The 55492-nt window shown below is 67.6% G+C and carries 60 protein-coding genes (1 of these 60 cut by a window edge); 44 read left to right on the top strand and 16 right to left on the bottom strand.

The window, feature by feature from the left end; translation table 11 throughout:
• A protein-coding gene (locus tag ACFWPK_RS00700; protein ID WP_378912409.1) for a LuxR C-terminal-related transcriptional regulator crosses the window boundary here: on the bottom strand, positions 1-299 show its 5' end (the start). It extends 547 nt beyond the left edge of the window; 299 of the gene's 846 nt are visible here — the first part of the coding sequence; the start codon lies at positions 297-299; its stop codon lies off the left edge, out of view.
• 97 nt (positions 300-396) lie between these two features.
• Here ACFWPK_RS00700 and ACFWPK_RS00695 point away from each other — a divergent pair, with 97 nt between their 5' ends.
• The 16 genes from ACFWPK_RS00695 to ACFWPK_RS00620 all read left to right on the top strand — a co-directional run bounded on the left by ACFWPK_RS00695 (position 397) and on the right by ACFWPK_RS00620 (position 16388).
• The gene (locus tag ACFWPK_RS00695) at positions 397-2010 is read left to right on the top strand and encodes an AMP-binding protein (protein ID WP_378912408.1); all 1614 of its coding nucleotides are present in this window, start codon (positions 397-399) and stop codon (positions 2008-2010) included.
• A complete protein-coding gene (locus ACFWPK_RS00690; protein WP_378912407.1) occupies positions 2010-3644 on the top strand; it encodes an AMP-binding protein in 1635 nt (544 codons plus the stop codon). Before ACFWPK_RS00695 ends, ACFWPK_RS00690 begins: the two co-directional genes overlap by 1 nt.
• A 99-nt stretch (positions 3645-3743) precedes the next feature.
• Positions 3744-4910, top strand: coding sequence for an alpha/beta hydrolase family protein (locus ACFWPK_RS00685; protein ID WP_378912406.1), 1167 nt, complete (start codon positions 3744-3746; stop codon positions 4908-4910).
• A gap of 47 nt (positions 4911-4957) precedes the next feature.
• Positions 4958-7360 (top strand): Tex family protein, encoded by a 2403-nt coding sequence (locus ACFWPK_RS00680; RefSeq protein WP_378912405.1) that lies wholly within the window; start codon positions 4958-4960, stop codon positions 7358-7360.
• A 24-nt stretch (positions 7361-7384) separates the two neighbouring features.
• The gene (locus ACFWPK_RS00675; RefSeq protein ID WP_378912404.1) at positions 7385-8275 is read left to right on the top strand and encodes a hypothetical protein; all 891 of its coding nucleotides are present in this window, start codon (positions 7385-7387) and stop codon (positions 8273-8275) included.
• A gap of 157 nt (positions 8276-8432) precedes the next feature.
• Complete coding sequence (gene rplS / locus ACFWPK_RS00670) at positions 8433-8774, top strand: 50S ribosomal protein L19 (RefSeq protein ID WP_056811812.1); 342 nt, start codon at positions 8433-8435, stop codon at positions 8772-8774.
• Positions 8775-8860: 86 nt separating this feature from the next.
• Positions 8861-9625 (top strand): signal peptidase I, encoded by a 765-nt coding sequence (gene lepB, locus ACFWPK_RS00665; protein ID WP_378912403.1) that lies wholly within the window; start codon positions 8861-8863, stop codon positions 9623-9625.
• Between the two features lie 76 nt (positions 9626-9701).
• Positions 9702-10406: a ribonuclease HII gene (locus ACFWPK_RS00660; protein ID WP_378912402.1), complete on the top strand. Its 705-nt coding sequence runs from the start codon at positions 9702-9704 to the stop codon at positions 10404-10406.
• Positions 10407-10452: 46 nt separating this feature from the next.
• Positions 10453-10758 carry a DUF2469 domain-containing protein gene (locus ACFWPK_RS00655; protein WP_011210678.1) on the top strand — a complete coding sequence of 102 codons (306 nt, stop codon included), beginning with the start codon at positions 10453-10455 and terminating at the stop codon, positions 10756-10758.
• Between the two features lie 91 nt (positions 10759-10849).
• A complete protein-coding gene (locus ACFWPK_RS00650; protein WP_378912401.1) occupies positions 10850-11206 on the top strand; it encodes a YraN family protein in 357 nt (118 codons plus the stop codon).
• Positions 11206-12714 (top strand): YifB family Mg chelatase-like AAA ATPase, encoded by a 1509-nt coding sequence (locus tag ACFWPK_RS00645; protein WP_378912400.1) that lies wholly within the window; start codon positions 11206-11208, stop codon positions 12712-12714. Before ACFWPK_RS00650 ends, ACFWPK_RS00645 begins: the two co-directional genes overlap by 1 nt.
• Before the next feature lie 5 nt (positions 12715-12719).
• Positions 12720-13892, top strand: coding sequence for a DNA-processing protein DprA (dprA, locus tag ACFWPK_RS00640; RefSeq protein ID WP_378912742.1), 1173 nt, complete (start codon positions 12720-12722; stop codon positions 13890-13892).
• 155 nt (positions 13893-14047) lie between these two features.
• Positions 14048-14971 carry a tyrosine recombinase XerC gene (locus ACFWPK_RS00635; protein WP_378912399.1) on the top strand — a complete coding sequence of 308 codons (924 nt, stop codon included), beginning with the start codon at positions 14048-14050 and terminating at the stop codon, positions 14969-14971.
• Between the two features lie 331 nt (positions 14972-15302).
• Positions 15303-15668 (top strand): YidH family protein, encoded by a 366-nt coding sequence (locus tag ACFWPK_RS00630; RefSeq protein ID WP_378912398.1) that lies wholly within the window; start codon positions 15303-15305, stop codon positions 15666-15668.
• Complete coding sequence (locus tag ACFWPK_RS00625; protein WP_378912397.1) at positions 15665-15964, top strand: DUF202 domain-containing protein; 300 nt, start codon at positions 15665-15667, stop codon at positions 15962-15964. Before ACFWPK_RS00630 ends, ACFWPK_RS00625 begins: the two co-directional genes overlap by 4 nt.
• An 82-nt stretch (positions 15965-16046) precedes the next feature.
• Positions 16047-16388 carry a hypothetical protein gene (locus ACFWPK_RS00620; RefSeq protein WP_378912396.1) on the top strand — a complete coding sequence of 114 codons (342 nt, stop codon included), beginning with the start codon at positions 16047-16049 and terminating at the stop codon, positions 16386-16388.
• Positions 16389-16547: 159 nt separating this feature from the next.
• Here ACFWPK_RS00620 and ACFWPK_RS00615 read toward each other — a convergent pair whose 3' ends face one another.
• Both ACFWPK_RS00615 and ACFWPK_RS00610 read right to left on the bottom strand, forming a co-directional pair.
• The gene (locus tag ACFWPK_RS00615) at positions 16548-17060 is read right to left on the bottom strand and encodes a DUF1990 family protein (protein WP_378912395.1); all 513 of its coding nucleotides are present in this window, start codon (positions 17058-17060) and stop codon (positions 16548-16550) included.
• Positions 17061-17121: 61 nt separating this feature from the next.
• Positions 17122-17718 carry a M23 family metallopeptidase gene (locus ACFWPK_RS00610; RefSeq protein WP_378912394.1) on the bottom strand — a complete coding sequence of 199 codons (597 nt, stop codon included), beginning with the start codon at positions 17716-17718 and terminating at the stop codon, positions 17122-17124.
• Positions 17719-18800: 1082 nt separating this feature from the next.
• On the opposite strand from ACFWPK_RS00610, the gene rpsB reads away from it, so the two are divergent.
• The 5 genes from rpsB to ACFWPK_RS00585 all read left to right on the top strand — a co-directional run bounded on the left by rpsB (position 18801) and on the right by ACFWPK_RS00585 (position 23115).
• Positions 18801-19682 (top strand): 30S ribosomal protein S2, encoded by an 882-nt coding sequence (rpsB, locus tag ACFWPK_RS00605; RefSeq protein WP_378912393.1) that lies wholly within the window; start codon positions 18801-18803, stop codon positions 19680-19682.
• Positions 19683-19790: 108 nt separating this feature from the next.
• Positions 19791-20615, top strand: coding sequence for a translation elongation factor Ts (gene tsf, locus ACFWPK_RS00600; protein ID WP_378912392.1), 825 nt, complete (start codon positions 19791-19793; stop codon positions 20613-20615).
• Between the two features lie 168 nt (positions 20616-20783).
• Positions 20784-21512, top strand: coding sequence for a UMP kinase (gene pyrH, locus ACFWPK_RS00595; protein ID WP_378912391.1), 729 nt, complete (start codon positions 20784-20786; stop codon positions 21510-21512).
• A 49-nt stretch (positions 21513-21561) separates the two neighbouring features.
• On the top strand, positions 21562-22119 hold the full coding sequence (gene frr / locus ACFWPK_RS00590; RefSeq protein WP_378912390.1) for a ribosome recycling factor: 558 nt from the start codon (positions 21562-21564) through the stop codon (positions 22117-22119).
• 111 nt (positions 22120-22230) lie between these two features.
• Entirely contained in the window at positions 22231-23115 is an 885-nt protein-coding gene (locus ACFWPK_RS00585) for a phosphatidate cytidylyltransferase (protein WP_378912741.1), read from the top strand.
• 3 nt (positions 23116-23118) lie between these two features.
• Here the strand turns inward: ACFWPK_RS00585 and ACFWPK_RS00580 are convergent, their stop codons facing one another.
• Positions 23119-23496, bottom strand: coding sequence for a lipopolysaccharide assembly LapA domain-containing protein (locus ACFWPK_RS00580; RefSeq protein WP_378912389.1), 378 nt, complete (start codon positions 23494-23496; stop codon positions 23119-23121).
• 101 nt (positions 23497-23597) lie between these two features.
• On the opposite strand from ACFWPK_RS00580, the gene rlmN reads away from it, so the two are divergent.
• The gene (gene rlmN, locus ACFWPK_RS00575) at positions 23598-24707 is read left to right on the top strand and encodes a 23S rRNA (adenine(2503)-C(2))-methyltransferase RlmN (protein ID WP_378912388.1); all 1110 of its coding nucleotides are present in this window, start codon (positions 23598-23600) and stop codon (positions 24705-24707) included.
• Between the two features lie 30 nt (positions 24708-24737).
• Here rlmN and ACFWPK_RS00570 read toward each other — a convergent pair whose 3' ends face one another.
• Positions 24738-25541: a transglutaminase family protein gene (locus tag ACFWPK_RS00570; RefSeq protein WP_378912387.1), complete on the bottom strand. Its 804-nt coding sequence runs from the start codon at positions 25539-25541 to the stop codon at positions 24738-24740.
• 115 nt (positions 25542-25656) lie between these two features.
• Here ACFWPK_RS00570 and ACFWPK_RS00565 point away from each other — a divergent pair, with 115 nt between their 5' ends.
• From ACFWPK_RS00565 to ACFWPK_RS00555, 3 genes are all read left to right on the top strand, one after another.
• Positions 25657-26079 (top strand): uL11 family ribosomal protein, encoded by a 423-nt coding sequence (locus tag ACFWPK_RS00565; RefSeq protein WP_378912386.1) that lies wholly within the window; start codon positions 25657-25659, stop codon positions 26077-26079.
• A 148-nt stretch (positions 26080-26227) separates the two neighbouring features.
• On the top strand, positions 26228-27385 hold the full coding sequence (locus ACFWPK_RS00560; RefSeq protein ID WP_378912385.1) for a protein kinase: 1158 nt from the start codon (positions 26228-26230) through the stop codon (positions 27383-27385).
• Between the two features lie 43 nt (positions 27386-27428).
• The gene (locus ACFWPK_RS00555; protein WP_378912384.1) at positions 27429-28391 is read left to right on the top strand and encodes a LysR family transcriptional regulator; all 963 of its coding nucleotides are present in this window, start codon (positions 27429-27431) and stop codon (positions 28389-28391) included.
• Between the two features lie 62 nt (positions 28392-28453).
• On the opposite strand, the gene ACFWPK_RS00550 is transcribed toward ACFWPK_RS00555, so the two are convergent.
• Complete coding sequence (locus ACFWPK_RS00550; RefSeq protein ID WP_378912383.1) at positions 28454-28723, bottom strand: DUF2631 domain-containing protein; 270 nt, start codon at positions 28721-28723, stop codon at positions 28454-28456.
• Between the two features lie 95 nt (positions 28724-28818).
• On the opposite strand from ACFWPK_RS00550, the gene dxr reads away from it, so the two are divergent.
• From dxr to ACFWPK_RS00525, 5 genes are all read left to right on the top strand, one after another.
• Positions 28819-30012, top strand: coding sequence for a 1-deoxy-D-xylulose-5-phosphate reductoisomerase (gene dxr / locus ACFWPK_RS00545; protein WP_378912382.1), 1194 nt, complete (start codon positions 28819-28821; stop codon positions 30010-30012).
• A 147-nt stretch (positions 30013-30159) separates the two neighbouring features.
• Positions 30160-31356 (top strand): M50 family metallopeptidase, encoded by a 1197-nt coding sequence (locus ACFWPK_RS00540; RefSeq protein WP_378912381.1) that lies wholly within the window; start codon positions 30160-30162, stop codon positions 31354-31356.
• A 115-nt stretch (positions 31357-31471) separates the two neighbouring features.
• On the top strand, positions 31472-32626 hold the full coding sequence (gene ispG / locus ACFWPK_RS00535; RefSeq protein ID WP_378912380.1) for a flavodoxin-dependent (E)-4-hydroxy-3-methylbut-2-enyl-diphosphate synthase: 1155 nt from the start codon (positions 31472-31474) through the stop codon (positions 32624-32626).
• Positions 32627-32713: 87 nt separating this feature from the next.
• Positions 32714-33568 carry a GNAT family N-acetyltransferase gene (locus tag ACFWPK_RS00530; protein ID WP_378912740.1) on the top strand — a complete coding sequence of 285 codons (855 nt, stop codon included), beginning with the start codon at positions 32714-32716 and terminating at the stop codon, positions 33566-33568.
• A 56-nt stretch (positions 33569-33624) separates the two neighbouring features.
• Entirely contained in the window at positions 33625-35415 is a 1791-nt protein-coding gene (locus ACFWPK_RS00525) for a penicillin-binding transpeptidase domain-containing protein (protein WP_378912379.1), read from the top strand.
• Here ACFWPK_RS00525 and ACFWPK_RS00520 read toward each other — a convergent pair.
• Both ACFWPK_RS00520 and ACFWPK_RS00515 read right to left on the bottom strand, forming a co-directional pair.
• Positions 35409-35612 carry a hypothetical protein gene (locus tag ACFWPK_RS00520; RefSeq protein WP_378912378.1) on the bottom strand — a complete coding sequence of 68 codons (204 nt, stop codon included), beginning with the start codon at positions 35610-35612 and terminating at the stop codon, positions 35409-35411. The two genes, ACFWPK_RS00525 and ACFWPK_RS00520, sit on opposite strands and share 7 nt — an antisense overlap.
• A gap of 264 nt (positions 35613-35876) precedes the next feature.
• Positions 35877-36374: a peroxynitrite isomerase gene (locus ACFWPK_RS00515; protein WP_378912377.1), complete on the bottom strand. Its 498-nt coding sequence runs from the start codon at positions 36372-36374 to the stop codon at positions 35877-35879.
• Between the two features lie 114 nt (positions 36375-36488).
• On the opposite strand from ACFWPK_RS00515, the gene ACFWPK_RS00510 reads away from it, so the two are divergent.
• The 3 genes from ACFWPK_RS00510 to ACFWPK_RS00500 all read left to right on the top strand — a co-directional run bounded on the left by ACFWPK_RS00510 (position 36489) and on the right by ACFWPK_RS00500 (position 39580).
• Positions 36489-37835 carry a TIGR03118 family protein gene (locus ACFWPK_RS00510; protein WP_378912376.1) on the top strand — a complete coding sequence of 449 codons (1347 nt, stop codon included), beginning with the start codon at positions 36489-36491 and terminating at the stop codon, positions 37833-37835.
• Positions 37836-38197: 362 nt separating this feature from the next.
• Positions 38198-38617 (top strand): hypothetical protein, encoded by a 420-nt coding sequence (locus tag ACFWPK_RS00505; protein ID WP_378912375.1) that lies wholly within the window; start codon positions 38198-38200, stop codon positions 38615-38617.
• 66 nt (positions 38618-38683) lie between these two features.
• Complete coding sequence (locus tag ACFWPK_RS00500; protein ID WP_378912374.1) at positions 38684-39580, top strand: thioesterase domain-containing protein; 897 nt, start codon at positions 38684-38686, stop codon at positions 39578-39580.
• Here ACFWPK_RS00500 and ACFWPK_RS00495 read toward each other — a convergent pair.
• On the bottom strand, positions 39574-40452 hold the full coding sequence (locus ACFWPK_RS00495) for a helix-turn-helix domain-containing protein (protein WP_378912373.1): 879 nt from the start codon (positions 40450-40452) through the stop codon (positions 39574-39576). The two genes, ACFWPK_RS00500 and ACFWPK_RS00495, sit on opposite strands and share 7 nt — an antisense overlap.
• A 398-nt stretch (positions 40453-40850) precedes the next feature.
• On the opposite strand from ACFWPK_RS00495, the gene ACFWPK_RS00490 reads away from it, so the two are divergent.
• Complete coding sequence (locus ACFWPK_RS00490) at positions 40851-41210, top strand: DUF4254 domain-containing protein (protein WP_101468584.1); 360 nt, start codon at positions 40851-40853, stop codon at positions 41208-41210.
• A 3-nt stretch (positions 41211-41213) separates the two neighbouring features.
• On the opposite strand, the gene ACFWPK_RS00485 is transcribed toward ACFWPK_RS00490, so the two are convergent.
• Positions 41214-41936, bottom strand: coding sequence for a GntR family transcriptional regulator (locus ACFWPK_RS00485; RefSeq protein WP_378912372.1), 723 nt, complete (start codon positions 41934-41936; stop codon positions 41214-41216).
• 97 nt (positions 41937-42033) lie between these two features.
• Here ACFWPK_RS00485 and ACFWPK_RS00480 point away from each other — a divergent pair, with 97 nt between their 5' ends.
• The 6 genes from ACFWPK_RS00480 to ACFWPK_RS00455 all read left to right on the top strand — a co-directional run bounded on the left by ACFWPK_RS00480 (position 42034) and on the right by ACFWPK_RS00455 (position 47883).
• Entirely contained in the window at positions 42034-43161 is a 1128-nt protein-coding gene (locus ACFWPK_RS00480) for a TIGR03364 family FAD-dependent oxidoreductase (RefSeq protein ID WP_378912371.1), read from the top strand.
• Between the two features lie 9 nt (positions 43162-43170).
• Positions 43171-43857, top strand: a complete 687-nt coding sequence (locus ACFWPK_RS00475; protein WP_378912370.1) for a phosphonatase-like hydrolase — start codon at positions 43171-43173, stop codon at positions 43855-43857.
• A 91-nt stretch (positions 43858-43948) separates the two neighbouring features.
• The gene (locus ACFWPK_RS00470) at positions 43949-44995 is read left to right on the top strand and encodes a 2-aminoethylphosphonate ABC transporter substrate-binding protein (protein ID WP_378912369.1); all 1047 of its coding nucleotides are present in this window, start codon (positions 43949-43951) and stop codon (positions 44993-44995) included.
• A 28-nt stretch (positions 44996-45023) separates the two neighbouring features.
• The gene (locus tag ACFWPK_RS00465) at positions 45024-46196 is read left to right on the top strand and encodes an ABC transporter ATP-binding protein (protein ID WP_378912368.1); all 1173 of its coding nucleotides are present in this window, start codon (positions 45024-45026) and stop codon (positions 46194-46196) included.
• Entirely contained in the window at positions 46193-47083 is an 891-nt protein-coding gene (locus tag ACFWPK_RS00460) for a 2-aminoethylphosphonate ABC transporter permease subunit (RefSeq protein WP_378912367.1), read from the top strand. Before ACFWPK_RS00465 ends, ACFWPK_RS00460 begins: the two co-directional genes overlap by 4 nt.
• A gap of 2 nt (positions 47084-47085) precedes the next feature.
• Positions 47086-47883: an ABC transporter permease gene (locus tag ACFWPK_RS00455; protein ID WP_378912739.1), complete on the top strand. Its 798-nt coding sequence runs from the start codon at positions 47086-47088 to the stop codon at positions 47881-47883.
• Between the two features lie 249 nt (positions 47884-48132).
• On the opposite strand, the gene ACFWPK_RS00450 is transcribed toward ACFWPK_RS00455, so the two are convergent.
• Complete coding sequence (locus tag ACFWPK_RS00450) at positions 48133-48834, bottom strand: TetR/AcrR family transcriptional regulator (RefSeq protein ID WP_378912366.1); 702 nt, start codon at positions 48832-48834, stop codon at positions 48133-48135.
• Between the two features lie 84 nt (positions 48835-48918).
• Between ACFWPK_RS00450 and ACFWPK_RS00445 the strand changes: the two genes are divergently transcribed.
• A complete protein-coding gene (locus ACFWPK_RS00445) occupies positions 48919-49380 on the top strand; it encodes a nitroreductase/quinone reductase family protein (RefSeq protein ID WP_378912365.1) in 462 nt (153 codons plus the stop codon).
• 71 nt (positions 49381-49451) lie between these two features.
• On the opposite strand, the gene ACFWPK_RS00440 is transcribed toward ACFWPK_RS00445, so the two are convergent.
• The 5 genes from ACFWPK_RS00440 to ACFWPK_RS00420 form a co-directional block, all read right to left on the bottom strand.
• On the bottom strand, positions 49452-49769 hold the full coding sequence (locus ACFWPK_RS00440) for a hypothetical protein (RefSeq protein ID WP_378912364.1): 318 nt from the start codon (positions 49767-49769) through the stop codon (positions 49452-49454).
• A gap of 128 nt (positions 49770-49897) precedes the next feature.
• Positions 49898-50095 carry a hypothetical protein gene (locus ACFWPK_RS00435; protein ID WP_378912363.1) on the bottom strand — a complete coding sequence of 66 codons (198 nt, stop codon included), beginning with the start codon at positions 50093-50095 and terminating at the stop codon, positions 49898-49900.
• 244 nt (positions 50096-50339) lie between these two features.
• Positions 50340-51521 carry a PucR family transcriptional regulator gene (locus ACFWPK_RS00430; RefSeq protein ID WP_378912362.1) on the bottom strand — a complete coding sequence of 394 codons (1182 nt, stop codon included), beginning with the start codon at positions 51519-51521 and terminating at the stop codon, positions 50340-50342.
• Between the two features lie 7 nt (positions 51522-51528).
• Complete coding sequence (locus ACFWPK_RS00425; protein WP_378912361.1) at positions 51529-52716, bottom strand: esterase/lipase family protein; 1188 nt, start codon at positions 52714-52716, stop codon at positions 51529-51531.
• 241 nt (positions 52717-52957) lie between these two features.
• A complete protein-coding gene (locus ACFWPK_RS00420; protein WP_378912360.1) occupies positions 52958-53350 on the bottom strand; it encodes a PPOX class F420-dependent oxidoreductase in 393 nt (130 codons plus the stop codon).
• A 79-nt stretch (positions 53351-53429) separates the two neighbouring features.
• Between ACFWPK_RS00420 and ACFWPK_RS00415 the strand changes: the two genes are divergently transcribed.
• The 3 genes from ACFWPK_RS00415 to ACFWPK_RS00405 all read left to right on the top strand — a co-directional run bounded on the left by ACFWPK_RS00415 (position 53430) and on the right by ACFWPK_RS00405 (position 55332).
• The gene (locus tag ACFWPK_RS00415) at positions 53430-53954 is read left to right on the top strand and encodes a hypothetical protein (protein WP_378912359.1); all 525 of its coding nucleotides are present in this window, start codon (positions 53430-53432) and stop codon (positions 53952-53954) included.
• A gap of 8 nt (positions 53955-53962) precedes the next feature.
• Complete coding sequence (locus ACFWPK_RS00410) at positions 53963-54514, top strand: TetR family transcriptional regulator (RefSeq protein ID WP_378912358.1); 552 nt, start codon at positions 53963-53965, stop codon at positions 54512-54514.
• Positions 54515-54969: 455 nt separating this feature from the next.
• Positions 54970-55332 (top strand): hypothetical protein, encoded by a 363-nt coding sequence (locus tag ACFWPK_RS00405; RefSeq protein WP_378912357.1) that lies wholly within the window; start codon positions 54970-54972, stop codon positions 55330-55332.
• Positions 55333-55492 lie beyond the last annotated feature (160 nt).

Raw genomic sequence — 55492 nt, 5'->3', positions numbered from 1 at the left:
GACCGCAGCCCTTCGCCGACCACCGCGGCGTCGTAGTGGTGGGTGATGGTGGACGCGCCCCGGTAGTCGGCCACCGACGCGGGCCTGCGGTACTCCATGGCCTGTCCGCCGAGCCCGGAGGTACGCAGCACCGACAGCCCGCGCAGTCCCGTGGTGACGGTGCCCGCGAACTCGGTGAGCAGCAGGGTGTCCTCGTCCACCGCGCCGCCGAAGACCACCGGGACGCCCGCCCGTCGCGCCACCCAGCGGATCTCGGCGCGCAGCGCGTCACCGTCGCGCGGGCGCAACAGGGAAGTCATAGGTCACCCCTTTTCGGGGGTAGTGGTGGACGTGAGCTATGCCACATTCTAAGGCAGACCCGGCGGCCGTTGCCCGGGGTGTTGAGGAGAAGCTGCGATGACTACCGACCTGGACGCGCGGGTGCGCGACCTGCTCGACGACTACGACGGACCCGAGGCCTGCGCGGCCGAACTGCTCTGCGATCGGCATCCGGCCGAGCGGATCGCGTTCACCGTGGTCGAAGCCGATCTGAGCGCGCACGAGCTGACCTACGGCGAGCTGCGGGAGCGCTCGGCCCGGTTCGCCGCGGCGCTGGCCGAACTCGGCGTCGAATCGGGCGACCGGGTGGCGACGCTGATGGGGAAGTCCGCCGAGCTCGTGGTGGCCCTGCTCGGCCTCTGGCGCCGTGGCGCGGTGCACGTCCCGTTGTTCACCGCGTTCGCCGCACCCGCCATCGAGTTCCGGCTGAGCGCGAGTCACGCGAAAGTCGTTGTCGCCGACGCCGACCAGGCGCCGAAACTCGCGGGGACCGACTGTCGGACGATCGTCGTCGGCGCGGCCGAGATCCCCGGCGCGCTGCGCTTCGACGATCTGCTCGCCCGGCACCGGTCCGACGATCCGCGCGCGCGGCCGGTGGCGGTCGGCGGCGTCGGTCTGCTGGTGCAGTTGTTCACCAGCGGCACCACCGGAACCCCCAAAGGGGTGCCGATCCCGGTCCGTGCGCTGGCGTCCTTCCACGCCTACCAGGAGTTCGCCCTCGACGTTCGCCCCGAGGACGTCTTCTGGAACGCGGCCGACCCGGGCTGGGCGTACGGCCTCTACTACGCGATCCTGGGTCCGCTGGCCACCGGCGTGCGCAGCCTGCTGCTGCACGCGGGTTTCTCGGCGCCACTCACCTGGGACGTGCTGCGGCGCTTCGGTGTCACCAACTTCGCCGCGGCGCCGACCGTCTACCGGGCGTTGCGCGCCGACAGCGGTCCGGTCCCGGACGGCTTCGCGCTGCGCAGGGCGTCGTCGGCGGGGGAGCCGTTGACCCCGGACGTGGTCGCGTGGTCGCAGCGGAACCTCGGGGTGGCGGTGCGTGATCACTACGGCCAGACCGAGCACGGCATGGTCATCTGCCACGCGTGGCACCCCGCCCTCGATGTCGCCGCCCCGCTCGGTTCCATGGGCAGACAGCTGCCCGGGTGGTCCTGTGCGGTCCTGGCCGAGGACGCCGACATCGAGGCAGCACCCGGCGAGATCGGCCGGGTCGCCATCGACACCGACCACAGCCCGCTGCTCTGGTTCCTCGGCTACCTCGACGATCCGGAACGCACCGCGAGCCGATTCACCGCCGACGGACGCTGGTATCTGACCGGTGACGTCGGCGCCCGCGACGCCGACGGCTGCTTCCGCTTCAGCGCCCGCGACGACGACGTGATCATCATGGCGGGCTACCGGATCGGCCCGTTCGAGGTCGAGAGCGTGCTTGTCCTGCACGATCAGGTCGCCGAGGCCGCCGTGGTCGGCATGCCCGACGAACTCCGCGGCGAGGTACTCGAGGCTTTCGTGGTGACCCGCGCCGGCACCGAGGGCACTGCTGAGCTGACCGCCGAACTGCAGCAACTCGTCAAGGACAAGTTCGCCGCCCACGCCTATCCGAGAAGGGTCCACTTCGTGGACAGTCTGCCCAAGACCCCGAGCGGCAAGGTGCAGCGATTCCTGCTGCGTGGCAAGGAGATCCGCTGATGTCCGAACTCAGCTACACCTGCGGTCCGGCCGGCACGCCACTGCTCGGCGACACCATCGGCGCGAACCTCGACCGCACCGTCGCCGCCCACCCGGCGCGCGATGCGCTCATCGACTGCCCGACGGGGCGCCGCTGGACCTACCGCGAGCTGGGCGCCGCTGTCGACGCCGTCGCGACCGGCCTCACCGCCCGCGGCATCGGCCCCGGTGACCGGGTCGGCATCTGGGCGCCCAATTGCGCGGAATGGCTTCTCGTGCAGTACGCCACCGCGAAGATCGGCGCGATCCTGGTCAATATCAATCCCGCCTACCGCACCAGCGAACTCGAATACGTTCTCGGCCAGGCCGGGGTGCGAATGCTGGTCGCCGCACCGGAGTTCAAGACCTCGGACTACGTCGCGATGATCGAGCAGGTCCGGCCGAACTGTCCGGCCCTGGAACAGGTGCTGATCCTGGGTACCGAGCAGTGGCAGCAGGTGGCCGAGACGGTGCCCGACGCCGCAGGGCTTGGCGCGATCGCCGAGACGCTGTCGGCCGACGATCCGATCAATATCCAATACACCTCGGGCACAACAGGTTTCCCGAAGGGCGCGACGCTGAGCCACCACAACATTCTCAACAACGGGTTCTTCGTGGGCGAGCTGTGCGGATACACCGAAGCCGACCGGGTCTGCATCCCGGTTCCCTACTACCACTGCTTCGGCATGGTGATGGGCAATCTCGCGGCCACCTCACACGGTGCGGCCGTGGTGATTCCGGCGCCGTCGTTCGATCCGGCCGCGACGCTGGCCGCCGTCGCCGCCGAACGCTGCACCTCGCTCTACGGGGTTCCGACGATGTTCATCGCGATGCTGGCCGAACTCGACAGCGGCGCCACACCGGAGCTGTCCAGCCTGCGCACCGGCATCATGGCGGGCTCGCCGTGCCCGGTGGAGGTGATGAAACGAGTGATCGACCGGCTCGGCATGGCCGAGGTCGCGATCTGCTACGGCATGACCGAGACCTCGCCGGTCTCCACCCAGACCCGTCGCGACGACAGCATCGACCGCCGCACCGCCACCGTCGGCCGGGTCGGCCCACACCTCGAGGTCAAGGTGGTCGACCCGGAGACCGGGCGCACCGTGCCACGCGGGGAACCGGGTGAACTGTGCACCCGCGGCTACTCGGTGATGCTCGGCTACTGGGAACAGCCCGACAAGACCGCCGAGGCGATCGACGCCGCCCGCTGGATGCACACCGGCGACATCGGCGTGATGGACGACGACGGCTACCTCTCGGTCACCGGCCGGATCAAGGACATGGTCATCCGCGGCGGCGAGAACATCTATCCCCGCGAGATCGAGGAGTTCCTCTACACGCACCCCGATATCGTCGACGCCCAGGTCATCGGCGTCCCCGACGCCAAATACGGCGAAGAGCTCATGGTCTGGCTGCGCTTGCGCGACGGCGCGGCCCTGCTCGATGCCGCCGCCATCCGCGCCTTCTGCGCAGGCCGCCTTGCCCACTACAAGATCCCGCGCTATGTGCACGTCGTCGACGAATTCCCGATGACGGTCACCGGCAAGGTCCGCAAAGCGGAGATGCGTGAGCTGGCCGAGCGCATCCTCGAAGGCTCCGACTCGGCGCAAATGTAGTGCAGCGCAACGTCACTCATCCGGTCGCGCCGCCCCGATCACGCCGGTAGCCTGGGCCAGGCGGTTCGTGCCGGGCCGCGAGATGATCTGGGGGATACGGTGATCCGTCGTCTGTCGATGATGGCCATGACGGTGTGCGCGTTGATCGCGGCGAGCGGGGGACCGGCCGGTGCCGGGCCGGGCGGTGCCGTGGTGCTGCCATCGCCGGTCGGCGCGCTGCCGGTCGGCACGACGACGCTGCATCTGGTCGATCCGGCACGGCCGGACCCGTTCGCGCCGGACCGGACCCGGGAGCTGATGGTGTCGGTGTTCTACCCGGCCACCGACGTCGAGCGGCATCCGCGCGCGCACTACGTCTCGACCGAGCTGATTCCCGGGTTGGAACAGTCGCTGGGTGTCGAATTGCCCGGCGCGCTGACCAACTCCCACCGCGACGCGCCCGCCCGTGCCGAGGCGGCCTATCCGGTCGTGCTCTACACACCGGGCGCCGGGGTGTCGCGACTGTTCGGCACCGGTCTGGCCGAGGACCTCGCCAGTCGTGGCTATGTCGTGGTGACCGTCGACCACACCTACGAGGCGCCCGTCGTGGAATTCCCCGGCGGTCGCCTCGTTCGGGCCGCGGCCGCCCCGAACGGGTTCGACACCGAGATCAGGGCGAAGTACGTCGCCACCCGGCTGCTCGACTTCCGCCTCGTGCTCGACTCACTGACCGGGCTGGCCGGTGGCACGAACCCCGACGCCGAACAGCGCGCGCTCCCCGCTGATCTCGGGCGGATCCTGAATCTGGACCGGATCGGCACGGTCGGCCACTCGTCGGGCGGCTACACCGCGGTGGAATCGATGCACGAGGACCGCCGGATCGACGCCGCCGTCGACCTCGACGGGCAGCTCGGGGTCGACGAGGCCTTCGGGCGCGCGGTGACCGAGGGCCTCGACCGGCCGACGCTCGTGCTCACCAGCGCCCAGATCGAGGAGGTCGGCGACGCGAACCCGTCGCTGAACGCGTTCTGGCGCACGGCGACCGGCTGGAAACGGCACCTGGCGATCCATGACACGGCCCACTACGACTTCACCGACATGCCGCTGCTCGTCCCCGCGCTCGCCCGGCCCGCCGCCTCGACCTACATCGGCGCGATGGCGCCGGACCGTTCGGCGGCGCTCGTGCACGGCTACGTCGCCGCGATGTTCGACCGGTTCCTGCGCGACCGCACCGACACCGTGCTGGATCGGCCGGTGACCGAACCCGAGGTGAGGACAATCCGCTGACCTGGGTGCCAGCGGGGTGTCGGTGCGGAGCTGTAGTCTCTGCGGCTGTGACGACAGCGCCCGAGATCGCCGACAGCACGACCACCATCGCCAGCGTAGGCAGGCGGATCGCCGATGAACTGGGGGTACGCGAGACCCAGGTCCGCGCCGCCGTCGAACTGCTCGACGGCGGTTCGACGGTTCCGTTCATCGCGCGGTACCGCAAGGAGGTCACCGACGGCCTCGACGATGCCCAGCTGCGTCAGCTCGAGGAACGGCTCGGCTATCTGCGTGAGCTCGACGAGCGCCGCGGCGCGATCATCGAATCCATCCGCGGCCAAGGCAAACTCGATCCCGCCCTGCACTCGCAGCTCATGCTCGCCGAGACCAAGGCGCGCCTGGAAGACATCTACCTGCCGTACAAACCCAAGCGCCGCACCAAGGCTCAGATCGCGCGCGAAGCCGGACACGAGCCGGTGGCCGACGCGCTGATCGGCGACCCGAACACCGATCCGGCCGGATACACCGCCGAACAGCTCGACGGTGCCCGCTCGATCCTCGTCGAACGCTTCGCCGAAGGCGCCGACCTGGTCGGTGAGCTGCGCGAGCTGATGTGGAATCGCGGTCGGGTCACCTCGACGGTGCGCGCGGGCAAAGAGGAGGCGGGGGCCAAGTTCTCCGACTACTTCGAGTTCAGCGAGCCGTTCCACAAACTGCCCTCGCACCGGATCCTGGCGCTGCTGCGCGGGGAGAAGGAAGAGATGCTCACGCTGCACCTCGAAGCCGACACCGAAGAGCCGGTACCCGGCGAGCGCACGATCTACGAGGGCCGCATCGCGGTCGCCTTCGGCATCGCCGACAAGGGCCGCCCGGCCGATTCCTGGCTGCTCGACACCGTCCGCTGGGCCTGGCGCACCAAACTGGCGGTGAGCCTGGGTATCGACACCAGGATGCGGTTGCGGCAGGCGGCGGAGAAGGACGCGGTCGACGTGTTCGCCGCGAATCTGCGCGACCTGCTGCTCGCCGCGCCCGCGGGTACCCGCACCACCATGGGCCTCGACCCGGGTTACCGCACCGGTGTGAAGGTCGCCGTCGTCGACGCCACCGGAAAGGCCGTGGCGACCGAGGTCATCTACCCGCACAAGCCGCAGGGTCAGACCGAGAAGTCCCTCGCCGTGCTGGCCGCGCTCGTCGCCCGCTTCAATGTGGAGCTCATCGCGATCGGCAACGGCACCGCCTCGCGCGAGACCGATGCCCTTGCGGTGGAACTGATCTCGCGGATCCCGGAGAACAAGCCGACCAAGATCGTGGTGTCGGAGGCGGGCGCTTCGGTGTACTCCGCCTCGGCCTACGCTTCGGCCGAACTGCCCGACATGGACGTATCGCTGCGCGGCGCGGTCTCCATCGCCCGGCGTCTGCAGGACCCGCTCGCCGAACTGGTGAAGATCGATCCCAAGTCGATCGGTGTCGGCCAGTACCAGCACGACGTATCCGAGACGCTGCTGGCGCGCTCGCTGGGCGCCGTCGTCGAAGACGCGGTGAACGCGGTCGGTGTCGACGTGAACACCGCCTCGGTGCCGCTGCTCTCGCGTGTGTCGGGTGTATCTGGCTCGGTGGCGGAAAGCATTGTGGCCCACCGTGATCAGAACGGGCCGTTCCGCAGCCGTACCGCCCTGCTCGAGGTACCGCGCCTCGGTCCCAAGGCCTTCGAGCAGTGCGCGGGCTTCCTTCGCATCCGCGGCGGCGTCGACCCGCTCGACACCTCCGCCGTGCACCCCGAGGCCTACCCGGTGGTGCGTCGCATTCTCGAGCACACCGGCCGGGAGATGGCCGAGGTCATCGGCAATACCAGCACCTTGCGTGCGCTGAAGCCCGGCGACTTCACCGACGAGAAGTTCGGTGTGCCCACCGTCAGCGACATCATCGCCGAGCTGGAGAAGCCGGGCCTTGACCCGCGTCCGGAGTTCAAGACCGCCGAATTCGCCGCGGGCATCGAGAAGGTCGCCGATCTGAAGCCGGGGATGGTGCTCGAAGGCGTCGTCACGAATGTGGCCGCGTTCGGCGCGTTCGTCGATGTCGGCGTGCACCAGGACGGTCTCGTGCACGTGTCGGCGCTGTCGCACAACTTCGTCAAGGACCCGCGCGAAGTGGTGAAGTCCGGTGACGTGGTGAAGGTGAAGGTCCTCGAGGTCGACGTCGCGCGTCAGCGGATCGGACTCACCCTGCGTCTGGACGACGAGCCGGGCAAGCCCGCGCAGGGGGACAATCGTGGTGGCGGTGCGCCGCGCGGTCAGGGTCGTGGCCAGGGCGGTCGCGGCCAGGCACCTGCTCGCAATCAAGGACAGGCTCGCAATCAGGGACAGGCTCGTCAGGGCAATGGGAACGGTGGTGGCAACCAGCGCAAACCGGCTGCCGCACCGACGGGATCGATGGCCGACGCGCTGCGCAAGGCCGGTTTCGGCAACAAGTAGGCACTCGACGACAGGGCAGGCGGCATGGGACGGTGGCTCGAACACGAGGTGATCGCGCACGGCCGCCTGCCCCTGCTCTGTTTCCTGCTGGGGTTCATCCTCGGCTTCGTGGTGATCCGGATCAGCGTGCGGATGATCCGGGCCAAGGTGCGCTGGTGGCCGGGCAATGTGAAGGCCGGCGACACCCACATCCATCACATGGTGTTCGGCGTGATCACGGTGCTGCTGTCGGGCATCGGGCTGATCGCCACCGCCGAGGACTCCACCCAGGTCACCTCGAGCGTGCTGGCGGCGCTGTTCGGGATCGGCGCCGCGCTGGTACTCGACGAGTTCGCGCTGATCTTCTATCTGCGTGACGTCTACTGGTCCGAACAGGGCCGCACCTCGGTGGACGCGGTGTTCGTCGCGCTCGCGGTGACCGGCTTGCTGCTGCTCGGCGTGCAGCCCGCGACGTTTCTGGACTACGACGATTTCCGGTCCTCGCGCGGTGTCGGGGTGCGACTGGGTGTGGCCGTCACGACCGTGGTGAACCTGTTGCTCGCCGCGGTGGTGATCGCCAAGGGCAAGATCTGGACCGGGTTGTTCGGCATGTTCTTCACCCCGCTGCTGCTGGTCGGCGCCGTGCGATTGAGCAGGCCAGGTGCGCCGTGGGCGCGCTGGCGCTACGGTCACCGGCCCAAGACCATGAATCGGGCGATCGAGCGGGAGCGGCGGTATCGCCGCCCGGTCATCCGCGCGAAGATCTTCGTCCAGGACCTGATCGCGGGCAAACCCGATGTCGAGCACGCACGCACCGCCGCCGAGGCCGAGTTGGCTCGCACGGTCGTTCCCGCGCCGTCCGCCCCGCCGCCGCACCCGCATCTGCTGCCGCGCCGCCGGGCCGATACCGTGTCCGACCAGTCAAGCGACGAGTAAGCCCCGATTTCGGTCGGGGCTACCCGGTCTGGCACAATGAACCGGTTGCCTTGGACGAGTCATGTCCGAGAGCACTCCTGTTCTGAGCATGAACCGGTCGAGCGCGCGAGTGCCGCCAGGTTCCTCTGTTCACGCGAAGAATCCGAAAAGGTGGAAAATGAACACCCTTGATTTCGTCGACGAGAAGTCGCTGCGTAGCGATGTCCCCGCATTCCGTCCGGGCGACACCCTGAACGTGCACGTGAAGGTCATCGAAGGCTCGAAGGAGCGCATCCAGGTCTTCAAGGGCGTCGTCATCCGGCGTCACGGCGGCGGCATCGGCGAGACCTTCACGGTCCGCAAGGTGTCCTTCGGCGTCGGTGTCGAGCGCACCTTCCCCGTGCACAGCCCCAACATCGACCACATCGATGTCGTGACCCGCGGTGACGTGCGTCGCGCCAAGCTGTACTACCTGCGCGATCTGCGCGGCAAGGCTGCCAAGATCAAGGAAAAGCGCTGATCTCGCAGTAGCACTTGGCAGTACCAGAATTCTTCAGGTAGCCCGGTACCCGACTCACGTCAGGGTGCCGGGCTACTCTGTTCGGCGTGGCAGACGAAAGTGAGTCGGTGTCGGTGTCCGATTCGGGTGACGACGGTGGGCGGCGCAGAAAAAAGCGCGGCGACAAGAAGCAGCGCCCGTTCTGGCAGGAGCTGCCGATACTGATCGTGATCGCGGCGGTGATCGCCGCGCTGATGGTGACTTTCGTCGGTCGGCCGTATGTGATCCCGTCGCAGTCGATGGAGAACACGCTGCAGATCGGTGATCGCATCTACGTCCAGAAGATCAGCTACTACGGCTCCGAACCCGGGCCGGGCGACGTGGTGGTCTTCGTCGGACCGCCGTCGTGGAACGGGCACTACAAGTCGGTCCGTTCCGACAACACCGTCCTGCGCGGACTGCAGAACTTCCTGTCCTACTTCGGGCTGGTCCCGCCGGACGAGAACGATCTGGTCAAGCGCGTCATCGCGGTCGGCGGGCAGACCGTGCAGTGCTGCGACCCGCAGGGCCGCGTCATGGTCGACGGCAAACCTCTCGACGAGCCGTACATCAAGAAGGATTACCCCTGGTACACCGACCGCCCCAACGCCGTGTACCCGGCGGGCCGGGTGTTCGGTCCGGTGAAGGTGCCGGAGGGCAATCTGTGGGTGATGGGCGACAACCGCAACGAGTCAGCTGATTCGCGCGCCCACGTCAGCGACGATCTGCAGGGCACGGTGCCGGTGGACAACGTCCGCGGCAAGACGGTGTTCAAGATCTGGCCGCCGAACCGTATGGGCCCGGTGAAGACGCAGAACGCGCAAGAGAACTGACACGTTGAGGACGGGCGTTCCGGGTCTAGTGCACCCGGAACGCCCAGGAGAACTGACGCGACGGGACAATCGAACTGTGGGGCAGGATCGGACCAGCTGGCCGCCGCGGATGGTGATGCGCCGGGCGGGCGGCCTACGCACGCTCGAGGCGGCGCTCGTGCGCGGTGGCCTCGCGCCGGTGGCCGGCGTCGACGAGGCGGGGCGCGGACCCTGCGCGGGCCCGCTGGTGGTCGCCGCGTGCCTGCTGGCGCCCAAGGCCTACGACAAGCTGGCCGGGCTAGACGACTCCAAGAAACTCACGGAGGCGGCTCGTGAGGAGCTGTTCCCGGTGGTTCAGCGATTGGCGCTGGCCTGGAGTGTCGTCGTGGTGCCCGCGTGGGAGATCGACTCGATCGGCATCCACGTCGCCAATATCGAGGGCATGCGCCGGGCTGTCGCAGGCCTCGAACGCACCCCCGGCTACATCCTGACCGACGGATTCAAGGTCCCCGGCCTGCCCGCCCCGTCGCTGCCGGTGATCGGCGGCGACGGCACCGCGGCCTGCATCGCGGCCGCGAGCATCCTGGCGAAAGTGACCAGGGACCGGATGATGGTCGAGCTCGACGCGCAGCTGCCCGGCTACGGTTTCGCCGCGCACAAGGGCTACAACACGCCCGAGCACACCGCGGCCCTGCGGCAGCTCGGACCAAGCACCGAGCACCGTCGTTCCTGGCGTAATGTGCGCGAGCTCGAGGTGCCCGGAGGTAGCCGAGTGGCTACTCCGGCGGCACATGCGCGATGATGTCAGCAATGAACGCGGCGCTGCTAGCAGGAGGACGTCCCACCCGATGAGTGCTGAGGACCTCGAGAAGTACGAAACCGAGATGGAACTGTCGTTGTACCGCGAGTACAAGGACATCGTCGGCCAGTTCTCGTACGTGGTGGAGACCGAACGGCGCTTCTACCTGGCCAATTCTGTCGAACTGCGCCCGCAGAACGCCGACGGCGAGGTGTATTTCGAAGTGCGGATGAGCGATGCGTGGGTGTGGGATATGTACCGCCCGGCCCGGTTCGTCAAGCATGTTCGGGTGATCACGTTCAAGGACGTGAACATCGAGGAGCTGGAGAAGCCGGACCTGCGCCTGCCGGAGTAGTTGTCCACAGGGGCGCGGTTATCCACAGGTTTTCTGTTTGCCCAGCTCGCGTGGGTCAGCCACGCGAGGGCTGGTGGCCATGCTTTCGCTCATGGCACACAAACAGGCGCTCGGCGCCTACGGGGAGAAGCTGGCCGCGCAGTATCTCTGCGAGACCGGGATGGAGATCGTCGCCCGCAATTGGCGGTGTCGATACGGTGAGCTGGATCTGATCGTCCAGGACCCGTCGGTCACCGTCTTCGTCGAGGTGAAGACGAGGTCGGGGCTTGGGTTCGGTACTCCCGCCGAGGCGGTCACGTTCAGCAAGCAACAGCGGATTCGGCGGCTGGCGCTGCTGTGGCTGGCCGAGCAGGACGGGCCGTGGCGGCGGATTCGCTTCGACGTCGTGTCGGTGCTGGTCCCGCGGGGGCGCGGACCGGTCATCGACCATCTGACCGGGGCCTTCTGATGGCACTCGGACGGGCGCTGTCGGTAGCGGTGACCGGGGTCGACGGCCAGCTGGTGGAGATCGAGGCCGATATCGGTCAGGGCCTGCCCTCGGTGAATCTCGTCGGGCTACCCGATACCGCGCTGCAGGAATCACGCAATCGGGTGCGTTCCGCGGTGGCCAATACGGGGGAGAAGTGGCCGGACGGTCGCGTGATCCTGGCACTCTCGCCGGCAACCCTGCCGAAGGTAGGAAGCGTTTACGACCTCGCGCTGGCCGTTTCCGTGCTCGACGCCTCCGGTGCGGTGCCCGGCGAGCGGCTCGTGAAGACGGTGCTGCTGGGGGAGTTGGCGCTCGACGGTCGGGTTCGGCGGGTGCGTGGTGTGTTGCCCGCCGTGATCGCGGCGCGAGCGGCCGGGCTGCCCACCGTGGTCGTGCCCGCCGAAGCGGTTGCCGAAGCGGGGCTGGTCGAGGGGATCGAGGTGCTCGGGGCGACGAGCCTGCGAGCGGTGGTCGCGTGGCTGCGCGGGGAGGGCAAGCTGGTCGAACCGGACGGTGTCGTGCCGGGGGCGCAGACTCCGTGTGGTGACCTCAGCGATGTCGTCGGTCAGGACGAGGCGCGCTGGGCGTTGGAGGTCGCGGCGGCGGGCGGGCATCACCTGTTGCTCACCGGGCCGCCCGGAATCGGCAAAACGATGCTGGCGCAACGTCTTCCAGGGCTGTTGCCTCCACTGTCGGAAGCGGAGTCCTTGGAGGTGACCGCGATCCACTCGATGGCGGGATCACTCTCGGCGGAGCAGCCGTTGCTCACGCGGGCTCCCTTTGTCGCCCCGCATCATTCGACGTCGGTGACCGCCATGATCGGCGGCGGTTCCGGTATGGCTCGTCCAGGCGCGGTGAGCCGGGCGCATCGCGGGGTGCTGTTCCTCGACGAATGCGCCGAGATCGGCACCAAAGTGCTGGAAGCGCTGCGGACTCCGCTCGAAGAGGGAGAGGTGCGCATCGCCCGGCGCGATGGTGTCGCCCGGTACCCGGCCCGCTTCCAACTCGTGCTGGCGGCCAATCCCTGCCCGTGCGCACCGGCGCGCGATGTCGACTGCATCTGCGCGCCGCTGGCTCGGCGCCGTTACCTGGGCAAACTATCGGGGCCGCTGCTCGATCGCATCGATATCTGGGTGCAGATGCACGGGCAGGCAGGCGCGACGTTCGGCGACGAGCAGGCCGAGAGCAGCACCACCGTGGCCGCGCGCGTTGCCCGAGCCAGAGTCCGCGCCGCGCAGCGGTGGAGCGAGGACGGGTGGGCGACCAACGCCGAAGTGCCAGGCCATGTCCTGCGCAAGCGGTTCAAGCTGCCACGGGAATCGATCGCGCCGATCGAGACGGCCTTACGGCTGGGGCGAATGTCGGCTCGTGGCGCCGACCGGGCGATCCGGGTCGCCTGGACGGTCTGCGATCTGCGCGAAGGGGAGTTGCCCACCGTGCAGGATGTGATGTCGTCGTTGAACTTCCGGCAGCGAGGTGCGCAGTGAGCGAGTTGCGTGCGGTCGGTGATGCGGTGGATCTGGACGGTGATCCGGACGAACGCAGGCTCGCCTGGGTGTATCTGTCGCGGGTGGTGCAGGGGCCGTGCGCACCGCTGTCGGCACTGATCGCCTCCGTCGGGGTGTGTGAGGCCGCCCGTGCGGTCCGCGAGCACGAGTTGCCTGCCGCACTGCGTGGACCTACCGCCACGCGGCGTGAAATCGACTCAGCGGCAAAGGATCTGGACACCATCACGCGCCTGGGTGGACGGGTCATCACTCCCGATGACGAGGAATGGCCCGGCTGGCGGATGCTCGGACTCGGCCAGCTCGACACCGAACGCGATCGTGAGGCAGCGGTTCCGCTGGTGCTGTGGGCGCGGGGCCCGCTCGCACTCCATGCCGCGTCCGAACGTGCTGTCGCGGTGGTCGGTTCGCGGTGTAGCAGCGGATACGGGTTGCAGGTGGCCAGTGAGATCGCGTGCGACCTGTCCGGTCGGGGCTGGACGATCGTCTCCGGGGCGGCCTTCGGCATCGATGCCGCGGCCCATCGGGCGGCGCTGGCCGTCGGCGGGACCACCGTGGCGGTCCTCGCCTGTGGTGTCGATCGCCCGTACCCGGCTCAGCACGACCGCCTGCTCGCCGCCATCGCCGAAAGTGGTCTCGTCGTCAGCGAATACCCGCCGGGCATCTCGGCCCAGAAACACCAGTTCCTGGCCAGGAATCGATTGATCGCGACACTCGGGGACGGTGTCCTGGTGGTCGAAGCGGGTCTACGCAGCGGTGCCCGCAACACGGTGAAATGGGCTCGCAGGCTGGGCAGGCCGGCCATGGCTGTTCCGGGACCCGTCGGGTCGGCTTCCTCGGCAGGCTGCCACCGAATGATCAGAGACGGCGAAGCCCTCCTGGTAACCCGCGCCGAGGACATCATCGACGAAGCGGGCCCCCTCCGCCTTCCCGTCGCCGAAGGCAACCCGTTGGACCAGGCAGCCCACCTCCGCGGCGCCGAAGCCGAAATCTATGCGGCTCTACCCACCATCGGTACCCGCCTTCCTCGGGAACTAGCTCAACAGTCCGGCCTTGACCTGGCCACCGTCCGGGCAGTCCTTCCGAGTCTGGAACTAGCCGATTTGGTCGGCTGCGACTCCGACGGTTGGTTTCGGACCTCCAGCCGACGGGCGGGCTGAGGGGCAAAGCATGCAGTTGATGCGCATGCATCGGCCATCGAGCGAGCAACTGGAGGGTTCGGCCAGTAGAACCGGTGGTCGGCCGTGTGGGCGGCTCGCATCCCGGGGCGGCGTGGTGGGTTGCGTGGGGGACGGGGAAGGGCGACGGTTGGGTCATGGATGTGTTGCCTGATGATCTGACCGCATTGCTCGCCGAGTTCGGTCGGCATCTGCGGTTGGGGCGGAATCGGTCGGCGCATACGGTGCGGGCGTATCTGGGGGATGTGCGGTCGTTGCTCGAGCATCTGTACGCGCGGTCGGCGGATTCGGCGGTGCGGGAGCTGGATCTGCCGTTGTTGCGGTCGTGGCTGGCCGACCTCGCGGCGGCAGGGGTGGCGCGGACGACCCTGGCTCGGCGGGCCTCGGCGGCAAGGACTTTCACCGCATGGTTGACCGAGACCGGGCGGCTCGGTGTCGATCCCGGGTTGCGTCTGCAGGCCCCGAGAGCGCATCGCGTGCTGCCTGCGGTGCTCGGCCGCAATCAAGCCGAACACGCCATGGATGCGGCGGAATCCGGGGCGGCGCAGCAGGATCCGATGGCACTGCGGGATCGGCTGATCGTGGAGATGTTGTACGCCACCGGAATTCGCGTCAGCGAGCTGTGCGGTCTCGATATCGACGACATCGATCGGGAGCGTCGCCTCGTGCGCGTTCTCGGCAAGGGCAACAAGGAACGTTCGGTGCCGTTCGGTGGTCCCGCCGACACGGCGCTCGATGCTTGGCTCCGCGCCGGCCGCCCTTCCCTGGTCAACGACCACTCCGGCCGCGCCCTGTTCCTCGGTCAACGTGGTCGTCGCCTCGACCAGCGCCAAGCCCGCTCCGTCGTCCACGAGGTCATCGCCGCGATCCCCGGCGCCCCCGACATGGGCCCCCACGGTCTACGCCACACCGCTGCCACCCACCTGCTCGAAGGCGGCGCCGACCTCCGCGTCGTCCAGGAACTGCTCGGCCACGCCAGCATGGCGACCACCCAGCTCTACACCCACGTCTCCGTCGAACGCCTCAAACGAGTCCACGACCAAGCCCACCCCCGCGCCTGACCGCCGCGGAACGAGTCCGGCACCGAGACCGCGCCGCGCATGTGAGCGGATCGGCGAGAGAGAAACGTAGCGGGGCATCATCGACCGGGCGAACGGCCGACGGTGAGCGACATGCGACGGGGAGATCAGTGGCCGCGACTCGGCGACGGGGAGATCAGCGGTGACGACATGGCGACGGGGAGATCAGCGGTGACGACATGGCGACGGGGAGATCAGCGGTGACGACATGGCGACGGGGAGATCTGCGGTGACGACATGGCGGTCGGCGCGCTCGCAACGATCACGAGCGGAGGGATCGCGGTGGCGCATGATGGGGACAGGAGGTGGTGTAGTGACATTGCCCGAGGTCGGGGCCGAATCCGAGGACGGCGAGGAGGAGGTCGACTACCGATTCACCCTCGCCAATGAACGCACGTTCCTGGCGTGGATGAGGACCGCGCTCGGTCTGCTCGCCGGCGGTGTCGCGGTGCACACCCTCGTCCAACCGACTCGCCTGGCCGGATTCGCCGGTGTCATCTCGTTGATCTGCCTAATCATGGGACTGGTCGTCGCGCTCGCCGCCTTCCGGCACTGGCGTCGGGTGAATCTCGCGATGCGCGCCGGGGGACCGCTGCCGGGAACGATCCTGGTGCCGGTTCTCTCGGTCGGCGTCGCGGTGGTCGCCGCACTCGCCTGTGTAGCGGTAGTGCTGTCGTGACCGCACCGACCCTGGCCATGGAACGTACCGCCCTGGCCTGGCGGCGCACGTCCCTCGGCGCGGCCGCCTGCGCCCTGCTCTTCGTCCACGAGGCAACCACCGACGGTGGGCTGACCTGGGTGCTCCCACTCGCCGCGGCCACGGTGGCGCTGATCCTGGCCGGGATGGGCTGGTCCCGTGGCCGCGCGCTCGATCGCGGACGTGTGGGCACCGGTCACCGATCTGTCGGGACCGCCGCCCTCGCCGTCGCGACCGTATCCCTGATCGCCGTCGTCACTGTGCTGCTCAGGCTATGAAAGGTGTCCGCGCGTTGGCGAGCGACCTGCGCCGATACGGAACTCGATCGACGATCGCGGCACCGGAAAATAGTGTGAGGGCGTGACTTCCCTGCGCGAGCGGCTGCGCGCCGCGTTGAAACCTGCGATGAAGGCCCGCGACCTCGGTGCGGTGTCGGCGCTACGTTCGGCGCTGGCGGCGATCGACAACGCGGAGGCGATCGATGTCGGTGAGATGAGAGCCGGTGCGATGGAAGACAGCCCAGTCGGTCTCGGCGCGGCCGAGGCCGGTCGCCGCGACCTCACCGATGTCGAGATCGAAGCGATCGTCCGCCGTGAGATCGACGAAAGACGGCACGCGGCAACCGAATACGAACATCATGGTGCGATCGACCGCCGCGATCGGCTGATCGCGGAGGCAGACGCGCTGGCCGCACTCCTCTGACGGCCACCGAGTCCGCGAGTGACGGCCACCGGTCCGCGAGGCTTCGGCACCGGCCAGTCTCGAGCGCCGACATCGAGCGCGTCGGCGAGGTGGGTAGCGCGACACGGACGCCGAAGGAAACGCTGATCCCCCCGGCACCCGCGCCGGTCGAGCGCGACGTCAGCCGTTGGTGGGCAAGGTATTCAGGTAGCGGTGGGCGAACCAGCGCTGGATCAGGCGGACGACGGGGCCACCGAGGCGGACGTACCAGGTGCCCGGCTTGGAGAAGGCCGTGACCAGGCCGTAGACGGTGTCGTCGGTGGGGTCGTACTCGACCGCGAAAAGTTCTTCACCGATCTCGGGGTGCCCGGGCAGGGTCCCGTAGGCGAAGCCTCGGCGGTCGGGCTCGTCGAGGACGTAGACGACGCGACAGGGTGCGGTGATGCCGAGCCGGCCGATTCCGAGGAATACCGTCAATGCGGTTCCCGGCTGGGCGGTTTCGGTGTCGGCGCTCTGGAAGACGCCGGAGCCCTTCTGTATTCCGTACTCGAGGATGTGGGTTTCCGCGCGGTCGAACAGATCGCGGCCGTGACCGATCGGCTGTCGTAGCCGGAACCGGTGGTATCCGCCGGGCATGGTGGTGCGGGTGGCACCGACCTCGGGGTAGGTGAACGGCGCTGTTTTGTCGGGCACGCCTCGATTCTCGTCCGCGGCCGATCGCCGTGGGGGCCGGGTGGTGGAGTGGTTCGTCACGTCATGGCTCCAACGGTTTCAGGCGGACCGGCACCTCGTGCAGGAGTCCGAGTGGGTCGACATATTCGCGTCGGTTGTGCGCACCGGACTCGCGACGGGCGCCCCAGTGCAGGCAGGCGGTGGCCGGACACCCCTCATGTCCGGCCACCAGCGTGCCGATCGGCGTACCCCTGCTCACCCGGCTTCCCACCCTCACCTGCGCCCGCACCGGCTCGTAGGTGGTGCGCAAGCCGCCAGGATGATCGATCGACACCACCGGTTTGTCCGCCACGTCCCCCGCGAACACCACGATGCCCTCGCCCGCCGCCAGCACCGTCTGCCCGGCCGTGCCCGCCAGATCCACGCCCCGATGCCCCGGCAACCAATTCCGATCCGGTTTGTCGAACGCGCGCTCCACCGTGGGCCGCGGCCGCAGCGGCCAACCGAACGGCCCGGATTCGGCCGCATCGGCGGGTACCGCACCACTGAGCACGATCGCCACCAGGCAGGCGACACCGAGTACTCGCCCGACTACAGACCGCACCCGGCGCACCACGCGACGGACATTCCCGCGGTCGCGAGGCCACTCGTCGCCGACGGCCATCGCGGCTCGCCTCACAACGGGACGATCGCGACCGCGAATGCGAGCCCGCACTTTCTGTCCGGCATCGGGCTTGTCGAACATCGCCCGGTCCTCAGCGGTGCGGTCGCGGTGTCGGCACCCGTTGCTGCGCCGCCAGCGTTCGCAACATATCCCGCAGAACCGCCGGAAGCCCCGCCGCCGACCCACTCCCACCCCCAGCCCGCACCACGATCTCGATCTCCTGCTGCGCCCCCGCACTCTGATCCACACCTCGCGGACGGGCGGGAGCCGAACCGAGGTCGTGGATAGTCACCCGCACCGGTGCGGGAACAAGCTCTCGCCGCGGCACGACGATCGCCGGCACCACGACCGGCGCCCGCCCGCAGGAACCCCGGGTCTCGGGTGGCGTGTCCTTCCTCTGCGGTACCGGAGGCGCTACCGGGACCGTGCCCGGCGCGGCCGCACGTTGCGGTGGGAAAATCGGTTCGCCGGCCCTTCGCCCGGGTGGCTGCGCGAGGACAACAGCACCGCCGGCGCATATCGACGACGAACCGCCTGGTGGCGTCGTCTTGGCGGGCCGAGTCACCGACGGTCCTGTCGCGGCATCGCCCGAAGTAGGGTGAGCTGCCGCTGGCGCTGCGGCGACTCCGGCCACGCAGAGCAGCGGAAACGTAGTGATCAGGGTGCGTGTCAATGGATTCATGCCCCAACTCTGGGCGCCGGACAACGCCACCGGGACAACGATTTCGGGATTGTGGACAACTTCCCCACATGTGGATATCGACCACTTCATCTACGAAATGGGCGGTCGTTGCGCAGGGGCGATTTCGGACCTGGCCCAGGTCCGCGTAGACTGAACGAGCGGTTTGTGCTCAGCAGCCAGTGCGTGTGCACGGTACGGACCGACTTCGCGCGCCACCCGTGCTCGTCCATCCGGTCGTCGCTCGCAATGCAGACGGTCCGCGAGGGCATGTCAGCGCGAGTTCTCCAACGGATGAACAGGGAAATCGTCGGCTGGTCCCGGATTCTTCGAATCGGGTCCGGCGGTTTCGGTGGCGCCAGGGCAGTCGATCGCCGATCGACCGCGACAACCGGCAACGAAAGAGGATACGAAGGCTATGCCTGTCGTAACTATGAAGCAGCTGCTCGACAGCGGCGCGCACTTCGGCCACCAGACTCGTCGGTGGAACCCGAAGATGAAGCGGTTCATCTTCACCGACCGCAACGGCATCTACATCATCGACCTGCAGCAGACGCTGACCTTCATCGACAAGGCCTACGAGTTCGTCAAGGAGACGGTCGCCCACGGTGGCACCGTTCTCTTCGTCGGCACCAAGAAGCAGGCCCAGGAGTCGATCGCTTCCGAGGCGCTGCGCGTCGGAATGCCCTACGTCAACCAGCGTTGGCTGGGTGGCATGCTCACCAACTTCTCCACCGTGCACAAGCGCCTGCAGCGCCTCAAAGAACTCGAGGCGATGGAGCAGACCGGTGGCTTCGAGGGTCGCACCAAGAAGGAAATCCTCATGCTCACGCGTGAGATGACCAAGCTGGACCGCACCCTCGGTGGTATCCGTGACATGGCCAAGGTTCCCTCGGCCATCTGGATCGTCGATACCAACAAGGAGCACATCGCCGTCGGCGAGGCGCGCAAGCTGAACATCCCGGTCATCGCGATCCTGGATACCAACTGCGACCCCGACCTGGTCGACTACCCGATCCCGGGTAACGACGAAGCGATCCGTTCCGCCGCACTGCTCACCAAGGTCGTCGCCTCCGCGGTGGCCGAGGGCGTGCAGGCCCGCGCGGGCCAGGCTTCCGGCGACGCGAAGCCCGAAGCCGGCGCAGGCGAGCCGCTGGCCGAGTGGGAGCAGGAGCTCCTGTCCTCGGCTACCCCGGCCGCCGAGGCTGCCGAAGCCGTCGAGACCCCGATCGAGACCCCGGCCGAGGCCGAGGCCGAGGTCAAGGCCGACCCGGCGCAGCACACCCCGGCCGACTTCTGAGCTGACCGGTAGCACTACGTTCACCTTGCCGGCCCTTCTGAATTCAGAAGCGGTCGGCAAGGTGGTGTTAACACCCAAGCACCCCACACACGAGGAGGCTCGCCCCCGATGGCGAACTACACCGCTGCTGATGTGAAGCGGCTCCGGGAGCTCACCGGCTCCGGCATGATGGACTGCAAGAACGCGCTGGCCGACTCCGACGGCGATTTCGACAAGGCCGTCGAGGTGCTGCGCATCAAGGGCGCCAAGGACGTCGGCAAGCGCGCCGAGCGCGCGACCGCCGAGGGTCTGGTCATCGCCAAGGACGGCGTCATGGTCGAGATCAACTGCGAGACCGACTTCGTCGCCAAGAACGCCGAGTTCCAGCAGCTGGCCGACGCCATCGTGACCGCGGCCGCCGCGGCCAAGCCGGCCGACCTGGACGCCCTCAAGGCGCTCAAGCTGACCGACGGCACCGTTGACGACGCCGTGCAGGCGCTGTCGGCCAAGATCGGCGAGAAGCTGGAACTGCGTCGCGTCGTGTCCTTCGACGGCCCGGTCGCCACCTACCTGCACAAGCGTGCTTCGGATCTGCCGCCCGCCGTCGGCGTGCTGGTGGAGTACGAAGGCACCGGCGACGCCGCTGCCGACGCCGCGCGTGCCGCGGGCATGCAGGTCGCCGCGCTCAAGGCCAAGTACCTGACCCGCGAGGAGGTGCCCGCCGACGTCGTCGACGCCGAGCGTCGCATCGCCGAGGAGACCGCGCGCGAAGAGGGCAAGCCCGAAGCCGCGCTGTCGAAGATCACCGAAGGCCGCGTCAACGGCTTCTTCAAGGACGTCGTGCTGCTCGAGCAGTCCGCCGTCACCGACTCCAAGAAGACCGTCAAGGCGCTTCTGGAAGAGGCGGGCGTGAACGTGAAGCGTTTCGCTCGTTTCGAGGTCGGCCAGGCCTGATCCGCCTGAACTGACGAAAAAGCCTCTTCGGCGCGGTGTGATGCCGCGCTGGAGAGGCTTTACTCGTGGATCGACCGACCCCACTTCTGGGTGATCGCAACCTGATAAGGCAGGATAGATGCCGCCTGCTCGCCCCGCTCTCGACCTCGCCGAAGGAGACCAACACCCATGACCGACCCGGGTAACGACCGCCCTGGATACAACCGGGTGCTGCTCAAGCTGGGTGGGGAGATGTTCGGTGGTGGTGGGGTCGGCCTCGACCCCGATGTCGTGCAGACGGTGGCAGAGCAGATCGCCGAGATCGTCGAGACCGGCGTGCAGGTGGCCGTGGTGATCGGCGGCGGCAACTTCTTCCGCGGCGCCGAGCTCGAGGAGCGCGGCATGGAGCGGGCCCGCTCCGACTATATGGGCATGCTCGGCACCGTGATGAACAGCCTTGCCCTCCAGGATTTCCTTCAGCAGCAGGGCGTGGACACCCGCGTGCAGACCGCCATCACGATGGGCCAGGTCGCCGAGCCCTACCTGCCGCTGCGCGCAAAGCGCCACCTCGAGAAGGGCCGTGTCGTGATCTTCGGCGCGGGCATGGGCATGCCCTACTTCTCCACCGACACCACCGCCGCCCAGCGCGCGCTGGAGATCGCCGCCGACGTGGTGTTGATGGCCAAGGCGGTCGACGGCGTGTTCGACGCCGACCCGCGCGTCGACCCGAATGCGAGCATGTTCACCGAGATCACCCACAAGGAAGTGATCGAAAAGGGCCTGAAGGTGGCCGATGCCACCGCGTTCAGTCTCTGCATGGACAACCAGATGCCGATGCTGGTGTTCAATTTGTTGATCAAGGGCAATATTGCCCGCGCGGTGGCCGGTGAACCCATCGGCACCCTGGTTCGGTCGTGACCCCGCATCCGCGGACGATGACGATGACGATGCTGTGGAGGATTCGGTCGTGATTGATGAAGCGCTCTTCGATGCCGAGGAGAAGATGGACAAGGCCGTCACGGTGGCGAAGGACGACCTGGGCAGCATTCGTACCGGCCGCGCCAACCCGGGCATGTTCACCCGGGTGCTGATCGAGTACTACGGCTCGCTCACCCCGATCACCCAGGTCTCGAGCATCACCGTGCCCGAACCGCGCATGGTCGTGATCAAGCCCTACGAGCAGAGCTCGCTCGGCCTGATCGAGAACGCCATCCGCAACTCCGACCTCGGCGTGAACCCGACCAACAACGGCGACATCCTGCGGATCTCGGTGCCGCAGCTCACCGAGGAACGTCGCCGCGAGATGGTCAAGATGGCCAAGGGCAAGGGTGAGGACGCCAAGGTCTCGATTCGCAACGTCCGCCGCAAGGCGATGGACGAACTGGGCCGCATCCAGAAGGATGGCGAAGCGGGTGAGGATGAGGTCGGGCGCGCCGAGAAGGAGCTCGACAAGACCACTGCCAAGTATGTGGCCCAGGTCGACGAGCTGGTCAAGCACAAGGAAGCCGAACTGCTCGAGGTCTGAGCGCCAGATCTCGCCAGTCCCGCTCGTGCGGGGGATGAACGGAACGACGAGTTGAGCGACGGGACAATCGTGGCCGAAGACGCCGCCGCCACCGGGGCGGCACCGGATCCCATGCCGGACAAGGTCGAGGAGACCGCGACCGCGGCCACGCCGCAGGGCGAGCAGCCGCCTGCCCCGGCATCCCGTGCCGGGCGCAATCTGCCCGCGGCACTGGCAGTGGGGCTGACGCTCGGGCTGTCGCTGATCGCGATCCTGTTGTTCGTCCCGAAGGTGTTCATCGCGGTCGCGGGGCTCGGCGTGGGCGTCGCGACCTGGGAGGTCACCAAGCGGCTGCGCGAAGCCGACGTGCTGGTGCCGCGGATTCCGCTGCTCGTGGGCGGTCAGGCGGTGTTCTGGCTCGGCTGGCCGTGGGGGGCGAGCGGGGTGCTCGGCGCGTTCGCCGCCACCGCGCTGGTGTGCATGGTGTGGCGCCTGTTCGATCACGGCCTCAGTACGGCGCCGAAGAACTTCCTGCGTGACACCGCGATCGCCGTGTTCACCCTCACCTGGATCCCACTGCTGGCCGCGTTCTCCACGCTGCTGCTGCTCGAACCCGACGGCAATCTGCGGGTGCTCACGTTCATGATTCTGGTGGTGTGCTCCGATGTCGGCGGCTATGTCGCCGGAGTGCTGTTCGGCAGGCATCCGATGGTGCCCGCGATCAGCCCGAAGAAGTCGTGGGAGGGTTTCTGCGGTTCGCTGGTGTTCAGCGTGATCGGCGGTCTGCTGACCGTCACCCTGCTGCTCGAGGCCAACTCGATGATCGGTGTGGTGCTCGGTGTCGGCCTGGTGGCCGTGGCGACCATCGGTGACCTGATCGAGTCGCAGATCAAGCGGGAACTCGGCATCAAGGACATGGGGACGCTGCTGCCGGGGCACGGCGGAATCATGGATCGTCTCGACTCGATGCTGCCCTCGGCGTTCGTCTCCTGGCTGGTACTCAGCGCGCTGATCTGAGCGTCATGGCCTCTTGGCGGCCTGCCGCAGTTGCAGGATCCGCACCCCGCCGACCAGGCCCATCACCAGCGCGCCCGCGATCAGCGACAGCAACACGGTGACGCCGAGCGGCAGTTCGAAGTGCCAGAACAGCAGGTTGGTACGGACCTTGTCGAGATTCTGGATGATGAAGATCAGCAGCACGATGCCGAGCAGGGCGGCGGCAAGTAAGGCGATCCAGGTGTAGCCGGTGCGCGATCCGTGCACGGCGTCGTGTGGAACCGATACCGGTGTGGTAGCAGGCTGCGCCGGTTCGGCGGGCTTGCTGTGCTTGCCGGTGAGATCGGTCGGCGGCGGGTCGTGCTCGGCCGGTGACGCACCGGATTCTGCGGATGTACTCATGGTTCGATCATTGCCGACTGCTATGGCTCGCGCACGCATCTTGTCGATAACGTTGCCCGGCGTGCCAACCCCGAGGTCGCGTTTGGGACAATGGTGAAACTATGGCCATCTCCCTGCCCCTCGTGTTCGATGCCCCGCGCCGCGGCATGCCGCCGCGTCACCTCGCCGATCTCGATTCGGACGAACGCAAGGCCGCGGTGCAGGAGCTGGGATTGCCGAAGTTCCGGGCCGACCAGCTGGCCCGTCAGTACTACGGCCGTCTGCAGTCCGATCCGGCGCTGATGACCGATCTGCCCGCCGAGGTGCGCGCGAAGGTCGGCGAAACGCTGTTCCCGCCGCTGCTGTCGGTGGTGCGCAATATCGCCTGCGATGAGGGCGATACCCGCAAAACGCTGTGGAAGGCGCACGACGGGACACTGCTGGAGAGCGTGCTCATGCGCTACCCCGATCGCAATACGCTGTGCATTTCCAGCCAGGCCGGGTGCGGTATGGCGTGTCCGTTCTGTGCGACCGGGCAGGCGGGGCTCACCCGTAACCTGTCGACCGCGGAGATTGTCGATCAGGTGCGCGCGGCCGCGGCCGATTTGCGCGACGGTGAGGTGCACGGCGGTCCGGGCCGACTCTCCAACATCGTGTTCATGGGGATGGGCGAGCCGCTGGCCAACTACAAGCGGGTGGTGAACGCGGTTCGCCGGATCACCTCGCCCGCGCCCGACGGGCTCGGCATTTCGCAGCGGTCGGTGACGGTATCGACCGTCGGCCTCGCGCCCGCGATCCGCAAGCTGGCCGACGAGGACATGTCGGTGCGCCTGGCGGTGTCGCTGCACACGCCCGACGACGAACTGCGCGACACCCTGGTGCCGGTGAACAATCGCTGGTCCATCGCCGAAGTGCTCGACGCCGCACGCTATTACGCCGACAAGTCCGGGCGCCGCGTTTCGATCGAATACGCGTTGATCCGCGATATCAACGATCAGCCGTGGCGGGCGGACCTGCTGGGCAAGAAGCTGCACAAGGCTCTGGGCCCGCTCGTGCACGTGAACTTGATTCCGCTCAACCCGACGCCGGGTAGTGAGTGGGATGCCAGCCCGAAGCCGGTCGAGAAGGAGTTCGTACGCCGGGTGATTGCCCAGGGTGTGTCGTGCACGGTGCGTGACACCCGCGGGCAGGAGATCGCGGCGGCCTGCGGTCAGCTCGCTGCCGAGGGCTAGGGGCTGACGTACGCCTACACGTTGCGCCCGTCAGACGATGCTGATCGGTGCGATGAAGTCGTCGTAGGGGAGTGGGCCCGCGACGAAGGCGTTGACCTGCATGAAGTTCAGGGTGATGTCGCCGCCGTGGTTGTCCAGGAAGGCGATATCGGAGGCGTCGCGGCCGGTGGCGATGCGCACCAGGCTCGAGCGCGGTGCGAGGCCCGTCGGGTCGTAAGTGCGCCACTTGCCGTCGATGTAGGCCTCGCAGACAGCGTGGAAGTCCATCGGCACGCAGCCCGGCGCGTAGACCGCGGCGACCCGGGCGGGGACGCCGACGGCGCGCAGCAGCGCGACCATCAGGTGTGAGAAGTCGCGGCAGACGCCGGTGCCCGACAGCAGCGTCTCCACCGCGCCGTCGATGGGCGTGCTGCTACCCGAGACGTAGGTGATCCGTCGGCCGATCCACGACGCGACGCGGTTGGCTACCTCGGGATCGGCTATGCCGTAGCCGAATTCGGCCGCCGCGAAGCCGAGCAGCTTGTCCGACTCCGCGTAGCGGCTCGGTCGCCGGTACAGCGCGAGGTCGTAGTCGGAGGGCGGCTCGAGGAAGGCAGTGCCCAGGACGGTCGCCTGGTAGTCGACGCGGAGGGTGCCCGCGCGCACGTCGAGCACGTGGATCCGGGAACCGTGCGCACCGACCACTTCGCGCGGCGTGAGGAACTCGCCGTCGAGCGAGCATGTCATGGACTCGATCAGGTCGAGCCCGGGCCTGCGGGCGACAGCGATCTGACACTGCAGCACCGAATCAGCATGGACCGCGACCTCCAGGCGAGCGGAAACGTCCCGTTTCACGCCCACAGACTGACAGGCGAACCGGGATCAGGCGAACCGAACCGCTCGAGCGGGTTGCGGCCCAGGCGTTATCGTCGCGGGACCGGATCGACGCGTGCGTCCGAGATCGTTGACTATGGCGCGCGAAACAGCCTCTGTCACAGTCACTCTCGAGCTCGAAGCCGGAAACGCCTCGCTGATGATCCTCGGCAAGATGCTCGGTCCCACCGGCGTCCCACCCTTCGAGGTCAAACGGCGCTACGACGCCGCGACGGCAGACCAGCGCGGCGAGATCATTCCGGCCGTCATCACGATCGACGCCCGCAAGCGCTGGACGATGCGGCTCAAAACCCCACCCACCGCCTCCCTGATCCGCAAGGCTCTCGGCCAACCGGGCTCCCCGCAACCCGGCCACAAGCCGGTCGGCGCGCTCAGCCGGGAGCAATTGCGCCGCATCGCTGTTCGCAAACTGCCCGACCTCAACACCACCGATGTGGAGGCGGCGATGCGCATTGTGGCAGGCACCGCGCGCTCGATGGGCGTGCGTGTCGAGGGCTGACGACCGAGCGGCCGTTCACCGCGGACCCCCGTCTGCGCCGCTTCCAGCTGGGGTGAACCCACTCCGGAGCGGTGTACTGCACCGATTCGCAGGTCCTTCGTTTGGTATGGTCCAGCCGTCGGACGAGGAGCGAGATTCGGGGGTCAGAGTGGTTTCTGACGGGACGGTGTTCGCCGGCTACACGATCGATCGGCAGCTGGGTCAGGGCGGGATGGGGTCGGTGTATCTGGCCAGGCATCCGCGTCTGCCCCGGTGGACGGCGCTGAAGCTGCTCAATCGAGAGCTGTTCTCCGACTCCGAGATCCGGGCCAGGTTCGAGCGGGAAGCCGATCTGGTCGCCCAGCTCGATCACCCCAATATCGTGACCGTGTTCGATCGCGGGGTCGAGGGCGATCAGCTGTGGATCAGCATGCAGTACATCGACGGGATCGACGCCTCCTCGCTGGATCCGCACACCCTGCCGCCGGACCGGGCGCTGCAGATCATCGGTGAGACCGCCGCCGCGCTCGACTACGCGCATCGCGCGGGTGTGCTGCACCGCGACGTCAAGCCGGCCAATATCCTGCTGGCGCGTTCCAGCAGCCAGGAGCGGGTGTATCTCACCGACTTCGGTATCGCCCGCCTGCGCGACGATTCGGGTCATCTGACCGAGACCGGGTCGTTCACCGCCACCCTGGCCTACGCCGCGCCCGAGCAGCTCACCGGCGCCGCGCTGGATCACCGCGCCGACCAGTACTCCCTGGCGTGCACGCTCTACACGCTGCTGACCGGCAGCGCACCCTACGAATCGACCAGTCCGGCCGCGGTGATCACCGGCCATCTGCAAGCACCACCGCCCCCGGTGAGTCCGCGTCGCGCGGGTCTGCCGCAGGTGCTCGACGCCGTGATGGCCCGCGCGCTGGCCAAGCGACCCGCCGACCGGTTCGCCTCGTGCGAGGAGTTCGTCGACGCCGCTCAGCGGGCAGTGCGCACCGGAACCACCGGTGCCCGCCCGCTCGCCCGCCCGACCTCGGGTGCGCACGCTCAGCCGTTCGTCGGCATGCAGCCCATGCGCCCGGTGAGTTCGACGGGCACTCCCATCCCGCAGTACAACCCCACTCCGATGCCCCCACGAGCGCCGCAGCCTCAGTACGCGCCCACGCCTCAGTACGCGCCCACGCCGCAGTACTGGCAGCCGCAACCGGCCCGGATACCGAATCCGCCACCGCAGCGAGGTGGCTGGGGATCAGCACTGGGCACCTACGCGGTCCTGCTGGTCGTGGTCATCGTGATCGCCGGAGTGATCGCGCTGCTGGCAAACCTCTGATCGGCTCGCCGACCCGATCGGCGGGTGCCATATTCTGGTCAGAATGAGCGACTTCGACGTCACCGCCGCCGACTCCATCGACCTCGACCGGTTGCGTCGTTTCGTCGCCGTGGCCGAGGAGTTGCACTTCGCGCGCGCCGCCAAGGCCCTGCGCATCCCGCGGCAGGCACTGAGCGCCACCGTGATCGAGTTGGAGGAAGAACTCGGCACCCGGGTCTTCGTGCCCGGCGCCTCACCCACCCAGCTCACCGACGACGGCAACGCCCTGCTCGCGCGTGCCAGGGACCTGATCCGGGTGCGGGAGCAGGCCGAACGGGAGCAGAAACCCGACGCGCCCGCGAGCCTGCGGGTGGGGTTCGTGCCGGGGGTGACGGTGTCGAAGTGGGCGCGGATCTGGGGCGAGCGGCTACCGGACCATCCACTCGAGGTCGTCGGCGTCGCGCAGGGTGAGCAGGAGTCGGCGCTGCGCGAGGGCCGCGTGGACCTGTGCTTCGTCCGGTTGCCCATCGACCGGACCGCGACGAACGCGATCTCACTGTGGCAGGAGACGCCGGTCGCGGTCGTGCAGAAGGACGACGCGCTGTCGCTGCTCGAGTCGATCAGCCCGGCGGATCTGGCCGACGAAACGATCCAGGACAGCGCCGATCTCGATCAGGCCGTCGACATCCTCGCCCTCGTCGCCGCGGTCGGTGGAGCGGCGATCATGCCGCAGTCGATCGCCCGCCTGCATCACCGCCGCGACCTGGTCTACCGCCCGGTCAGCGACACCGAGTTCACCGAGATCGCGCTGGCCTGGCCCGCCGGGACCGACAGCGATCTGCTCGAGGAGTTCGTCGGCATCGTGCGCGGTCGTTCGGCCAACAGTTCGCGCGGCGGCGTGGCGGAACCGGAACAGCGCGCCGCGGCTCCGGCTCGCAAGCCCGCGGCGAAGAAACCCGCAGCCAAGAAGCCGACGCCGAAGAAGCCTGTCGCGCGTGGTCGCAAACCGGCCCGGCGCGGCCGATGACACGCGAAAACGCCTGCGGCGAAAGGTGCTGCCGCAGGCGTGGACGTTTTCGAGCTGAAGGGTTACTTCGGCATACGCTGGGTGAGCGAGTCGACGACCATCATGAGCGCCATCAGGCCCGCCAGGCCGACGAGGAAGATGTCTTCAACGTGACCCTGGTGGTTGCCGATGGTCATCGCGAGCAGGGCGACGACGACGACCCAACCCGCGATGCGGAAGGTCTTGCGCGACTCACCGCTCCAGCCCCATGCTGCCGAGGGCACCTCGGCGGGGTCGACGCTGGTGGCGACGGCGCGCTCGGTGCTGGCTTTGTCGAGGTCCGTGGCTGCCACGATCGCTCCTTAGGGCTCGAGTTCTGGTTGGGCGAGTGAGCATATCGTGGCATACGACCGTCCGTCGTAGCCAGCAGCCCTGCCACAATGGGCCCGTGTCCCACCCCGCAACGCGTGCCGCGCACGCCAGTTCCCCGTCCACCGATCGGGTGAAGGTGCTGCTTCTCGGCAGTACCGGTTCGATCGGTACTCAGGCGCTCGAGGTGATCGCCGCCAATCCCGACCGCTTCGAGGTGGTCGGTCTGGCGGCGCGCGGCGGCAACCCCGCCCTGCTCGCCGAGCAGATGACGGCCACCGGCACCCGCAATGCCGCCGTCGCCGATCCCGCCGCCGCCCAGGCGCTCGATCTCGAACTCGGCGGCCCGGATGCGGTGACCGAACTGGTCCGCCGCACCGAAGCCGATGTCGTGCTCAATGCCCTGGTCGGTTCGCTGGGACTGGAACCCACACTGGCCACCCTGCACGCAGGCACCCGCCTGGCGCTGGCGAACAAGGAATCACTGGTGGCGGGCGGCTCCCTGGTGACGCGCGCGGCCGCACCCGGGCAGATCGTGCCCGTCGACTCCGAGCACTCGGCGCTGGCCCAGTGCCTGCGCGGTGGCCGCGCCGAGGAGGTCGACCGCCTCGTTCTCACCGCGTCGGGCGGACCGTTCCGCGGCTGGACCACCGAGATGCTCGAATCGGTGAACCCCGCCGAGGCGAAGACCCACCCGACCTGGTCGATGGGCCCGATGAACACCCTGAACTCGGCCTCGCTGGTCAACAAGGGGCTGGAGGTGATCGAGACCCACCTGCTCTTCGGCGTGCCCTATGACCGCATCGACGTCACCGTGCACCCCCAGTCGATCGTGCACTCGATGGTCACCTTCACCGATGGCTCGACCCTCGCCCAGGCCAGCCCGCCTGACATGAAACTCCCGATCGCCCTGGCACTGGGGTGGCCCGACCGGATCCCCGGCGCCGCCGCGGCCTGCGATTTCGGCACCGCCGCCACCTGGACCTTCGAGCCGGTCGACGACGAGGTCTTCCCCGCCGTGCGCCTGGCCCGACAGGCAGGCGAAGCGGGCGGCAGCGTCACCGCGGTCTACAACGCCGCCAACGAGGTCGCCGTCCAGGCTTTCCTCGACGGCAAGATCACCTTCCCCACCATTGTGCGCACCGTCACCCGCGCGGTAGAGGCCGCCGACCGCTGGCACGCCGAACCCGATACCCTGGACGACGTCCTCGCGGCCGACCGCTGGGCCAGGCAGTACGCGGCGGAAATCATCGCCGGGAAAACGACGACCTGACCCGACGAACAAGCGAGACCACCACGTTTTCGGCCGCCCCGGATCCGAGGGGCGAGACGGAACGCCGAAGGCGCAGTATCGCCCCTCGGATTCGGGGTTACGAGGCCGAAAACACGCGGCGCCAGCCGCCAAGAACACAGGAGTCACATGGTTTTCGCGCTGGGGTTCGCACTGTTCGCGCTCGGTATCACGATTTCGATCGCGCTGCACGAGTGCGGGCACATGTGGACCGCGCAGGCCACCGGCATGAAGGTGCGCCGCTACTTCATCGGCTTCGGACCGAAGGTGTTCTCGTTCCGCCGCGGTGAGACCGAGTACGGACTCAAGGCGCTGCCGCTCGGCGGTTTCTGCGATATCGCGGGCATGACGGCCCTCGACGAGCTCGAGCCGGAGGAAGTCGACCGGGCGATGTATCGCCAGTCGACCTGGAAGCGCCTGGTCGTGATGTTCGGCGGCATCGGCATGAACTTCCTGCTCGGCTTCATCCTGTTGGTGGTCCTGGCGATCGGCTGGGGTCTGCCGCAGCTCGAGCAGCCCCCGGCTACGGCGCTGGGCACCATGAGCTGCGTCGCGCAGGAGACCCCGGAGAAGACCCTCGCCCCCTGCGCGGGCGACGGGCCCGCCCAACGTGCCGGGTTGCAGCGTGGTGACGTGGTGAAGGCCGTGAACGGCGTCGAGGTGAGCACCTGGGCGCAGTTCCAGGCCGAAACCCAGAAGCAGACCGGCACTTTCACCTACACGATCGAACGCGACGGCAACCGGCTGACCGTCCCGGTCACCCCGGAGCGGGTCATGCGCTCGCCCAAGGAAGGCCCGAGTCGTGAAGTGAGCGCCGTCGGCGTCGGCCCCGATTTCGCCGAACCGAAGCAGTACGGCCCGATCGCCGCGATCCCGGCCACCATCTCGTTCACCGGTGATTTCTTCATCGAGACTGTGAAATCCCTCGCGAAGATGCCGCAGAAGGTGTCGGCGCTGTGGGAAGCGGTCACCGGCGGCGAGCGCGACCCGGAGACCCCGGTCAGCGTCTACGGCGCCAGCCGCATCGGTGGCGAGACCGCCGAGCGCGGCCTGTGGGGCATGTTCATCCTGGTCCTGGCCAGCCTGAACTTCTTCCTCGGTGCGTTCAACCTGTTGCCGCTGTTGCCGCTGGACGGCGGGCATATCGCGGTGGTGCTCTACGAGAAGATCAGGAACACTGTTCGTGGCTGGTTCGGCAAGGCCCCTGCCGGTCCCGTCGACTATCTCAAGCTGCTCCCGGTGACCTATGTGGCGGTAGTGATCGGTGGTGCGTTCATGCTGCTGACCTTGGCCGCCGATATCGTCAACCCGATCCGTCTGCCCTGATGGCGAGATGACCGGTGTCATGCCCCTCACAGGGCGCCCGGTCACCCCGCGCGACTAAGCTCGGCAACAACAACCCAGGTCGATCCGCGAAACGTACGAAAGAAGGCAGCCGAACGTGACCAGCACAATCGGATTGGGGATGCCCACCGCCCCCGCTGCTGTTCTCGCACCCCGGCGCAAGACCCGCCAGCTGATGGTCGGCAATGTCGGCGTCGGTAGCGATTCGCCGATCTCGGTGCAGTCGATGACCACCACCAAGACCCACGACATCAACGCCACGCTGCAGCAGATCGCCGAGCTCACCGCCTCGGGCTGCGACATCGTGCGGGTGGCCTGTCCGCGCCAGGAAGACGCCGACGCGCTCGCCACCATCGCGAAGAAGTCGCAGATCCCGGTGATCGCCGACATCCACTTCCAGCCGCGCTACATCTTCGCCGCGATCGACGCGGGCTGCGCCGCGGTGCGCGTCAACCCGGGCAACATCAAGGAATTCGACGGCCGTGTCGGCGAGGTCGCCAAGGCCGCGGGCGCCGCGGGTATCCCGATCCGCATCGGCGTCAACGCGGGTTCGCTGGACAAGCGGATGCTGGAGAAGTACGGCAAGGCCACGCCCGAGGCACTGGTCGAGTCGGCGCTGTGGGAGGCGAGCCTGTTCGAGGAGCACGGCTTCGGCGACATCAAGATCTCGGTCAAGCACAACGACCCGGTGATCATGGTCGAGGCCTACCGCCAGCTCGCGGCGCGCAGCGACTACCCGCTGCACCTCGGCGTCACCGAGGCGGGCCCGGCGTTCCAGGGCACGATCAAGTCGGCGGTGGCCTTCGGCGCGCTGCTCAGCGAGGGCATCGGCGACACGATCCGGGTCTCGCTCTCGGCGCCGCCCGCCGAGGAGATCAAGGTCGGCGACCAGATCCTGCAGTCGCTGAACCTGCGCCCGCGCAAGCTCGAGATCGTGTCCTGCCCGTCGTGTGGACGCGCCCAGGTGGACGTGTACACCCTGGCCGACGCTGTCGCCGCCGGTCTGGACGGTCTGGAAGTGCCGCTGCGCGTCGCGGTGATGGGCTGTGTCGTGAACGGGCCGGGCGAGGCACGCGAGGCCGACCTCGGTGTCGCCTCCGGCAACGGCAAGGGCCAGATCTTCGTCAAGGGTGAGGTCATCAAGACCGTGCCCGAGCATCTGATCGTGGAGACCCTGATCGAAGAGGCGATGCGCATCGCCGAGGAGATGGGCGAGCAGCCGGGCGCCGAGCCCGTTGTCAGCGTGAGCTGAATCCCGCCTCCCATACGCTCGCACGTCGGATTCGGCGGACTCGTACCGCTCGGCGTGCTTTCGTGGCAGGCTGGTGCCGTGCGGAGTCTGCTGGAGCCGACGCGACGGTCCAAAACCGCTCCCGCGCGTCCGGTGGCCGTGCGAGATCTGGGCGAGGTGCTGCGTGTCCTCGATACCGACCCGGTGGCTTCGTGCATGATCGCCGCCCGCGTGCAGGAGTACGGGCTCGACTCCCGTAGCGGTGTCGGTGAACTGTGGAGCCGCGGCGGACCGGCCGACTCCCTGTGTTTCTCCGGCGCCAACCTGGTTCCGCTGCGTGGTGACCAGCAGGCCCTGCGCGCGTTCGCCGATCGGGCAGGCCGCTGGCCACGGGTGTGTTCCTCGGTGGTCGGCAGGCAGGAGCTCGCCCTCCCGCTGTGGGAAATGCTGCTCCCGTCCTGGGGTCCGGCCAGGGAGTTACGTGCCGATCAACCCCTGCTGGCGCTCGCCCGGCCCGCCGCCGCGCGCGCCGACGGGGGAGTGCGCCGCGTGCGACCCGACGAGATCGACCGCTACCTGACCGCCGCGATCGCCATGTTCATCGAAGAGGTCGGCATCGACCCGCGCACCGGCGACGGCGGTCGCGGCTACCGGCGGCGGATCAAGAGCCTCATCGAATCCGGCAGGGCCTGGGCACGTTTCGAAGACGGCGAGGTCATCTACAAGGCCGAGATCGGCGCGCTGTCGCGACGCACCGGTCAGATCCAGGGCGTGTGGGTACATCCCGAATACCGGGGCGCCGGTGTGGGCACCGCGGGCACCGCGTCGGTCGCCAATGCTGTTGTGGCAACGGGCCGTACCGCGAGCCTCTACGTCAACGACTACAACCGCATCGCTCGTCGCGCCTACAGCCGGGTGGGTTTCCGCCAGATCGCTACCTTCGCAACCGTATTGGTGGACTGAAACTTCGGCGCGTGGCGCCGAGGTCAGCGGCCTGTTCGCCGCTACCATCGATGCCGATGAGGACACGGATGCTCACCACTTGTGCGGTGGCCGCCCTCGCCGTTGCGGCGACCGCCTGTTCTTCCGGCGCCCAGGGGCCGGTGCCCGCCGCCGATGCCTTCGCCGCGGCGTTCGCCGAACACGATCTCTCCGCGGCCGCTGCGCTCACCACCGCGCCCGAGAGGGCAACGGCGGCACTGACTTCGACGTGGCAGGCGTTGCAGGCGGAGAAGCTGTCGATCCGCACCGGCGACGCGCGCGTCAACGGTGACACCGCGACGGTCGACTACACCTACGAGTGGACCCTGCCCAAAGGGCGCCAGTGGACCTATACCGGCGAATTGCAGATGGGCCGCAGCGACGGGCGCTGGCTGGTCCGCTGGAGCTCCGCCGATATCCACCCCAAACTCGGTGACACCCAGAGCATGGAATTGCGTACCCGCCCCGCGCCGCGCGCCAGGGTGAACGAGGCTGCGGGCAGCGACGTGCTGGTTCCCGGCAAGGTCTCGCGCGTGAAGTTCACCGTGGCCGATGCCCCCGACCCGAGCCGCGTCGCCGGCGCGCTCGCTGCCGCGCTGAGCCGCATCGATCCCGTCGCCTACACCCCGCAGACCATCCTCACCTCGGCGCGCAGGACCGACGGCGCGCACACCGTGATCCTGCTCAACGAATACGAGGCCGAGACGATCGGCGGCGAACTGATCGGCCTGCCCGGCGTCACCCTGACCCAGGAGTGGGACATGGTGCCCACCGACCGCAAATTCGCTCCCGACCTGCTCACCCAGGTCCGCAAAACCGTGATCGCCGAGGTCGACGGGAAGGCAGGCTGGAGCGTGGTCACCCGCAATGCCGACGGCGCCGATCTCGATGTGCTGCACGAGGAAGCGGCCGAACCGGCACCGTCGTTCGCGCTGAGCATCGATCGGTTCGTCCAGAATTCCGCCCAGCACGCGGTTGACCTGCGCAGCGAGCAGGCGATGATGGTGGTACTCCGCCCCTCGACCGGTGCGATTCTCGCGGTGGCCCAGAACAAGTTCGCCGACCGCGACGGTCCGGTGGCCACCAGTGGCCAGTACCCGCCGGGCTCGATCTTCAAGACGGTCACGGCGTCGGCGGCGATGGCCTCCGGTCTGGCCACGCCCGAGACGGTGCTGGCCTGTCCGAGCAGCACCATCATCGGCGAACGCACCATCCCCAACTACAACATGTTCTCCGTCGGTGACGTGCCGATGGCCACCGCCTACGAGCGTTCGTGCAACACCACCTTCGCCAGGCTGGCCAGCAAGCTCGAACCCGACGCGCTCACGCAGGCCGCGGCGCGTCTCGGCGTCGGCCAGGATTACAAGGTCGAAGGTCTACCGACCATGTCCGGTTCGGTGCCGAGAGCCGAGGGTCTCGTCCAGCGCGCCGAAGACGGCATCGGTCAGGGCAGAGTGGTGGTGAGCCCGTTCGGGATGGCGGTGATGGCCGCGACCGTCGCGCACGGTGCCGCGCCGGTGCCGTATCTGATCGCGGGCAGGCCGACCGAGATCACCGGTGATCGGCCCGCGATCGCGCCGGAGGTGGTCGAGGGGCTGCGTTCGATGATGCGCATGGTGGTCACCGGCGGCACGGCCGAACGCATCCGGGATCAGGGCGAGGTCTACGGCAAGACCGGCGAAGCCGAAGTCGACGGTGGATCGCACTCGTGGTTCATCGGCTATCGCGGGGATATCGCGTTCGCGACACTGCTGGTCAAGGGTGGCAGCTCCGACAACGCGGTCGCCGTCACCCGGGATATGTTCGCCGCACTGCCCGCCGGCTACTGATTCCCGGTCGCCAGCAGACCGCGCACCACCGCTAGCGAGGTGCTCTCGGTATGCGATGACGCCGTGTCGTGCAGCACGTTGTAGCTGACAACGGGCTCGGGTGCGGCCCCCATGGCCGCGCCGTCGAGGATATCGATGGCGGCCGCGCCGCCGAGGATCATCCCCGCAGTGGTCAAGATCAGAGTGGAACGCCTCATAGTTCGTCTCCCTCATTCAGGGTTTCGACGTGTTCGCGGGGCAGAGTTCGATTGTCTGAGGATTAGCTGATGCACAACCGTAGAACGGCGGTTACTTCGGCAACAGGCGACGGCAGCAAGCGACACACAATTGTTGCCCTATGTGCGGGCGTGTTCGAACACAACCGCTACCCGGCCGTGATGAAAAGGTGAACTACCGGTTTCGATCGTGCAAATGCGCTGATCAAGGGTCATGTTCGGGTAAATTACCGAATTACACGTGACTCAGCCGCGTTGCAGAGTTGCCGCTAGGTGATGCTGCAAAGATTCGCCAACCGCCGCCATCCGCAACGTGTACTCGATGGTGTCGCCGGTGACATGGAATGAGCGGCCGACAGCGGTAACCGGCTTTGCCGATTCGCTCAGGCCAATATTCGTGGAGTTCAATTCCAGACGAATTCCGTCGACCGTTTCGGTGATCGTGCCCTCGCAGATCTCGGTGATTCCGGTCGGATGGGCGAGTACGAGCTCGACCCGGCCCGGTGCCGGGCTGCGCAGGTAGCCGGTCTCCGCGTGCAGCGGCCTGCCGTCGGAGCCCGCCTTGGTCCGCTGCTTGTAGGTGAGGAACGGTTTGCCGAGGTGCCCGAAGGTGATCTCCTCGACGTAGTCGAAGGATTCGATGGTCGGGTATTCGCCTCTGCCCCGGCCGCGCCAGGTACCGAGTAGCGGTGCGAGGGCGGCGATGTCGGGATGCGGGGCGATGTTGGGGGAAGGTTCGACCACGGCCGACAGCGTAGTCCTGTGCTTCCTGTGACGGTCAGGGCACACCACCGCATCAGCCACGATAAGGTCAGCCTCGCCTGAACGCCGTCCGGCGGAAGGTCGAAAGGAAAGAACGTGAACGGACATGTGAGGGGTGCCCGCGGGGTGCGGTCCGGGCTGGTGCGCGGTGCGGTACTCGGCGCGGCAGTGTTGCTCGCCGCGGCGTGCTCGAACACCGGGCCCTCGACCGACGACGTGGCCGCGCTGGACGGCAACCGCTACAGCCAGACCAACCTGGCCGCCGACAAGGACTCCTATCACGCCCAGTTCACGCTGCCCGGCATGGTCAACGCCTGGGGCCTGGCTGATCGGCCCAAGGGCGCGGGCGGGCATTTCTGGGTAGGCGCGGGCGGCAAGTCGTTCCAGTTCCTCGGTGATGTGCAGTCGTCCTCGGATCCCAAGCTGCAGAAGCTGACCCAGGACCAGCTCAAGCTCGTCGGCATCCCCGGTGCCGACGCCGACACCTCCGACAAGAGCATCGGCAAGGTCACCGGCGTGGTGTTCAATCCGGCGCCGATCACCTCGGATCTGTTCGTGGTGCGCGACCAGTGGGTCGATGTGGACGGTATGCCGGTTCCGCTCGGCGGTTCCTCGCGCTTCATCTTCGCCACCGATTCGGGCAAGATCTCGGCCTGGACCGAGCAGGCCCCCGACGGCGCGATCGTCCGACGCGACGGCGGCGCGAACCAGGTGTTCGACGGTTCCGCTGCGGGCATGGCCTTCTTCGGTATCGCGCTGGCGCCGACGGGTGACAAGCTGCTGGCCGCCGATTTCGGCACCGACCCGCAGGTCCGCACCTTCGACAAGAACTGGCAGCCGGTCGCGACCACCGGTTTCGCCAACCCGTTCGCCACCGGCGAGGTGATCGATGCCTCCTCGCCCGAGAAGGGCCGCAAGGCCGTGCCCGGCGATCCGGCGCCGTTCAACATCACCACCCTCGGTAGCCGAGTGTTCGTGTCCTACGCCGTGACCCAGCCCGCCGAGGACGATCCGAAGGCCTTCGACAAGGCCGAGGAAGCCTCGCTCGACGCCGACAAGGACAAGGACTCCAACGGCAAGCCCGACAGGGGCAAGGTGGCCGAGTTCGACGGTGCGGGCAAGCTGGTGCGCATCATCGACGACGGCGGCAGGCTCAACGCGCCATGGGGCGTGGCGATCGCGCCGTCGAATTTCGGTGCGCTCTCTGGCAAGCTGCTGATCGGCAACTTCGGTGGCCTCGGCCGCGTCCTCGCCTACGACGACACCACCGGCACCTTCGTCGACTACCTGCGCGACGGTGAGGCGAAGCCGGTCGAGATCGCGGGCCTGTGGGCACTGATGTTCGGCAACGGCGAAAGCCTGGGCGACGCGAACGCCCTGTACTTCACCGCGGGCCCGGAAGACGAGAAAGACGGCCTGTTCGGAAGCTTGCGCGTGCAGTAGCAAGCACATGGGTAACTCACCGGGTACGGGCGGACGAGGCCGACAACACCGCCGCCGGTCGCCCGCCTGGTCGACCACGCTCCCAGGCCTGGCTTGAATTCGCGGAGAGGCGGGCTAGCGGACAATTTGGATGTCCGGTGCCGATTCGCTTCCGCCGACCGGGCGTTGTAAGGGACAGTGGTGGCGGAATGGTTGCCGGGTGGGCGCGATCCGCGTCTGCCCGGCGAGTTCCATCCGCACGCGATGACACTCCCACCGGGGTGTCGTGCCCGAGCCGGAGGTGTGCCAGATGAAGGTTTCGTGCGTTGACGTCGTCGGCTCGGCGGGAGTGCGGTGACATGCGCCATTCGGGACGAGGGGCGATGCTGCCCGGCCGGGACGTGCTCCTGGCGGCCTTCCGCGGTTTGCCACACGATGACCACCCCATCCTCGACGCCGCAGGCGAGCTGGCGCAGCTGCACCAGTTGCGCGAGCGGACCCCGCAGAGCGAGTCCGAGCACATCGATCGCCGCCGCGGCCAATTGATGCGCGCGATCGATCGCTGGGTCATCCTCGCCGCCCCCGTGCCGCACGCCGCGGCCGACGAGCACTGCGAAACTCTCGGCGACCTGGTCGACCGCCTCGCCAAGCACTGCTCCCAGGCATTCGTCGGCCTGGCCGGTGCCCCCGAATCGGTCTTCTACGACGAGTGGGTCCGCCTCCACGACCTCGCCGACAGCTACGAGCGTCTGATCGACGACCTATGGTCGGGTGCCCGCAGCCTGCCGTCGAACAGTTACTGATCCCGACGGCCGCGGGCCCCCGAAAGTATTGGGCTGCTGGATGTTTCGTACGACCTATCATTTGTTGTGAGCACTCGCGATGATCCGGTCGGCATGCCGTCCACTTGCCGGTGGACGGCCGACCGGCCCGATTCCTGTCCGGCGGAATCCGCCGCGGACGAGCGCGCGGAGTCCGCGGCGACGGCCATCGTGCTACCGATCCGCCCACGCACCACCTCGGTCGACGCCGCGCCCCTGTTCTGCCTGGCCGGTGAAGCGGTCCTGGCCTGGAACTATGTGGACCTCGTCGCCCACCTCGACCCCCGCGTCCCGATCTACGGTCTGCAGGCCGGCAGTGAACCGCGCACGATCGGCGAATACGCCACCCGCTACCTCGCCGAAATCCGGCGCATCGCCCCGCACGGCCCGTACCAGCTCCTCGGTTGGTCCGCAGGCGGTTTCGTCGCCCACGAAGTCGCGGTCCGACTCCGCGCGGCAGGCGAACACGTCAGCGTCGTCCTACTCGCTACCGACCCCGCGGCGCCCACACCCGCGCCGCTGTCCGCCGACCGATTCGCCGCACTGCTCGGTGCCGACATCGACACTCCAGCCTTCGAGGCACGCGCCGACGCGGGCACGAAAACGCCCACCACGACCGCCGCGGCGATCAACGCCGCACTGGCGGGAACGATCGACCTCACCGGCAGCGATCTCGACCGTATCGCCGAGGTGAGCACCGCGGCCGCAGACATGGTGACCGGCCACCGACCCTCGTGGCTCCCCGGCGACCTCACCGTGTGCGTCGCGGGTCGCGCATTCGACGGCACCGATCGCCTCGATCATGGTGCCACGGTTGACAATTGGCGCCGCTACGTGGAGGGTGCGATCACCGGCTTCGTCCTCGACGCGACCCCTGACGAACTCACCGCACCCGACGTTCTCCCCGAGATCGCCCGGATCCTGGCGAGCACCGGCCGCTACTGAGCGGTCGCGGACTGGGTGATCGCGGCCCGTGCTTCGGTGATCAGCTTCGCCGAGTCACGAGGACTCAACGCCATCGCCCGCAGCTGATCGAAGATCACGCCGAACCGGCGGATCTCGGAGTGCCCCTCCACCAGGTCGTGCACCGACATGCTCTCCACGTACACCAGTTCGGGGTCGACCGGATTGCGGAAGTCGAGCAGCGTGAACGAGCCCGCCATGCCGGGGTGCGCGCCCGCGTCGAACGGAAGTACCTGCAGGATCACGTTCTTGCGCTTGGTCTCGTCGAGTAGCCGGTCGAGCTGGCCTGCCATCGTCGCGGGCCCGCCGACCACCCTGCGGATCGCCGCCTCGTCCATCACCACCCACAATTCCAGTGGGTCGTCCTTGGTCAGGTTGATGGCGCGATCCATGCGCGCCTGCGCCCTGCTCTCCATCACCGAGGCGTCGAGGCGTGGCATCGAGGTGTCGATCACGGCGGCGGCGTACTCGAAGGTCTGCAGCAGGCCGGGCACCGTCGAGGTCTGGTATTGCCTGGCCGACAATGCTTCCGCCTCGAAGTTGATGTAATTCGCATACACCTCCGACACCGCGCCTTCGTAAGGGCGCGACATGCCGGGTTTCAGCGCGTCGGTCAGCAAGCTGAGTGCTTCCTCGCGCATTTTGTCGTCCACCTGATACAGGTCGAGCATGGCGCCGAGAGTGCGGCGTTGTGGGCGTGCTTGAGCCATTTCGATCCGGTACAGCGTGGTGACGTTGATACCTGTTCGCGCGCTGACGTCTTCCTTGCTCAGCTGGGCGCTTTCACGCAGCTCGCGCAACATGGCTGCGAGCCTGCGGAGCCGGACGGTCAGGGTCGTGCGCTTGCCTGCCATGAAACGCATTATTGCGCTGCAAGGCCGCTATGTCACGCGATCGGCGAAGACAGCGGCATTGGGGCTGCCATGGTGTTCGGCGAGTCCGCGAGGCACGCCGGAAGACCGTGCGGCGCTGCGCATGTGACTCCCGGTTCTGTCAGGGCGGCTTTACTGCAGGAGTGATAACGCAATCTTGCGTTTCGTCTTCTGAGCGAGCATGATCCAGATAGCCTGGTTGCGAACAATCCGAACAGATGACCGGGACAACCGAATCGAGAGCCAATCATGTTGGTAGACAAATCTTGGGTGTCGGGTGAATTCGGGGCCTTGCGATGAGCGCGCCGGTGATGGGGATACTGCCGACCGCTCCGCAATTGTTGTGCGCATTTCAGGGGCGGCGATTTCAAGATCGCGAATTGTTGCGGTCAGCACACGCACTCGCTGAACTGCACGAACGGCGGGGGCAGGTGCGTGACACGGCATTGATCGCCGAGATCGATTGCCGTCGAAGTGAACTCGTCGACGACATCAACGACTGGTGTGTCCAGGAGATCCCGTTGCACCGCAACGGCGCCTCGCTGCACACCGAAAGTCTCGGTGCGGTCGTCGACCGGATGGCGCGTAGCTGGGTGGATGCCAACCAGGCCATCGACATCGACGGTGCGCGAAGCGACAACACCCACAAGCACTGGTACCACCTGGCCGAGCTTGTGGACGGTTACACAGATCTGGTCACCGATGTGGCAGGTGGACGGCGAAGGCTGCCCGAGCAGTAAGGGCTACGCCGGCTCCGGTGACAGCCTCGCCTCGAAGGCGATGCGGTCACCTCGGTAGAGCGAGCGCACCCGTTCGACGGGTGCGCCATCGGCGTCGACGCTGCGCCGGTGCAGCAGCAACATCGGTAGTGCGGTGGTGCATTCGAGCAGACCCGCTTCTCGCGGGGCGGCGAGTACGGTTTCGATGCGTTCGCGCGCACCGGCGAGTTCGACGCCGGTGGCGCGGATCGCGGCGTACAGCGAAGTGGTGGGGTCATAGCTGCCGCGCAGGGCGGCGAAGCGGTGCAGCGGCAGGTAGGTGCTCTCCAGCCCGACACGTTCACCGTCGGCGAGCAGTACCCGTTCCAGGTGCATCACCTCGGTGCCCAGCTCCACCTCGAGGTCGGTGGCCGTCGCCGCGTCGGCGGCGACGTCTTCCCATGCGACCAGGATGCGGCCTGGGGTGCGCCCGAGGCTGATCGCGCCCTCGGTATACGAGCGCAGCGACAGTGGCTGCGTGAGTTTGGGCCGGGAGATCACCGTGCCGCGGCCCTGTCGCCGAATCCTGCCCTCCACCAGCAGTTCTCGCAGTGCCTGCCGCACGGTTTCGCGGGCGACGCCGAAGCGGGTGGCCAGGTCGCGTTCCGAGGGCACCGGGTCGCCTTCGGTGAGATCGGCCAGGAGCAGGTCGATTTCGGTGCGAACCAGAAACACCTTCGGAACTCGGGTCGTCTGCGGCGAATCCATGCCGCCCAGCCTACCCGTATTGGTCTATACCAAAAATTAACTTGCCGTTCTCGTTGCCCACACCTATCGGTCTAGACCATTTGCCACTATCGGTGGCATGCGATTGGTCATCATCGGTGGAGGGATCCTCGGCACCGCACACGCCTGGGCGGCGATTGCCCGTGGACACGAGGTCGTGCACCTCGAACGCGAACGCGAAGCCCGCGGCGCGACGGTCCGCAACTTCGGCCTGGTCTGGGTATCGGGCCGCTCGGCGAACGAGCTCGAGCTGACACTGCGTTCGCGCGAGCTGTGGGAGGAGATCGGCGGCCGGGTCGCCGGCGTCGGCTTCCGGCCAGCGGGCTCGATCACGCTCGTGCGGACCCCCGCCGAACTCGCCGTCGCCGAGGCCGCGGCTGCCGGTGACACCGCGGACGCCCGCGGCTTCGCCCTGCTCGACCCCGACCAGGTGCGCGCGATCAACCCGGCCGTGCGCGGTAAATACCTTGCGGGTCTGCACTGTTCGACCGATGCCGCGGTGGAGTCGCGCCAGGCGCTGCCCGCGCTGCGCGCCCACATGGCCGCGACCGGTCGCTACACCTTCCACGAGGGCACCGAGGCCCGCTCGGTGCTCGACACGGGTTCGGGCGCGGTCGTCGTCGACGATCACGGTCGCCGCCACGAGACCGACCTCGTCATCCACTGCCCCGGCGCCGCTCACTCGGGGCTCACCCGCGAGCTGGCAGGCGAACTTCCGGTGCGTCGCGTGCGGCTGCAGATGATGCAGACCGCCCCGCTGGGCGAACCGCTCACCACCGCGATCGCCGACGGCGACAGCTTCCGCTACTACCCGGGTTTCGCCGGCCCGCAGGTGGATTCGCTGGCAGCCGAGCAGTCCCAGACCGCCACCGCCGCCGAGCACAAGATGCAGCTGCTGTGCGTACAGCGACTGCACGGTGGCCTGACCATCGGCGACACCCACGAATACGTCGAGCCTTTCGCCTTCGACGTCGACGAAGCGCCCTACGAACACCTCACCGAGGTGACCGAGGAACTGCTCGGCCGCAAGCTGCCGCCGATCGTGCGGCGCTGGGCCGGGGTCTACAGCCAGAGCGTCGACCCCGATGTGGTCGTCACCCGGGTGCAGGCCGATACCAACGTGTGGGTCGTCACCGGCCCCGGCGGTCGCGGTATGACGCTCGGCCCCGCCATCGGCGAACAAACCGCCGCCCAGATCGGACTGTGAGGAACAACTATGTCGGACAAGAAGATCCAGCTCGCCGCCCTCGACATGGCAGGCACCACCGTCGCCGACGGTGGACTGGTGCTGCGCGCCTTCGAGAGCGCCGCCACCGCCGCCGGGATCGAGACCGATGGCCCGCGCCGTGCACAGGCTCGCCGCTACGTGGTCGACACTATGGGCCAGTCCAAGATCGAGGTGTTCCGCGCGCTGCTCGACGGCGACGAGGCCGCCGCCCAGAATGCCAACCGCGCCTTCGAAACCGCCTACGACGCCCTGGTCGACGAGGTCGATATCGCGCCGATCCCCGGTGCGGTGGAAGCGATCACCGCACTGCGTGACGCCGGTGTCCGGGTCGCGCTGACCACCGGCTTCAGCCGGAGCACTCAGGACAAGCTCCTCGCCGCGCTGGGGTGGGCCGATCTGGTCGACCTCACTCTCGCGCCGTCCGACGCCGGTCGCGGCCGCCCCTACCCCGACATGGTGCTGGCCGCCGCGCTGCGCGTCGGCGTCGACGCCGTCGACCGGATCGCCGTCCTCGGTGACACCACCAGCGATATCGCCACCGGCCTGGCCGCCGGTGCGGGCATCGTCGCGGGCACGCTCACCGGCGCGCACTCCGCCGATCAGCTGCTGGCCGCGGGCGCCACCCATGTCGTGGCGTCGGTCGCCGAGTTCCCGGCGCTGGTGCTCGCCCACTGAAACTCGCCGTCGCGGTAATCGTCGCGGCGTCGCCCTCCGATCCACCCGTCCCTGCGATTGTCCCGACATCTGAACGAAAGTTGCTGTAATCGTGCGTACTTCCCTCACCGCGCGTCGCCTGTCCAAGGCCGCGCTGCTGCTCGCCGGCGTCACCGCCGTCGCGTTCACCGGCGCCTGCGGTGGCACCGGTACCGAATCCGCGGACGGCAAGACCGTCACCGTGTACTCCGCCGACGGTGTCGGCGGCTGGTACAAGTCCCAGTTCGTCGCGTTCACCAAGGAGACCGGCATCGCGGTCAACCTGGTCGAGGCGGGTTCCGGCGAGGTCGTCAACCGCGTCGACAAGGAGCAGTCCAACCCGCAGGCCGACGTCGTGGTCACGCTGCCGCCGTTCATCCAGAAGGCCGAGCAGTCGGGTCTGCTGCAGCCCAGCGGCATCGACACCGCCGCGGTTCCGGCCGCGGCCAAGGACGCCGAGGGTAACTATGTGACCCTGGCCAACAACTTCCTGTGCTTCATCGCCAACCCCGCGGTCGACGCTTCGGCGCTCACCTGGGAAGACCTGCTGAAGCCGGAGTACAAGGGCAAGCTGCAGTACTCGACCCCCGGCCAGGCCGGTGACGGCACCGCGGTGCTGGTGCTGCTGCAGCAGTTGCGCGGCAAGCAGGGCGCCCTCGATTACCTGGCCGCGTTGCAGGCCAACAATGTCGGCCCGTCGTCCTCGACCGGCAAGCTGCAGGCCAAGGTCGACAAGGGCGAGCTGCTCATCGCCAACGGTGATGTGCAGATGAACCTGACGACGGTGAAGGAGAAGGGCTCCAAGTTCAACGTCTTCTTCCCGGCTGTCGGCGGTAAGCGCTCCACCGTGGCTGTCCCGTACATGATGGGCCTGGCCAAGGGTGCCCCGCACAAAGACGACGCCACCAAGCTGATGAGCTTCCTGATGGCCCCGGCCGCGCAGGCGAAGCTGGGCCCGGAGGCTTTCGCCGTATCGCCGCGCACCGATGTGCCCGCCCCGGCCGATGGTGGTCCGGCCGCCGCGCTGACCGGTGTCGAGGTGGTCCCGGTCGACTGGAACAAGGTGCTGACCGAGCTGGACGCCGATGTCGCGGCGTACCAGAAGGCAACCGGCAGCTGAATTCGGCTGTGATCCAAGGGAGTTGATGATGTCCGACGGTGACCTCCAGATGAAATCCGCGACCTCGGTGGCGGCAACCAACGAACCCGCGATCGTGTTCGACCGGGTCGGGGTCAGCTACGGCAGGGGCCGCAAGGCCGCCGTCGCGCTGGCCGATTTCACCCTGCGCGTCGCCGTCGGCGAGACCGTCGCGCTCCTCGGCCCGAGTGGGTCGGGCAAGTCGACCGCGCTGAAAGCGCTGGCAGGCTTCGTCCGGCCCACCTCGGGAACGGTCCGCCTCGCGGGCCGCGATGTCACCGATCTCTCGCCCGCCAAGCGCGGCATCGGTGTGGTGGTGCAGTCCTACGCGCTGTTCCCGCACATGAACGTGCACAGCAATGTGGCATTCGGCTTGAAATCGCATCGGGTGGCGCGTGCGGAGATCGCCGCGCGGGTCACCGAGGCGCTCGAGATGGTCGGGATGGGTGGGTACGCCGAGCGGCTGCCGCGTGAACTGTCCGGCGGTCAGCAGCAGCGCGTGGCGATCGCTCGCGCGTTGGCGATCAAGCCCAGCGTGCTGTTGCTCGACGAGCCACTCGCGGCACTCGACGCGCAACTGCGACATTCGATGCTCGGCGAGTTGCAGGCACTGCGAAAAGCGTTGCCCGACACAGCGATGCTGTACGTCACCCACGATCAGGCCGAGGCACTGGCGCTGGCTGACCGGATCGCGGTGATGCGCGATTCCCGGCTCGTCGACATCGACACGGCCGAAAACCTCTGGCAACGCCCGCCCTCCGACTTCACCGCCGGTTTCCTCGGCGGCGCGAACCTGGTGCCCTGCACGGTCAACCACGTCACGGGCACCGCCGCTCTGGTGACCGCGGGCACCAAGACGCTGCGCGCTCGAGCGCCGCAACCCGGTGTGGGACTGGCGGAGTGGGCACCCGACGACGATGCCCTGCTGTGCATCCGCCCGCACACGATCACCCTCGGCAAGACCGGCGATCGAGATGCCTTGCGCGCCACCGTGCTCACCTCGGTGTGGCGTGGTGCTACGACTCGCGTCGAACTGGCTGTCGACGGTCTTCCCGGCGAACTCGCCGCCGACGTGTCGGGCCACTTCACCACCGAAGTCGGATCTATGGTCGGCGTGCGGTTGCCGGATCCGGCGGGAGTGCTGATTCCGCGCGCGGTCGGTGGCGGGGAGGTGTCGCGGTGAGCGCACCGGTTCTCGATCCGCCCGTCCCGGCGGCGAAAGTCGCTGGGGCACCGCGCTCGTGGTTGCCGATTCTGTGGACGCTGCCGCCGGTGCTGGTGGTGCTCGGGATCGCGGGTTATCCGATTCTGCGGGTGCTCACCGAATCGACCAGGACGCCGACCGGGCGTGGTACCGAGGTGTGGACCTCGGTGCTCGGGTCCGAGGCGTTCCGGGAAGCGTTGTGGCGCACCGTGTCCATCGCGGTGTGTTCGACGGCGGGCTGCTTGGTCCTCGGTACGTTCCTGGCCGTCGTGCTCGCGTTCGTGCCGTTCCCCGGCTCGGGAGTGGTGGGTCGACTCATCGACACGATCCTGACGTTGCCCTCGTTCCTGATCACCCTCGCCTTCACGTTCCTCTACGGAACCGCGGGCGCGGTGAACGCCCTGATCGCCGAATTGACCGGTGCGACAACACCTGTCATCGATTTCCTCACCACCCCGCTCGGGGTGATCCTGGCCGAGATCACCTACTTCACGCCGTTCGTGGTGCGCCCGGTGCTCGCCGCGTTCGCGCAGATGCCGCGCGAACAACTCGATGTGGCGGCGAGTCTCGGCGCTTCGCCGTGGCGGGTGCTGCGCCAGGTGGTGCTGCCCGAAGCGTGGCCCGCGCTCGCGGCGGGCGGCAGTCTGGTGCTGCTGCTCACGCTCAACGAGTTCGGCATCGTGTTGTTCACCGGCGCCAAGGGTGTCATCACCCTGCCCGCGCTGATCTACACCCGCGGCATCGTCACCTTCGACCTGCCCGGCGCGGCCGTGCTGGCCTCGGTGCAGGTGCTGCTCTCGCTGAGCCTCTATCTCGTCTACCGGTTCGTCTTCGCCCGGTTCATCGCCCGCCCGAAGGGGGAATGATCGTGCTCGTCTGGACTCCTCGCGGAAAAACGCTGGTTCTCGGGGTTTTCGCGCTGGTCGTCGCGGTGGTCTTCGTCGCCCCGATCGCCACCGTGGTCGCCGCCGCCCTGGCAGGGAGCTGGACCGGCCCACTGCCCTCGGACCTCGGCTTCACCAATATCGGTAACGCGCTCAGCGGCGAGCAGGCCGCTAGCCTCTCGGTGAGCCTGCAAACCGCCCTGCTCGCCGGCGCGATCTCCCTCGTGCTCGGCACCTGGGCGGCCCTGGCCTCGCGGGAAGCCCCCACCTGGTTGCGCCGGCTCACCGACGCGGTCTTCCACCTCCCGGTCGCGGTCCCCTCGGTGGCGGTCGGCCTCGGCGTTCTCATCGCCTTCAACGAGCGTCCGCTCCTGCTCGGCGGCACCAAGTGGATCGTGATCCTCGCCCACGCGGTCCTGGTCCTGGCCTACGCCTTCAGCGCCGTCTCCGCCGCCCTCGACCGCCTCGACCCCGCCTACCGCCAAGCCGCCGAATCTCTCGGCGCGGGCCCGATCCGAGTTCTCTGCCAGATCACCCTCCCGCTGTTGCTGCCCGCTCTCGGCGCCGCCGCCGGTCTGGCCGTGGCGCTGTCGATGGGCGAACTCGGCGCGACCATCATGGTCTACCCCGCCACCTGGAAGACATTGCCCGTCAGCATCTTCGCGCAGACCGACCGCGGTGAAGTGTTCGACGCCGCAGCCGGAACCACCGTCCTCGTGGTGGTCACGCTGGTGGTTCTCGTGGTCCTCGGCCGCATACGAGGACGCGCGGCTCTGCGCTGAAAGTTGGTGCGCTGCGCACGACCCCGGTGACTACAACAGCGCCGATGCGTCGACTGCGGTGAGCCCGCCGTCAACGCGGAGGTCGTGGCCGTTGATGAAGGTTGCCTCGGACGAGGCCAAGAAGGCGACGGCGCCGGAATGACCACAGGCCGACGGGCTTACCGCCGGTGGGCCACCACCACCCTGAGTCGCAGCCGGGTGTGGGGGTGGATGTTGTGGCATGAACACCACCCACCCACCCCCGAGGAGCTAACCCAACTCGTGGACCGGTTGCTGGACGCGGGATTGGTCACTCGCACCCGGATCGGTGTGCTTGTTCGATGCGGGGTGGGCCGTCGATTCCCGGTTCGGTCGGTCGCGGGCGGCATTACGGAGTGTGAGTGCAGGCTCGATCGCGCCGGAGAAGGCGCCGAGGCAGATTCGGGTGAGTTCGGCCCGTGAGATCGATTGCGACTGTATCCATTCGACACATACTGTGCGCCCGAAGACGAGCCAGCCGTGTACGGCGACAGCAGCGACGGTGCGGGCGTGCCCTGTCATTTCGAGTTTGTCGAGCAGGCGCTGACCGACAGTGTCGAGTTCCTTGGCGATGATCGCTTGGATTACCGGATCGTCGGCAAGCGCCCCGCGGTTCACAGTCCTACCGGCACGCCGGTTGTCGATGAAGTACTGAATATGGGCGTCGACGGCCGCCTCCAACATCTCGGCGAACGAGCGATCGTCATCGACATCGGTGCTTGCGAGCAACTGGTCACTGGCGCGTTGAAAGATCGCCGCGTAGAAGTCCCGCTTGTTGGAGAAGTAGTGGTACACGAGCGCGCGCGTGACGCCGGCGCGTTCGGCGACCTCTTCCATGAGCACGTCCTCATAGGTCTTCTCTGCGAACAGCGCGGCACCGATATCCAGCAGTTGGTCGTGCCTTTGCTGCGGAGTCAGTCGTCGTTCTGCCATCTCGCCAATCTTACTTGACACGTGTATAACAACCGGTAGCCTTGGCCTTATTATACGTTCGTCAAATAAGGACGGAGTTCGACGATGACCGCCTCTACCACCACTCCACCCACCGTGCCCGGCTATGTGAACTGGGTTGTGAAGCGTCTACTGCGGTCACCAGCGCACCGGGTGATGAGCAAAACGACGATGCTGCTGACCTTCGCCGGTCGACGGACCGGCAACCGATACGTGGCTGTCGTTCGATATCTCCGACAGGGCGAGTTGGTGTCCTGTTACACCGACAGCAAGTGGTGGATCAACCTGCGCGACGAACCGGCCGTCGAGCTCCTGATCGCCGGACGAAGGATGACCGGAATCGCTACTGTCGTCGAGGATCCCGCAGTCATCGCTGACAGCTTGTCCGAATTCCTGCACACGATGCCCGGCGATTCGAAGTACTACGGCGTGCGCCGGAACGCCCAAGGGCTGCCTCGCGCCGACGACATCGCCGAAGCGGTCAAGCGCACCAGACTGATTCGGATTCAACTCGCCTCCGGGAGATAGGTCCCAGTGCTCGAATGTTCAAGGTCCGCAGACGCTGCATTCGGCTTGGCCGGGGTTGGCAAGGCGGGTGCTCACCCAGCTCGCCTGGTGGTCTCGTCACCTCCGCGCTGCCGAGCCTTGTCCGGGTTGATGAAGAGCCGAACGCCCTCGTACACCACTGTGTTCGGCACATCGTCGTCGTTGTCCGGGTCGCCGGAGTCCGCAGGATCCGGCAGTTCCGCGATCTCCTCGATGACGATCTGTGCGCGCGCCGCGCCGGGATCGAACATCTCCTGAAACGGCCCGACGAACGAACCCCCGAGGCCGCGGCGCTTCGCCCGAACAGCCGCCCACCCGAACAGTGCCAACGGGCCGATGGTGGCGATCAGCAGTAACAAGTCCCCGCCCATGCCGACGAGCGTACCGATGAGGGACGGACTTTCCGTTGATCACCGAACCTCCGTGAACGTGGAGCGACCCGACCTCCCATTCGGGGCGACCGGGTCGTACGCGTTATTCGGTTCGGGATGCCTTCGGGCTAGCCGCTGAGGCTGGACGAGGCGGTGCTCAGCAGTTGCAGGATGTTCTGGAAGAAGTCGCACCCGCCCGGCGCGCCGATGGGGAACTCGACGCATCCAGCGACCGGGGCAACCTGTTCTGTGGCGGCCTGGGCGGTGGCCATCGGGGCCAGCATCAGCGCACCGGCCAGTGCGGCCGCGGCGAGTGATCGTTTCATCGAAATTCCTTACTGCTCTGAGTTTTCGAACTGTCCAACTGCCCCCCGAGCGGCGAAGATCACGCTATTGGGGCATCAGCTCAGCTACTAGACCCCGGTTCCGCGGCCCACGGATCCGGGGGCACTATCCGGGCATTCGTGCCCATCACAACGCACTGCTGGTCGAGGCGTCCGCACCTGCCGCCTATCGTGGGTGGTCGAGACTCGCGCTCCCTCTCACGTTCGGTCGGCTCAGTACCCTGGGCTACACCCGGGCCCGATGCCCGGTTTCGGTGAGCCGTCGGTTTCGCAGGTCAGTGGTGACTGGTCGTCGAACCTTGTTGTCGGGCCCGTCCACCAATTGGTAGTCGCGCACGATCAGCGCGGCTCGAAGCATCCAGATGACTTTCGGATCGTGCGCACTGAGTCCCACGAGTTCGTAGATGCGTCGGAGCCGGTAGTCGACGGTGTTCATGTGGATGTGGGTTTCGCGTGATGTGAGCCGGCGGTTGAGGCCGTTGTTGATATGTGCGCGCAGCGTGCTGATCAAATCCGGAAACTCGGCCACCGGATCGAGGAACACCTCGAGACGATCCCGTCCAGGCCCCGGCCGAGTCAGCTGATACTCGATAGCGAGGTCTTCGATCTGGTAAAGGCCCGGTGGGTAGTGGAGTCTTATTGCCACGTCCAGCAATTCGTGGACCTCCTCGGCCGCCGAGGGAATCCGATCCCGGTCGACGGTGACCCCGACAACGGTGAGTGAGGTCAGCCCGACCATGCCGCGGATCTTCTCGGTGCCGAACGAGTCCGGCACCAGAATTGTTGCGCCGAATTCGGACTCCAACCCCGGCACGGGCTGCCCGAAGCTCCTCGACAGCATCGCCCGGAAGTCGCGCGGCGCTACCGCATCACGCGCGGACCGATCTCCGGCCACCGCGAGCACGGTGTACCGCTCATCGAGCGGTGCACCGTGCTCACGGGTGGCTCTCGTCGTATGGCGGCCGCTGAGCAGAGCGTGCGCCACATACCCACCGCGATCGCCACTCGGCGGTGCGATCTCCATATATATCGTCGACACCGTCTCGGTCACCGCGCTCAACGCATCCATCAGCCGGCGAACGTCGTCGAAGGGCGCCGAGCGTGCTTCGAGATCGTCCAGGTGGAGCCGGAACCCCGCGTGAACATGTTGCTGCACAGTGTCGATCGGTACGCCGATGCTCGCCCAGCGCGCAGCGGCCGGACGAATGCGCGGCATCCGGGCGCCGCGGTGTGTCCGCTTCGCGTCGGACACCAGTGCCAGACAATCGGCAACGACGGCGCTGATCTCCTCGCGCAGCACGTTTCCTCGTCGGCTGCGGCGCGGGATGGTCTCGAGAATCTTGTGCGCGATGCGGTCGGTCGCCCGCGCGAGCTGCACGGGCGACTCGAGTTCGAGGTGGCTGGTCATCGGGGGTTCACAGTGTGCCGCCGCCACCGATCAACCACGGGTTGAACGTGCAGTTCATGGCCGGGTGGTTGACGGGGTCGAGGGCGTTGAGGGCGATGGAGGCCGCGCGAGGGGAGTACATGAGGGTCAGGTGATCGGACAGGTCCTGTTCGCACCCTTCCTGCAGCGTGATGTTGCGGACCGTCGCACCTTCACCGGCGCGCAGGAACGCCCAGTCATAGGGGTTGGAGACCTCGTCGTAGCGCGATGCCACCGCGGTGTAGTCGACGCCGGGAACGGTGTCGCCCTTCGCGTTCAGCGTGGCGTAGAACGCGGACCCGACCGCCTGCTGGATGTTCGATATTCCGACGATCGGCTCGTTGAAACCGAGGATGTCGATGCCGAGGTTGTTGATGGCCCGGCCGAGCGTGGCGATGCCCATCAGAGTGGTGCCGTGGTGGGTGGCACCGTAGGTCACCACCTTCTCGACCTTGCCCGCGCCGCCTTCGAACTTCAGGTAGTGGTTCGCGATCGTGCCGCCCTGCGAGTGACCCACGATGTCGACCTTGTCGGCGCCGGTGGTTGTGCGCACCCGCTCGATGAAATCGGCGACCTGGCGCGACGATTCCTCCATCGGGCCCACGCCGTAGCGACCGGGCAGAACGGCACCGAGGCCACCGCCCTCGAGGAGCCCGGAGCGACCGAAATTGAGGGCGAACACGCAGAATCCGGCGCGGGCGAGCTGCGGTGAGAGGTAACTGAAGGTGTCGAAGGCGTTGAGCCAGGTGCCGTGTAGCAGGACCACCGGGTTGGGATGCTCAGCACTCGGCTTGCAATCCCACTTGTTCGCACCGGCGGGGGCCACATCCGGACTGGCGAGGCCATAGGCGAATGCGGCCAGCGGGGCGGTGAGTTCCGGGCCCTGGCCGACAGGGGCAGCGGCCGTGCTGTGTCCATATCCCGAGCTGCTGCCCGAGGCGCTACCTGAACTACCGCCGGATCCGCTTCCCGAGCTACCGCCCGAGTCGACGATCGCCTTGGGCTGCCTGCCGTCCGGCGACGGCCTCAGCCCAGCGGTGATCGTATCGGCGAACGACTGCAAGTCCGAGGGGATGACGGGCTCCGCACCGGCGGACGTGGCTCCGAGCCCGTGCCCGACGGCGACTCCCACGATGAGCGCGGCGGCCACCACGGACCGGCGCATGTGCTGCTTCATTGCAAGCATCTTCAACAATTCCTATCTGATCGACCGCTCACCCCGATCCCAGTGACTCAGAGCACAATCGAATGACACTGTGATGCACATCGCTGCATGGTGGCGGCAAGGAAAAGTCTGTACCGATCGGTATGCGACGTCACTGCACTCACGTCCAGAGTCGTCGGACACGACCTTGTAGCCAGCGCCAAACTCCGAATTTGCCAGGGGCGCCTGCGGACGAGCGACGTTGTTCGCCCGCTCAACCGTCCAGCCGGATGCGGATGCCCACCATGCGCTCGGAGCCTCCGCGTAGCCTGCTGCCCAGCAGGCCGATCTGGGCGACCAGCCCGTACTTGCGCTTCATCAGGGTGGTGAAGTGTGCGCTCGCGTCCGGGGTCAGCACCTCGGCGAAGCCGGGAAGTGGGGCGCCGAGCGGCTTTCCGCGCCAGTCGCAGGGGGTGGCCGTTACCCGGCTCTCGTTGCGGATGCGCTTCACCTTGCCTGCGTCCGCCGCGCTCCACACCGCCAGCGTTTGATCGTCGCGCATCACCCAGACGGGTGTGGGGACTGCCCTGCCGTCTCGGCGGAAGGTGGTGAGGAGCAGGTACTTTCCGGCCGCCAGCTCGCCGAGCGCCGTGTCGCTGTGTTTCATGGCAAGATACTAACCAGTTAGTTAGTTTCGTGGTCGTGGGATCCGCCCAGCGCTCACGACGCGGCTGAGAGGAATCTGCATGGGGCGATTTGTCGGGACGTTGCTCGCGGGCTTCGTGCTGGGCACCCCGGCGGTCCCCGTCGGCCTCTCGCTGTCCCTGTCGGGCCCGGTCGCGCTGGTCGCGGTCTTGCTGGGCGCGGCCTGCTGTGTGGTCTTCGCGGTGTTCGCAATGGAACGTGCCCGGTTGCGCTGGCAGTCCTGGCGTGTCCGCCGGAAGTCGGCTGCCGCACGGGCCGATTCGGCCACGGAGGCCGATGGTGCATCCGTGGCCGCTGCGGCCGGCGACAAGGCGCCCGCAGCGGACACCCGGCTCTCCGGCGCCGCGGGGCGGCGGGCCCGGCGGGTCCTCGACCGATACGGCGTGGCGGGCTTCGGCCTCGTGGGGCCTGCGCTTTTCGGCACCTGGGGTTCGGCCCTGCTCGGTGCGGCGCTCGGCATCCCCAGCTGGCGGCTGATCCGCTGGCTGATGACCGGGGTCGCCCTGTGGTGCACGGTGCTGCTCGTCGCATCGGACGCGGCCTTCGCCGTCTTCGGAATCGGGTGACGCAGCGGATGTCCCGAGCCGACGCCACCAAGGCACGCATTCTGCGAGCCGCCACCGATGAGTTCGCCACGTACGGTATCGCCGGAGCCCGGGTCGACCGGATCGCCAAGACGGCGGCGGCCAACAAGAACCTCATCTACGTCTACTTCTGCAGCAAGGACCAACTCTTCGACGCGGTCTTCGACGCCCACGTCACCCACGGCCTGGATTCGGTCCCCTTCACCCCCGGCGACCTCCCCGAGTACGCCGGACAGCTGTTCGACTACTGCCGTCAGAACCCCGAAGTCATCCGGCTGGCCACCTGGCACCGCCTGGAGCGTGGCGACCTGGCCTTCGCGGCACCTGCGCGCGACGCGAAGCTGGACGCACTTGCCGCAGCACAGAAACAAGACGGTATCGGCTCCGAATTCTCACCCACGACGCTGCTCACTCTCGTCCTGAGCATCGCTCTCGCGTGGAACCCGAGCAACGTCACCAGCATTCCCGCCTCCTCGTCCGAGGCGGAGAGCGCCGATGATCGACGCCGCGCGATCGTCGAAGCCGTGCGTCGGCTTCTGTGAGCGGGACCCCGGTATGTGTCCCAAACGGCAAATCCCTCGGCGAATTCCACGGTCGTATCAGTGAATCCGGCAGCGACGCGGCACAAACCGATCGAAACAAAATCAACCCCGATGCGCCCTTTACTTTTTCATCCTCTACGGCGTACTGAGTGCACGCTGAAGGTGTTGCTGCTTGTCGATGGAAGCGCTATACGGATGTATCGAGTAGCTCGTGGCCCAGCGTTCGAGAAGGCCTGGAATTCGAAGCCCTGTATTAATGTTTGTAGGTCCTCGCTGGTAGTGGAACCGGCGCACATCTGCTTCCCGATCTCCGATTATTAAGGATCGAATTGCGCAATAGTGGCCGGTAACATTTGCACACCGAATGTTCTTTTTACTGGTTTGAGAGTGTCGCGACGGTCAAAATCGTCAATGTTGATCAGCACGTACCACTTCCATTTCGAGAAGGGATACAGATGCATCACACGATCAAAACCACTCTCATGGCCGCGCTCGTCGCCCCAACAGCCCTCGGGTTGTTCGGCGTCGGCCCGGCAACTGCGGACACCGGCGTGCAGTCCGGTGATACCGGGCTGTCGGCCGCCCAGGACGACGGGGCTGAAAATGGCGCCGCTGAAGAAGGCGACGCTGTGGATAGCGGCGCTGAGGATGGCAACGCTGAAGACGGCGACGCGGTAGACGCCAGTGCTGATGACGGCGACGTCGGCGATGCCGAGGACAACACCGCTGAAGATGGCGACGCTGAGGACAGCAACGCTGAAGATGGCGACGCTGATGCGGGTGGCGGCGCTGAAGCGGGTGGCGGCGACGCCGGATAGGGCGGGTACGTCCTGGGACTCGCCGTAGGTAGCTGGCGAAGCCCGACGACTTCGTAGTAGCAATCACGGCCGCGGGGGGGGGCCCCCGGAACACCGCCCCCCCCCCCCCGCGTGCGAAACCCAAAAATAGACCGCCCACAATAGGGGGGGCGGGGGAGGG

The sequence above is a fragment of the Nocardia sp. NPDC058519 genome, from assembly GCF_042719755.1.
GTDB lineage: Bacteria > Actinomycetota > Actinomycetes > Mycobacteriales > Mycobacteriaceae > Nocardia.
Note: the sequence above shows the minus strand (reverse complement) of the source record. Positions and strands in the feature narration are given on the sequence as shown.

Bases quoted from the DNA above. Each gene is read 5' to 3' on its own strand.
- ACFWPK_RS00695 (WP_378912408.1), top strand. From the start codon at position 397: ATGACTACCGACCTGGACGCGCGGGTGCGCGACCTGCTCGACGACTAC.
- ACFWPK_RS00690 (WP_378912407.1), top strand. From the start codon at position 2,010: ATGTCCGAACTCAGCTACACCTGCGGTCCGGCCGGCACGCCACTGCTC.
- ACFWPK_RS00675 (WP_378912404.1), top strand. From the start codon at position 7,385: ATGGGACGGTGGCTCGAACACGAGGTGATCGCGCACGGCCGCCTGCCC.
- rplS (WP_056811812.1), top strand. From the start codon at position 8,433: ATGAACACCCTTGATTTCGTCGACGAGAAGTCGCTGCGTAGCGATGTC.
- ACFWPK_RS00655 (WP_011210678.1), top strand. From the start codon at position 10,453: ATGAGTGCTGAGGACCTCGAGAAGTACGAAACCGAGATGGAACTGTCG.
- ACFWPK_RS00650 (WP_378912401.1), top strand. From the start codon at position 10,850: ATGGCACACAAACAGGCGCTCGGCGCCTACGGGGAGAAGCTGGCCGCG.
- ACFWPK_RS00645 (WP_378912400.1), top strand. From the start codon at position 11,206: ATGGCACTCGGACGGGCGCTGTCGGTAGCGGTGACCGGGGTCGACGGC.
- ACFWPK_RS00635 (WP_378912399.1), top strand. From the start codon at position 14,048: ATGGATGTGTTGCCTGATGATCTGACCGCATTGCTCGCCGAGTTCGGT.
- rpsB (WP_378912393.1), top strand. From the start codon at position 18,801: ATGCCTGTCGTAACTATGAAGCAGCTGCTCGACAGCGGCGCGCACTTC.
- tsf (WP_378912392.1), top strand. From the start codon at position 19,791: ATGGCGAACTACACCGCTGCTGATGTGAAGCGGCTCCGGGAGCTCACC.
- pyrH (WP_378912391.1), top strand. From the start codon at position 20,784: ATGACCGACCCGGGTAACGACCGCCCTGGATACAACCGGGTGCTGCTC.
- ACFWPK_RS00585 (WP_378912741.1), top strand. From the start codon at position 22,231: ATGCCGGACAAGGTCGAGGAGACCGCGACCGCGGCCACGCCGCAGGGC.
- ACFWPK_RS00580 (WP_378912389.1), bottom strand. From the start codon at position 23,496: ATGAGTACATCCGCAGAATCCGGTGCGTCACCGGCCGAGCACGACCCG.
- rlmN (WP_378912388.1), top strand. From the start codon at position 23,598: ATGGCCATCTCCCTGCCCCTCGTGTTCGATGCCCCGCGCCGCGGCATG.
- ACFWPK_RS00565 (WP_378912386.1), top strand. From the start codon at position 25,657: ATGGCGCGCGAAACAGCCTCTGTCACAGTCACTCTCGAGCTCGAAGCC.
- ACFWPK_RS00555 (WP_378912384.1), top strand. From the start codon at position 27,429: ATGAGCGACTTCGACGTCACCGCCGCCGACTCCATCGACCTCGACCGG.
- ACFWPK_RS00540 (WP_378912381.1), top strand. From the start codon at position 30,160: ATGGTTTTCGCGCTGGGGTTCGCACTGTTCGCGCTCGGTATCACGATT.
- ACFWPK_RS00525 (WP_378912379.1), top strand. From the start codon at position 33,625: ATGAGGACACGGATGCTCACCACTTGTGCGGTGGCCGCCCTCGCCGTT.
- ACFWPK_RS00520 (WP_378912378.1), bottom strand. From the start codon at position 35,612: ATGAGGCGTTCCACTCTGATCTTGACCACTGCGGGGATGATCCTCGGC.
- ACFWPK_RS00505 (WP_378912375.1), top strand. From the start codon at position 38,198: ATGCTGCCCGGCCGGGACGTGCTCCTGGCGGCCTTCCGCGGTTTGCCA.
- ACFWPK_RS00495 (WP_378912373.1), bottom strand. From the start codon at position 40,452: ATGGCAGGCAAGCGCACGACCCTGACCGTCCGGCTCCGCAGGCTCGCA.
- ACFWPK_RS00485 (WP_378912372.1), bottom strand. From the start codon at position 41,936: ATGGATTCGCCGCAGACGACCCGAGTTCCGAAGGTGTTTCTGGTTCGC.
- ACFWPK_RS00480 (WP_378912371.1), top strand. From the start codon at position 42,034: ATGCGATTGGTCATCATCGGTGGAGGGATCCTCGGCACCGCACACGCC.
- ACFWPK_RS00475 (WP_378912370.1), top strand. From the start codon at position 43,171: ATGTCGGACAAGAAGATCCAGCTCGCCGCCCTCGACATGGCAGGCACC.
- ACFWPK_RS00465 (WP_378912368.1), top strand. From the start codon at position 45,024: ATGTCCGACGGTGACCTCCAGATGAAATCCGCGACCTCGGTGGCGGCA.
- ACFWPK_RS00450 (WP_378912366.1), bottom strand. From the start codon at position 48,834: ATGGCAGAACGACGACTGACTCCGCAGCAAAGGCACGACCAACTGCTG.
- ACFWPK_RS00445 (WP_378912365.1), top strand. From the start codon at position 48,919: ATGACCGCCTCTACCACCACTCCACCCACCGTGCCCGGCTATGTGAAC.
- ACFWPK_RS00440 (WP_378912364.1), bottom strand. From the start codon at position 49,769: ATGGGCGGGGACTTGTTACTGCTGATCGCCACCATCGGCCCGTTGGCA.
- ACFWPK_RS00435 (WP_378912363.1), bottom strand. From the start codon at position 50,095: ATGAAACGATCACTCGCCGCGGCCGCACTGGCCGGTGCGCTGATGCTG.
- ACFWPK_RS00430 (WP_378912362.1), bottom strand. From the start codon at position 51,521: ATGACCAGCCACCTCGAACTCGAGTCGCCCGTGCAGCTCGCGCGGGCG.
- ACFWPK_RS00425 (WP_378912361.1), bottom strand. From the start codon at position 52,716: ATGAAGCAGCACATGCGCCGGTCCGTGGTGGCCGCCGCGCTCATCGTG.
- ACFWPK_RS00420 (WP_378912360.1), bottom strand. From the start codon at position 53,350: ATGAAACACAGCGACACGGCGCTCGGCGAGCTGGCGGCCGGAAAGTAC.
- ACFWPK_RS00415 (WP_378912359.1), top strand. From the start codon at position 53,430: ATGGGGCGATTTGTCGGGACGTTGCTCGCGGGCTTCGTGCTGGGCACC.
- ACFWPK_RS00410 (WP_378912358.1), top strand. From the start codon at position 53,963: ATGTCCCGAGCCGACGCCACCAAGGCACGCATTCTGCGAGCCGCCACC.
- ACFWPK_RS00405 (WP_378912357.1), top strand. From the start codon at position 54,970: ATGCATCACACGATCAAAACCACTCTCATGGCCGCGCTCGTCGCCCCA.